Genomic DNA, 53,496 nt, shown 5'->3' with positions numbered 1-53,496 from the left:
TCAGGCGACGGCAAAACGCTGCCCGCCACGACAAGCGCACAGTGGTTCGGGTATTTGTCCCGCGACTGTATCTGCCCCTCGCCAGCGGGGTGGTGCAGGATCTGGCTGCAACCCTGGAGGAGCGAAGCGATGCAGACCATCGGCCTGATCGGCGGCATGAGCTGGGAGTCCACCCTGCCCTATTACCGGCAGATCAACGAAGCCATACGCGAGCGCCTGGGCGGTCTGCACTCGGCCCGCCTGGTGCTGTACAGCGTCGACTTCCATGAGATCGAGCGCCTGCAGCACCACGGCGACTGGGCCGCCGCCGGCGCCCGCCTGGCCGAGGCGGCGCAGGCGCTGGAGCGGGCCGGGGCGGCGTTTCTGGTGCTGGCCACCAACACCATGCACAAGGTGGCGGACGCCATCGAGGCCGCCGTGGACATTCCCTTGTTGCATATTGCCGACCCGACCGCCGCGGCCATTCGCGCCGCTGGCCTGCAACGGGTCGGCCTGCTCGGCACACGCTTCACCATGGAGCAGGACTTCTACCGCGAGCGCCTGCAGCAGCTTCATGGCATCGAGGTGCTGATACCGGAGGCCAAGCAGCGCGAGCAGGTACATCGGGTGATCTACGAGGAGCTGTGTCTGGGGCAGATACGCCAGGAGTCACGCCTGGCCTATCGTCAGGTCATCGCGGACCTGGTCGAACGCGGCGCACAGGCGGTCATTCTCGGCTGTACCGAAATCGGCCTGCTGGTCGATGCAGCGGATGCCAGCGTGCACCTGTTCGATACCACGCACCTGCATGCGCTAGCGGCGGCCGAAAAGGCGCTCGGTAGCGATCAGCCAGGCGTTTGCTCGTAGGCCTCGGCGAACAGCCGCACGCGATCCCGTCCAGCGGCCTTGGCCGCATACAGCGCCTGGTCTGCCCCATGAATCAGGGCCGCAGAGGTATGGTCGTCCACCACCCCCGGTTGCGGCAGGCAGACATTGACCCCGGCACTCAGGCTCAGGCGCAACCAGGGCGCGCCAGCGTGCGGCAGCGCACGGGCCTGCAGTGCGCTGCGAATCTGCTCCGCCACCTGCACGGCACCGGCCGCATCGGTTTCCGGCAGCAACAAACAGAACTCTTCACCGCCGTAACGAGCAGCCAGATCGGCCGGGCGCTGCTGCCCGGAACGAATCACCTCGGCCACCTGGCGCAGGCACTCGTCGCCCGCCGAGTGGCCATAGATATCGTTGTACTGTTTGAAGAAATCCACATCGAACAGAATCAGCGCCAGCGGCAGCTGGTCACGAACGGCACGGGCAAGCTCATCGTCCAGGGCTCGCATGAGACGCCGGCGATTGGCCAGGCCGGTCAGTTCGTCCTCCAGCGCCTGGGTTTCCAGGCGCTGGTTGAGGGCATGCAGGGCATCGCGGGTCGCCAGCAGCTCGGCCTGGGTTTGCTGCCCCTGTTTGATGAGGTGCAACAGGTAGAAACCAAATAATCCCAGCATGGTGGCCATCAGCCCCACCACTGTGATCTGGCGCAGGGAGTCGGCGCGCCATCCTGCGAGGATGTCGTCCTTGGCCGATCCGGTAATCACCACCAGCGGATGACCGTTGACCGTGCGATAGCTGAACAAACGCGGCACACCATCACCGATCGACTCCAGCATGGCGGTACCCACAGGCTGTTGCTCCAAGAGGCGGCTGAAAATCCCGCCCTTGGACACATTGCTGCCCAGTGCATCCTCGCTGTAGGGCGAGCGCAGCAGGACGGTGCCGTCGTTATGTACCAGGTCGATCAGGCCATTGGTGCCGACATCGAACGTGGCATAGAAGCCGCTCAGAAAATCCACCGACAAGGTTGCCAGCGCCACGCCGAGAAAACGCCCCTGGGCATCCGCCACACGCCGGGACAGGGGAATAATCCAATCACCCGTGGTGCGACTGCGGATCGGCGCGCCGATGAACAAGTCATTGCCATAGGGCTGCTCGACATGGTGGCTGAAATACGCGCGGTCAGCGCTGCTGATGTCACGCGGTGGCTGGCCGAACGAACTGACCAACCAGCGGCCATCGGTGCCATAGACAAACAGACCATGCAACTCGGGCTGTTCCAGCACCTGGCGCTGCATCAACCGCTGCAGCCGCTGCATCTGCTCAGGGCCGGTGCCATCCACCTGCAAGCGCTCGATCAGGTCGCCCAGCACGATATCGGCTTTCTTCATCATGTCGGCGGTCTGCCGGGCCAGCGCCTGGGCCAGGTTGGAAGTATCCGCCGCGGCGGAACGCAGCTGTACCTGGCGTGCCTGCCAGATCAGCCAGCCATCGGTCAGCACCAGTGACAGGCAGACCAGCACCACGAAGGTACGCGCCAACGGCAACACCCGCGGCCGCTGCCACCAGCGCCACTGCTTCACGCCCGTGTCTGCACTACTGCCCATCCATTTGTGCCCGCGTCTCGTACCCGGATGACTCAACTATAGAAAAAACCACTGCCGCGCCAGATGGAACGCCAAGCCAAGCAACGCGCAGACCAGCAGCACCTCGATAACCCCACGCTTGAACTTCAGCAGGGCCAGAGCCGCACCGATCGACAGCAGCGCCGAGAACCCGTCGAAAGCGCCGGCAAAACCTTGTGGCCAGAGCACATGGTAGGCAAAGAACAGTGCCAGGTTGAGGATCACCCCTACCACTGCCGCCGTGATGGCAGTGAGCGGCGCGGTGAACTTCAGCTCACCGTGGGTCGACTCAACCAGCGGCCCGCCGATGAGGATAAACAGGAAGGACGGCAAAAAGGTAAACCAGGTAACCAGGCAGGCCGCCAGGGCTCCGCTGACAAAAGCCGAGTCGCCACCAAACAGCGGCTGTGCATAGGCGCCGACGAAAGCCACGAAGGCCACCACCATAATCAGCGGCCCTGGTGTGGTTTCGCCCAGGGCCAGGCCATCGATCATCTGGCCCGGCGTCAGCCAGCCGTAATGCACCACCGCACCTTGGTACACATACGGCAGCACCGCATAGGCACCCCCAAAGGTCAGCAGCGCGGCCTTGGTGAAGAACCAGCCCATCTGCGTTAGCGTTCCATGCCAGCCGAACAACAGCGTCAGCAGCCCCATCGGCAACAGCCAGAGCAGAGCCCCCAGCACCAGCAGCAGCGCCAGGCGTCCCCAGCGAAAGCGGGTATGGGGTGGCGGTGGGGTATGGTCGTCGATCAATGCCGCACCGTAGGACGGGCTGCCGGCAGCATGGCCGCCCCCCAGGGCGAAGCGTTGCGGCGCCAGCTTGCCACCGAGATAACCCAGCATTGCCGCGCCCAGCACGATCAACGGGAAAGGCAGCTGCATGGCAAAAATAGCCACGAAGGATGCCCCCGCGATGCCCCACAGCCAGCTATTGCGCAGTGCACGGGAACCGATGCGCAATGCGGCCTGCACCACAATGGCCGTCACCGCCGGCTTGATGCCGTAGAAGATGCCCGCCACCAGCGGCAAGTCGCCAAAGGCGATATAGACCCAGGACAGCACGATCAGAATCAGCAGCGACGGCAACACGAACAGCGCGCCGGCAATCACTCCCCCCCAGCTGCGGTGCATCAGCCAACCTATGTAGGTGGCCAGTTGCTGCGCCTCCGGCCCCGGCAGCAACATGCAGTAGTTCAGTGCATGCAGGAAGCGCCGCTCGGACAGCCAGCGCCGCCGCTCCACCAGTTCCTGATGCATGATGGCGATCTGTCCTGCAGGGCCGCCAAAACTGATAAAACCCAGCTTGAGCCAGAACAGCACCGCCGCGCCCCAGCTCAGCGGCAGCGGCTTCGTCGCCTCATCCATTGCTTGCATGATCGCCCCCCGTAAATTTCGCGCATGCTGCCATATCCGGGTGAACCGGGCATGACGAATGGCATCTTCGGCCGGGACTTGGCCTGCACACCTGCATACACTAACGGCCTGTTTTCCCGACCGAGGCTCGACATGACTGAAGCATCCTCCACCGCCATCATCATCGGTGCCGGCCACGCCGGCGGCGAACTGGCCATCGCCTTGCGCAACGAAGGCTGGGCCGGGCGCATTCTGCTGCTCGGCGAGGAAGCCCACCTGCCCTATCACCGTCCGCCGCTGTCCAAGGCCTACCTGGCTGGCAGCGTGGAAAAGAGCAGCCTGTCGATTCGCCCGCAGGCCGCCTATGACAGGGCCTCTGTCGAGTTTCTCGGTGGCGTGCGCGTCACCCGCATCGACCGCGCCAACCAGCGCCTGGAGCTGGCCGATGGCCAACAGCTGAGCTATGACAGACTGGCCATCGCCACCGGCGGCCGACCGCGCCCGCTAAGCGTGCCGAACGCCGCAGCCGCCGAACGCTGCAGCAACTTCCACTACCTGCGCACCCTCGACGATGTCGAGCGCATCCGCGAGCAGATGAGCGCCGGCAAGCGCCTGACCATCGTCGGCGGCGGTTATATCGGCCTGGAAGTAGCCGCCTCGGCCATCGCCCTGGGCCTGCAGGTAACCGTGCTGGAGGCCCTGCCGCGCGTCCTGCAGCGCGTCACCGCCGCCGAGTTGTCGGCCTACTACGAGCGCAAGCATCGTGAAGCCGGCGTCGACATCCGCACCAACGTGCAGGTGGCTGACCTGGACGTCGCCGATGATGCGGTGACGGCCGTGATCTGCGCCGACGGCAGCCGCCTGGACACCGACCTGGTGGTAGTCGGTATCGGCCTGCTGGCCAATACCGAACTGGCCGCCGAAGCCGGGCTGGAAGTCGATAACGGCATCCTGGTCGACGAGCACGCCTGCACCAGCGACCCGCTGATCTTCGCCGCCGGCGACTGCACCAACCATCCCAACCCCCTGCTCGGCCGCCGCCTGCGCCTGGAGTCGGTGCCCAATGCCCTGGAGCAGTCACGCGTCGCCGCCGCCAACATGGCCGGCAAGGACAAGCGCTACGCCTCGGTGCCGTGGTTCTGGTCCGATCAGTACGAGCTGAAACTGAAAATGGTCGGCCTGGCTGAAGGCTTCGAGCGCCTGGTGCTGCGCGGCGACCCGCAGACCGACAGTTTCAGCGCGTTCTACCTCAAGGGCGATACGCTGTTGGCCGCCGACACGGTCAATCGCCCGCAGGACTTCATCGCCGCCAAGCGCCTGGTGGCCGAAGGCATCCGCGTGAGTGCCGAGCAGCTGGCCGATGACAGCCAACCACTCAAGGAGCTGCTACCGCCAGCCCAGGCCTGAGCCGGCCGCGGGGCCGGCATCTGCCGCGCCCCGTTACAGCTCGATCATCTCGAAATCGGCCTTGGATGCCCCGCAATCGGGGCACAACCAGTCGGCCGGCACATCCTCCCAACGCGTTCCCGGCGCGATACCTTCATCCGGCCATCCCAAGGCCTCGTCGTAGATGAAGCCGCAAATCACGCATTGCCACTTCTTCATATGCACTCTCCAGCCCCCGCACATAGCATAGAAAGTTGTCGGAAGTGCGTGGCGATAAAGGGCGATAGATAAACTTGTCAGCTATGCCAGCTTTCTCACAAAGCCCACGGCGGCTGGCCCGCCGAGCTGGAAATGATAAAGCCAATGGCTATAATCAGGTCCGTTATTAGCTATCTAAGTTTGATAGCCAAATAACCAACCTCAATATTTCTACCCATATCTGGTGAACATGTGACGAAAGACGAACTGCGCGCCGAACTGGAGCGTCAGGCGCAACGTTACAAGGATGTTTATGGTGGTGAAGTCATCACCTACGCGGCTCAGCCCGACCCTGACCGCAAACCCTGGCGCAAAAAGCCTACGGTGCAGGATCAAGCCTTCCAGCAGGAAATCAAAAAGATCGAAGAGGCCCGCAACGCGGAGTGAGGCGCCGCGTCAGCGGCGCTTGCTACTGCCCAGCAACGAGCCCATCAAACCACGCACCAGTTGCCGGCCGATCTGGTTGGCAGCCTGACGCACCGCTGTTTTTACAGCCTGGCCGAACAACTCGCTGGCCATATCACCCAGCCCCTCGCTTTCGGCCTTCTTCGCCCTGGTCGGTTTCTCTTCCGGCACCTCGGCGGGTGTTTGCGCCTTGCGCACCATGAGCATCTCGTAGGCCGACTCGCGATCCACGGCCTTGTCGTAACGCCCCGCATGAGGCGAACCGCGCAGCAGCGCCGCACGCTCGGCCTCGTTCAGCGGGCCGATTCGCGATTGCGGTGGCGCAATGGCGACTCGCTGCACCATGGCCGGCGTGCCCTTCTCTTCCAGGGTGCCGACCAGCGCCTCGCCGATACCCAGCTCGGTCAGCACACTGAGCGTGTCGAGTTCGGGGTTGGGGCGAAAGCCATCGGCCACGGCGCGCAGCGATTTCTGCTCCTTGGCGGTAAAGGCGCGCAGGCCATGCTGGATACGCAGACCAAGCTGGGCCAGTACATCGTCCGGCAGGTCGCTCGGCGACTGGGTGACGAAATACACGCCGACGCCCTTGGAGCGGATCAGCCGCACCACCTGCTCAAGCCGCTCCTGCAGCGCCTTGGGCGTATCGGTGAACAGCAAGTGAGCCTCGTCGAAGAACAGCGCCAGCACCGGTTTTTCGGCATCGCCGCGCTCGGGCAGCTGCTCGAACAGCTCGGCCAACAGCCAAAGCAGGAAAGTGGCGTAGACCTTGGGCGCCTCGTGCACCAGACGACTGGCGTCGAGCAGGTGAATGCGGCCACGTCCGTCACGATCCGGATGAAGAATGTCCTCCAGTTGCAGAGCCGGCTCACCGAACAGCGCGTCAGCGCCCTGCTGTTCCAGACTCGACAAGCGCCGCAATAGCGCCTGGGCTGAGGCCCCGGCAAAGAGTGCGCGATCTTCGCCGAGCAGTTCGGGGTGATCCTTGAGATGGTTGAGCAGCGCTTTGAGATCCTTCAGATCGAGCAGGAGCAAACCCTCTCGGTCGGCAACCTGGAAGGCGGCGTAAAGCGCAGCCTGCTGGCTATCGCTCAGCTCCAGCAGGTTGCTCAGCAGCAACGGCCCCATCTCGGTCAGCGTGGTGCGCAGGGGGTGGCCGCTCTTGCCGGCCACGTCCCACAAAGTCACCGGGTAGGCCTGCGGACTGTGCTGTAGCCAGGGCATGCTGGCGATGCGCTCGGCCACTTTGCCCTGGGGGTTGCCGGCGGCACCCAGCCCACAGAGATCACCCTTGATATCGGCGGCAAACACCGCCACACCGGCATCGCTGAACAGTTCGGCGAGACGCTGCAACGTCACCGTCTTGCCCGTGCCGGTAGCACCCGCCACCAGTCCATGACGGTTGGTCAGGCGCAGTGCCTGGGCAACGGGCTGTCCTTGCGGGTCGGCCCCCAGAACAAAACTATTGGTTAGCGGCATCTTGCCATCCCTCGGGCTAAAGCTTTACTGCAGTTATGTCGTTATAGATGTTGTTAGCACGCAGTCCATCGCTAAAACATCAAACGGCGAATGCCAAGAAGACTGCTGCCAGAACTTACCGGACGCAAGCGAACATGACCCAGAATCTGAAGTTCAGCCACAAGATCCTGCTAGCAGCCTCCCTGGTTGTCATAGCTGCCTTCTCGCTGTTCACCCTGTACAACGACTATTTGCAACGCAACGCCATCCGCGACGATTTGGAAAGCGAACTGGCCAGTCTCGGCCAGGTCACGGCCAGCAACATCCAGAACTGGCTGTCCGGACGAATCCTGCTGATTGAAAACATCGCACAGTCAATCGATGCCGACACAACTCCGGAGATGCTGGTCAAGATCCTGGATAACAAGGCTCTGACAAGCTCGTTCATATCCACATACCTGGGTGCGGCAGATGGCGCAATGACCATGCGCCCTGACCTGGGGCTACCTGAAGGCTATGATCCGCGTATCCGCCCCTGGTACAAGGTCGCAATGGCAGCCGGTGGATCAACGCTTACCGAACCTTATATCGATGCCTCTTCAGGCAATCTGATCATCACCATTGCCACCCCGTCCGGCAGTGCTGGTGTGGTGGGCGGTGACCTGAGCCTGGACACCCTGGTACAGATCATCAATTCACTGGACTTCGACGGCATGGGCTATGCCTTCCTGACCAGTGCCGACGGCAAGATCCTGGTTCACCCGAACAAGGATCTGGTGATGAAAACCTTCAAAGAGATCTATCCCGAAAACACACCGCAAGTCACCAGCGGCCTTACCGAAGCCGAACTGGATGGCACGACTCGCATCCTGACCTTCACGCCAGTTCAGGGACTGCCTTCGGTCAAGTGGTACATCGGCCTGTCCATCGACAAGGACAAGGCCTACGCCACCCTGCATGAGTTCCGCGCGTCGGCCATCGTCGCCACCATCATCGCCGTGGTCATCATCATGTTCCTGCTCGGCATGCTGATCCGCGTGCTAATGCAGCCCCTGCTGGCCATGGGCAAGGCCATGAGCGATATCGCCCAGGGTGAAGGTGATCTGACCAAGCGGCTGAACGTGCAGAGCCGCGACGAGTTCGGCCAGATGGCCGGATCTTTCAACCAATTCGTCGAGCGTATCCACGGTTCCATCCGCGAGGTGTCATCGGCCACCCAGCAACTCAATGAAGTGGCCAAGCTGGTGGTCAGCGCCTCCAACTCCTCGATGGCCAATTCCGACGAACAGGCCAGCCGCACCAATAGCGTGGCTGCGGCGATCAACGAACTGGGCGCAGCCGCTCAGGAAATTGCCCGTAATGCCGCCGATGCCTCGCATCAGGCCTCCGACGCCCGTCATCTGGCCGAAGAAGGTAGCCAGGTGTTGCAGAAGACCATTGCGGCGATGAACGAGCTGTCCGAGAAAATCAGCGCCTCCAGCACCAATATCGAAGCCTTGAACAGCAAGACGGTGAACATCGGCCAGATCCTCGAAGTGATCAAGAGCATCTCCGAGCAGACCAACCTACTCGCGCTCAACGCCGCCATTGAAGCGGCCCGTGCCGGCGAGGCGGGGCGCGGTTTCGCCGTGGTCGCCGACGAAGTTCGCAACCTGGCCCACCGCACCCAGGAGTCGGCCCAGGAAATCCAGAAGATGATCGAGGAACTGCAGGTGGATGCGCGTGAATCGGTCGGCACCATGACCGAGAGCCAGCGTTACAGCCAGCAGAGCGTGGAAATCGCCAACCAGGCGGGCGAACGTCTAGGCAGCGTGACCCAGCGCATCGGCGAGATCGACGGCATGAACCAGTCGGTAGCCACCGCGACCGAGGAGCAGACCGCCGTGGTCGACTCGCTGAACATGGACATTACCGAGATCAATACCCTCAACCAGGAAGGCGTAGAAAACCTGCAGGCCACCCTACGCGCCTGCGGCGATCTGGAACAGCAAGCCACCCGCCTCAAGCAACTGGTGGACAGCTTCCGTATCTGACGCCATCACTCGGACGCAGGCTGATCCTGCGTCCGCTTCAGCTCTTCTTCCTGCAACTTACGCCACAGCTCGGCCGCCTCGGGGAACTCAGTGCCGTCGTTCTCGCTCAAGGCATCCGGGTCGTAACGGCGCACACATCCCTCGCCAAGCGTCGGCGGCGGCGTGGCGGTACCAGGCTGTTTCATGGCTACTCGCCCTGAGCGTGACGACGCTCATGCTGGGCAAACTCCTTGACCGCCAACAACACGTCGTGACAGCTGATCTGTCCCAGCAGGCGCCCTTCCTCGACCACCGGCAAACGGCGGTGCCCACCACGCAACAGGCGCTCCGCCACCTCGATCACGCTGGTTTCCGGAGAGACGCTCTCCACCCTGCTGTTCATGCAGGAACCAACCAGACCACCGGTTTCTTCAAAGTAGGCGCCGGAGAGGATACCCCGCAGGCAGTCGGTTTCAGCCAACAAACCAATCAGATTGCCTTGCTCGTCCACCACAGGCGCGCCGGAAATACGGTGCTCAAGCAGCAGATTGATAGCACTGTAAAGATCGGTATCGGCTTTGAAGGTCACCAGGTGCGTGGTCATATAGTCACGCACCTTGATCGATTTGAGCATATCGTCCTCCTGCCGCGTGGCGACGGTCAGTCGAACACTACCGTCTTGTTGTCGTGTACCAGCACGCGGTCTTCCAAGTGATAGCGTAGCCCACGGGCCAGGGCCATTTTTTCGACATCACGCCCCAAGCGCACCATGTCTTCAATGCTGTCTCGATGGGTGACCCGCACCACGTCCTGCTCGATGATGGGGCCGGCATCCAGTTCTTCGGTCACGTAATGGCAGGTGGCGCCAATCAGCTTGACGCCCCGCATGGAGGCCTGGTGATAAGGCTTGGCCCCCACGAAGGACGGCAGGAAGCTGTGGTGGATGTTGATCACCCTCCCGGCAAACTCCTGGCACAGCTGCGGCGGCAGAATCTGCATGTAGCGCGCCAGTACCACGGCATCGGCCTGGCACTCGCCCACTAGACGAGCCACTTCGGCGAAAGCCGGTGCCTTGTCCTGCGGGTCGACCGGCACATGGTGGAAAGGAATGCCATGCCATTCGACCATGCTGCGCAGGTCATTGTGATTGGAGATCACACAAGGAATTTCGCAGTCGAGTTCATCGCTGTGCCAGCGGTGCAGCAGGTCCGCCAGGCAATGCGACTCGCGACTGGCCATCAGCACCACGCGTTTCTGCTGGGAAGAATCGGTGACACGCCACTCCATGGAGAACTCACGGGCAATAGGTCCGAAGGCTTGACGGAAACCCTCCAGATCGAACGGCAGGGAATCCGCCCGAATCTCGTGACGCATAAAAAACCAACCAGTCTGGGTATCGGAATGATGACTGGCCTCGGTAATCCAACCGTTATAGGTAGCCAGGAAATTACTGACCTTGGCGACAATGCCAACGCGGTCCGGGCAGGCGATAACCAGCCGAAAAGTGCGCATGAGAAAGAGACTCCAGAAACTTCGCGGGGCGCCATTCTAGGTTCTACGGGTAGAGGCGTCGAGCGCAGACACTTCTTACACAGAATCAGGTCAGGCGCTGGACAAGCATCGAATTAAAGATGACTGGTCGCACTAGAAACTTCAACGCTCGCCCAAGAGTTACCCACCACGACAAGCTGCGTGCAACTGCGCAACATTTGGAAAGTCCTGCCCCCTATATTCAAGGCGTCGCGACCGATAATAATCCCGACAAAAGTTATCTGCGTTATTTACTTGATCAATACGCCTGTCTATTATCAGGGCACTTTACATCTGCAGCTGACCATTCAAGGTAGAACAACATGTCCCTGATCAATGAATATCGCGCCACAGAAGAAGCCATCAAGGAACTTCAGGAGCGCCTGAAGAACCTCTCCCAAGATGACAAACTGAAGAAAGAGCTGGAATTCGAAGGCAAACTGCGCACCCTGATGGGCGAATATCAGAAATCCCTGCGCGACATCATCGCCCTGCTCGACCCCGAAGCGGCCAAGTCTGGTAAAGCAACCCGCGCTGCCAAGCCGGCAAGCGGCAAGCGTGCGCGCAAGGTCAAGCAATACAAAAATCCGAACACTGGCGAAGTGATCGAAACCAAGGGCGGCAACCACAAAACGCTGAAAGAGTGGAAAGCCAAGTGGGGTGCCGACACCGTGGAAAGCTGGGTCACACTGCTGGGCTAAGCGTCATACCCAGAAAAAAGCCGGCAGATGCCGGCTTTTTTGTTTTCCATCAACCGCCATAACGCTGCTTAACAGACTCCAGATGAGCCTGCCACGCCAACAATACGGCCTGCTGCTCCTGCGAAGCCTGCGGCCACTGCTCGGCAAATGCAGCGGCAAAGTTATCCAGAGTATTCGGCGCCCCCAGGGCGACATCATTCAGGCGCGCCCAGCAAAAAGACTTCCATGCCTGTTTTTCCTCTGCACTCAGAGAGTGCGGAAAGTTACGCGCCCGATAGCGGAATAACAGTTCCGGCAAACGCTCATCCGCGAACATCCACTGCTGGGAGGCCAACTCCTGCGGCGAAGCCTGGCGCACCTGCTCACACAACCTGCGATCACGATCGCCAATAAAGCCCGAATACAGTTGCTGTTCGGGATCAGTCAGCGGTTCGAAATCTTCACTGCCGTATATATCCGTCAGCTTTCCCTGCCACAACGGCAGCTGCCCACGGAGCAACTCGGCGCGCCGCTCATACTCGCCCATATCCAACTGCAGGCGTTCCACATCTTCCGCGCGCAATACCTTGAGCGGGGCAATTACCGGGCAGCGGTTGATATGCAGGAGCTTGAGCGGCACCGGCAACTCACCCTCGGCCAATTCATCGCGACGTGTGTAGAGGCGCTTACGCAGCGTCTCAGCATCCAGCTCCAGCAGTGGTTGCAGGTCACTCTGCAGGTCACACACGATCAATGCATTGCGATTGCGTGGATGCCAGGCCAGCGGCTGGACCACGGCCAAATAGTGACGACTGCCGGCGAAACGCCCGGACACATGCACCAGTGGCTGCAGCAAGCGAACCTGTTCAGCCACCTTGGCTTTACTGCGCAATTGGTACAGGTAGTCATAGAGACGGGGCTGGCAGTGCTTGAGCAAGCGAGCCAAGCCAATGGTCGCTCGCACATCCGACAGCGCATCGTGCGCCTGACCATGATCGATGCCATTGGCCACCGTAAGCCGTTCGAGCTTGAGCGAAACCCGCCCCTCCTCGTCCTGCGGCCATTCAATACCTTCCGGACGCAGGGCATAAGCGGCCCGCACAAGATCGATCAGATCCCAGCGACTGTTGCCACCCTGCCATTCGCGGGCATAGGGGTCGTAGAAGTTGCGGTAGAGACTGTAACGCGTCACCTCGTCATCGAAACGCAGGCTGTTGTAACCGGCCGTGCAGGTGCCGGGCATGGCCAGCTCGGCATGCACCCTGGCCATGAACTCAGCCTCTGCCAGCCCTTTTTCCTCCAGCACCTGCGGGGTGATGCCGGTAATTCGACAGGCCGCCGGATGGGGCAGGATATCGTCACCCGGACGGCAGTAGAGATTGATCGGCTCACCGATCTCGTTGAGCTGCTCATCGGTACGAATGCCGGCCACCTGCAGCGGACGATCACAGCGCGGGTTGATGCCGGTGGTTTCGTAGTCGTACCAGAAGATGCTGGAGCTCATGGGCAATCCTCGAACAGTCGGGTCGGCAGTCTAACAAAGCATGATATGGCTCACGCGCCCTGCTGACCGCACTTGCTGGCGCGTGGCCACTGTCGCTAGGATGCCGCCTCGGAACCACTCCACGACCAGGGAATGTCGCTCATGACTGAAGTAGCAATTCAAAACCCCTATTCCGTACCCGGCAGCGAACTGATGGAAAAGGCCGCCCCCGGCCAGGCACTGTCCATCGAAGAAGCCCTGACCCGCGGCTACAACTTCGCCATCTTCGACCTGCTCGGTGAGGCTTGGCGCAAAACCAAGGGCACCAAGGGGCTGATCTGGGGCGGCTTCTTCGCCTACCTCGGCGTGATGATAGGCGCGCAGATGGCGCTCTACCTGGTCACCCTGATATTAGGTGTCGGCGCCTTTGGCCTGGCCGCCCTCGGTGGCGGTGAGAGCGCGGCGGTAGCCGGTGTCGCCGGACTGCTGCTTATCACCATCATCAGTTCGCTGGTCATGCTGGCACTCACCTACCCCTTTATGGCCGGTTTCAACATGATCGGCATTCGCCAGGCCGCCGGCCAGCCACTGCGCTTCGCCGAAATTTTTAGCCACTTCAACCGCACGCTACCGCTGCTCGGCGCAGGCCTGCTGACCACCCTCGCCATCGTCATCGGCTTCATGCTGTTCGTGCTGCCCGGCATCTACCTGTCGATCGCCACATTGCTGACCATCCCGCTGGTGGTCGAGCGCAAACTGTCTCCCTGGCAGGCCATGCTGGTGTCCTGTAAAGCCATCACTCAGCACTGGTTCAAGGTGTTCTTCCTGTTCGTGGTGATGAACATCATCCTGTGGATCAGCATGTTGCCGCTGGGTCTCGGCCTGATCTGGACCCTACCGATGGTGATCGTGATGATCGGTGTGCTGTACAACCGCATCTTCGGCGTACTGCCGCCACCCGCCAACTGACGTCATTATTCGGGCCGTATTGGTCGGCCCGTTTGCTTTGCCCCCTGCTGCTGGCTAGCATCAGGCTTTCTTCGATGCAGTAGACCGATGTCCGCCACCCTGCCACCCGTCACAGCAACCTTGCTGGATACACGCCACCAGGTGGAAACGCCGGAAGGTATCGACCTGATTCTGCGCCCGGCAGGCCTGCTGCCGCGCAGCCTGGCCTTCGCCATCGACCTGCTGATCCGCGGCGCCATTCTGCTGCTCACCTTCGTCCTGCTGGCCTTGCTCGGCCAATTTGGCGCTGGCCTCGGTACCCTTATCTATTTTCTGGTCAACTGGTGGTATCCGGTGCTGTTCGAGGTGCTCTACCAGGGCCGTACCCCCGGCAAGAAGGTCATGGGCCTGCGCGTGGTACACGACGACGGCACGCCGGTGGGCTGGGCATCCTCGCTGACCCGCAACCTGCTGCGCTTCGTCGACATGCTGCCGTTCGCCTACTGCCTGGGTGCCATCAGCAGCCTGAGCCATCCGACCTTCAAGCGCCTCGGTGATCTGGCTGCCGGCACCCTGGTGGTGTATCGCGATGAACCCACCAAGCGTCCGCAACTGCCGGAAGCCGACGCCGAACGCGCGCCCTTCCCGCTCAGCCTGGCCGAGCAGCGCGCCGTACTCGACTTCGCCGAGCGCGGTGAAAACCTCTCCGGTGCACGTCGTGCCGAACTGGCCAGCATCCTTGCCGAGCCGTTGCAAAGCCTGCCGGAACATGCCGAGGCGCGCCTGCATGGTATCGCCCGCGGGCTATTGGGGTCGGCATGAAACAGCATCTGTTCGAACAGCGCCACGCCGCCGACTGGCAAGACTTCGCCAAGCGTCTGGACCAGTTGGAACAAGGCAAGGTCGAGCGCTCCGACAGCGAGCGCTTCGCCAGCGATTACCGGCGCATCTGCCAGCATCTGGCGCTGGCCGGCGAGCGCGGTTACAGCAGCCACCTGATCGACCAACTGCAACAGTTGGCCATGCGCGGTCACCAGCAGTTCTACCGTCACCGCAGCCACCTGGGTGCACAGATCATCCGTTTCGTGATTGCCGGCTTTCCCCAACTGGTACGCCAGGAATGGCGAGCCGTACTGGCCGGCGCCCTGCTGTTCTTCGGCAGCCTGCTGCTGATGGGGCTGCTTACCTGGCAGTTTCCCGAGCTGATTTACTCGCTGATGGCAGCGGATCAGGTGCGCGACATGGAAGAAATGTACGACCCGGCAGCGCGGCGGATTGGCCGCTTCGCCGAGCGCGATTCCGGCGACGACTGGATGATGTTCGGCTTCTATGTGATGAACAACATCGGCATCGCCTTCCAGACCTTCGCCAGTGGCCTGCTGTTCGGCCTCGGCAGCCTGTTCTTCCTGCTCTACAACGGCCTGGTGATCGGCGCAGTCGCCGGCCACCTGACCCGTATCGGCTACAGCGAAACCTTCTGGTCCTTCGTCATCGGCCACGGCGCCTTCGAGCTCACCGCCATCGCTTTCGCCGGGGCGGCCGGGCTCAAGCTGGGCTGGGCACTGCTCGCCCCCGGCCGCCTGCGCCGCGGCGAGGCTCTGCGCCAGGCCGCCGGCAAGAGCATTCAGCTGGTGGCCGGGGTCATCCTGTTCCTGCTCATCGCTGCCTTCATCGAGGCCTACTGGTCATCGATGACCTACGCCGATGCCAGCATCAAGTACTGGGTGGGCGGCGGCCTGTGGCTAATGGTGCTCGCCTACTTCCTGCTTGCCGGACGCAGCCGCTATGCGCCTGACTGACGCCAGCGTCGCCATTCGCCCACGTACGGCCTGGGAAGCCATCGACCTGGGCGTGCTGTTGGCGCGCCGTCACCTCGGTCTGCTGATGGCCAGCTGGGCGTTGCTGACCCTGCCGATCTTCGCCCTGCTGAGCGCCCTGCTCTGGCAGTACCCGAGTATCGCCGTACTGCTGTTCTGGTGGCTCAAACCGGCCTGGGAAAGATTGCCACTGCATATCCTCTCCCAGGCCCTGTTCGGTGATGCGCCGACGCTCAGGGAGTCACTCAAAGCCCTGCCGCGCCTGCTCAAGCCCCAGCTGTTTGCCAGCCTCACCTGGCGTCGCCTCAGCCCCACCCGCAGCTTCGACCTGCCGGTTCTGCAACTCGAAGGCCTGAGCGGCCAGACGCGCAGCAAGCGCCTGGTGGTACTGGGCCAGCGACATGCCGGCGCTTCTGCCTGGCTCACCGTGTTTGGCGTCCATCTGGAAATGCTGCTCTGGGCGGGCCTGATTGCCCTCGGCTACCTGCTGGTGCCGCAACAGCTACAAGTCGAATGGAGCTGGCAGGCCCTGATCAACGCAGAAAGCGACCAACAACTGTGGCTGGAACACCTGTCCAACCTGGTCTACGCCCTGATCCTGGTGTTCTGGGAGCCTATCTACGTCGCCTGCGGTTTTACCCTCTACCTCAACCGGCGCACCGAACTTGAGGCCTGGGATGTCGAGCTGACCTTCCGCCGCCTGCGCCAGCGCCTGCTGGGCAGCGCCTATGCACTGTTCCTGGCCATCGCCAGCCTGACCCTGCTGCTGCCAGGCCAGGACGCCATGGCCGACGAGCTGCCCAGCAGCAGCTGCCCACTGCCCTCCGATGATCCCATGGGGCCGGAGTCAGCGCGCCTGCTCAACCAGCCCCTGACCAGCCAGCAGGCCCAGGACGCAATCGGCCAGTTGCTGGATGCCCCGCCGTTCGCCAACCGCGAGACCGTTACAAGCTGGCGCTTCGGTGAAGATCAGAAAGCGGAAGAGCCCAGCGAGGAAGAGATCAAGGGCTTCTTCGACATACTGGAGAGTGTCGCCAAACTGTTCGGCCTGTGGAGCAAGCTGGACATCCTCGCCGTGATGCTGGAAGTGCTGCTGTGGGCAGCTGCGGCCTTGCTGATAGCTCTGCTGATCTGGCGTTACCGCGATTGGTTGAGCACCTTCGCCGGCCGCCTTGACCTACCGCAACGCAAGGTACGCGAGATGCCGAACCAACTGTTCGGCCTGGAGATCGCCCCGGAGAGCCTGCCCGACGATATCGCCGGCGAGGCCGAGCGTCTGTGGGATAGCAGCCCGCGCGAGGCCCTCGGCCTGCTCTACCGCGGCCTTTTAAGCAACCTCCTGCACGACTGCCGCCTGCCGCTGAAAAGTTCGCACACTGAAGGCGAGGTCCTGCGCCTGGTGGAACAGCTGCAGCGTGATGAACTGAGTCGCTTCAGCCGCGCCCTGACCTTGCATTGGCAGAACCTCGCCTATGGCCACCGTCTGCCGCCGGAACGCCTCAAGCGCGGCCTCTGCGATGCCTGGCGCCAGCTGTTCGCCCAGAGGGCAACTGCATGACCCGGCCGTTGAAGATCGCCCTGTTCGGCCTGTTGCTGATCCTGCTGGTGGGGGTTGGTCTGTACGCGCTGCAGCATCTGCAGCCTTACGAGGAAGAGGTCAACCACGGCCCCTCCCCTGAGGCCCGCAGTAACGACTATCTGGCCGCCGAGCTGTTCCTGCGCCAGCAGAAGTTGCAGGTTACCCGCGCCAGCGGCCTGGAAGCGCTACAGACCCTGCCGACTGCTGGCCAGACCTTGCTGCTGCTCGCCCCCCGACACAACATGACGCCACGGCAAAGCCAACAGGTACTGGACTGGGCAGCCAGGGGCGGACATCTGATATTCGTCGCCGAAGAAGTCTGGGACGAAGAAGAAGGCCGCAGTGGTGATCTGTTGCTCGACAGCCTGGGCATCCAGCAGTACACCACCGAGGCCGAAGAAAAGGCAGAGGACACGAAGCATGCCGAGGCGCAGAGCGAATCCGACAGCGAAGCGGCTCCAAGCGATCAGGCCGCCGACGACGACGAAGATCGCTACCCCGAACTGACCAAGATCTACCTGGAAAACGAAGAGGCTCCGGCCTACGCCGAGTTCGACACCAGCTACCACCTGTTCGACTCCAAGGACCGTGCCTATGCCTGGGCCAACAGCGGCGAGTCGACCCACATGCTGCAGCTGGAGCATGGTGACGGGTTGATTACCGTGCTGACCGATGCCTGGCTGTGGCAGAACCACAGCATCGCCGACTACGACAATGCCTGGCTGCTCTGGTACCTGGTGCAGGACAGCGCCGTCACGCTGATCTACGACTCCCAGCGCGACGATCTGTTCAGCCAACTGTTCAAGCACTATCCGGCAGCCCTGGCAGCACTGGCCCTGCTCATCGCGTTGCTGTTATGGCACGTAGGCATGCGCCACGGTCCGCTGCAGGAGCCGACCACTGCAGCTCGGCGGCAACTGGAGGAACATTTGCGCGCCGGTGCCGACTTTTTGCTGCGCCGCTCAGGCCAGCAACACCTGCTGGTCAACCTGCAACGCGATATCCAGCGGCGCGCCCGTCACCGCCACCCCGGTTTCGAGCGCCTGTCGGTGGCCGAGCAGTGGCAGGTACTGGGCCGCCTCACCCGCCTACCGAGCAGTGCCATCAGTCAGGCCATGCGCCCGACACCGGCACAGAAACTGTCAGCCGCCGACTTCACCCGCCAGGTCGCCAACCTGCAAACCCTCAGGAATGCCCTATGACGAGCGAACACACCCCGGAACAGCCTGGCACCAGCCCAGCCGCCCCTACCTCTGCGGCACCGGCCGCCAACCCGGCAGCTCAGCAGCGCCAACGCGCAAGCCAGATGCTCCAGGCTCTGCGCCTGGAGTTGCAGAAAGCCGTGGTCGGCCAGCGCGAGGTGATCGACGATGTGCTCACCGCCCTGGTTGCCGGCGGCCACGTCCTGGTCGAAGGCGTACCAGGTCTGGGCAAGACCCTGCTGGTGCGCGCCCTGGCCAAGTGCTTCGGCGGCGAGTTCGCGCGCATCCAGTTCACCCCGGACCTGATGCCCAGCGATGTCACCGGCCACGCCGTGTATGACCTGGCCAGCGAACAGTTCAAGCTGCGCAAAGGCCCGGCCTTCACCAATCTGCTACTGGCCGACGAGATCAACCGCGCCCCGGCCAAGACCCAGGCTGCCCTGCTGGAAGTCATGCAGGAACGCCAGATCACCCTGGAAGGGCGCGCCCTGCCGGTGCCTCAGCCGTTCCTGGTGCTGGCCACGCAAAACCCCATTGAGCAGGAAGGCACCTATCCGCTGCCGGAGGCCGAGCTGGATCGTTTCATGCTCAAGCTACGCATGGATTACCCGCAGGCCGATGAAGAGTTGAACCTGGTACGCCAGGTGACCCGCTCGGCCAAGGCCGACATGCTGGAGGTGGCGCCGCTGCGTACCCTACTGCTGGCCAAGGACGTGCTGGCCCTGCAGAAGATCGCCAGCGAACTGGTCATCGATGAGCAGGTACTCGACTATGCCGTACGCCTGGCGCGCGCGACCCGCAGCTGGCCAGGCCTGGCCATCGGTGCCGGGCCGCGCGCCTCGATCGCCCTGGTACGCGGCGGTCGTGCTCGCGCACTGCTGCGTGGTGGTGATTTCGTGTTGCCAGATGACATCAAGGCCTGCGCATTGGCCGTGCTGCGCCACCGCGTACGCCTGGCGCCAGAGCTGGATATCGAAGGCCTGTCCGTAGACCAGGTGCTACAGCAGCTGCTCGACCAGGTTCCGGCACCGCGTCTGTGATAGCCCACGCATGAAGCCTTCCAGACTGCTACTCGGCTTGCTCGGCGGCCTGCTGGCCTTGGCCATCATCCTTGGCAGCCTACCCCTGCTCGGCATCAAGCTGGCAGCGACTCTGCAGCCACTGTGGTGGGGGCTACTCCTGGCCCTGCTCGTACTCGCCAGCCTCGATAGCCTGTGGCTGCGCCGCCTGCCGACGCCTCGGGTACAGCGCCAGTTGCCTGGCAATCTGCCGCTCGGCCGCTGGAGCGAAGTACGCCTCAGTCTGCACCATGAGCTCCGCCAACCGCTGAGCGTGCAGGTATTCGATCATCTGCCTGCACAGATGGATTTCGAGTTCCTGCCGCAAGCCGTGGCGCTGCGTCCGGGCGAACAGACGGAGTTCGGCTACCGCGTGCGCCCGCTCAAGCGCGGGCACTTCCGCTTCCCCCGCTGCGAACTGCTACTGCCCAGCCCGCTGCGCTTGTGGCAAGCCCGACGCTTCATTGATCAGGCCAGCGAGACCCGCGTCTACCCCGACTTCGCCCGCCTCTACGGCGCTCAGCTGATGGCCGTGGATGACTGGCTCAGCCAGCTCGGCGTACGCCAGCGCCCGCGCCGCGGACTGGGCTTGGAGTTCCACCAGCTGCGCGAATTCCGCGATGGCGACACCCTGCGCCAGATCGACTGGAAGGCCACGGCACGCAAACGCACGCCGATAGCCCGCGAGTACCAGGACGAACGCGACCAGCAGATCGTTTTCCTGGTCGACTGCGGCCGGAGCATGCGCAGCCAGGATGATGACCTCAGCCACTTCGACCACGCCCTCAACGCCTGCCTGCTGCTCAGTTACGTGGCCCTGCGCCAGGGTGACGCAGTGGGCATGGCGACCTTCGCCAGCGATCAGGACCAGTACCTGGCCCCGCTCAAGGGCCCTGCCCATATCAACAGCCTGCTCAACGCCGTGTACGCGCTGGACAGCACCCGTCGCCCGGCCGACTACGCCGCCGCCATCAACCAGTTGCTAGCCCGACAGCGCCGCCGCGCCCTGGTGGTGCTGGTCACCAACCTGCGCGACGAAGACGATGAAGAGTTGCTGGGTGCGATCAAGCGCCTGGGGCGCCAGCACCGCGTGTTGATCGCCAGTCTGCGCGAAGACGTGCTTGATCGTCTGCGCCACACCCCGGTACAGGACTTTGAGCAGGCCCTGGCCTACTGCGGCACCGTGGATTACCTGAATGATCGCGCCAGCCTGCACGAGCGCTTACAGGCCCATGGAGTACCCGTACTGGACGCCCGCCCGGCAGAACTCGGCCCCGAACTGGTCAGCCGCTACCTGGCCTGGAAAAAGGCCGGCGTGCTGTAAACAAACTAATCGCTGGGTCAGCTGGGGAGAGGCGGCACGCGCCGAAACCCAGCTCAGCACTATCAGCCGATCAGAATGATCGACCAAACCAGCGTAATCACCGCCAGCGAAGTCAGCTGAGCCGCACTGCCCATGTCCTTGGCATTCTTCGACAGCGGGTGGCGCTCCAGGGAAATCCGGTCGATGGCGGCCTCCACCGCCGAATTGAGCAGTTCGACGATCAGCGACAGTAAGCTGACTGCCACCATCAGCGCCCGCTCCACGGGGCTGACATCAAGCCAGAAAGCCAACGGCAGCAGAATCGCATTGAGCAGCACCAGCTGACGAAAAGCGGCCTCCCCGGTGAAGGCGGCGCGCAGGCCGTCGAACGAGTAGCCGGCGGCATTGAGGATACGCTGCAGGCCGGTCTGGCCCTTGAATGGCGACATGGAAAATCACTGTCCTGTAATAGAAACGGCGCGACTCTAGCGAGCGCGCCGTCAAAAATGCGTGAAGCGCGGTTACTGTCCCGGCACCGACTCCATCTGCTGCAGCAGCAAGGCCGCCTGGGTACGTGTCCGGACCCCTAGCTTGCGGAAAATGGCGGTGACATGGGCCTTGATGGTGGCCTCGGAAACGTTCAGCTCGAAGGCAATCTGCTTGTTCAGCAGGCCATCGCAGACCATGGTCAGCACGCGAAACTGCTGCGGTGTCAGACTGGCAAGGCCTGCGCTGGCGGCCTTAGCCTCATCGGAAACACTGATCGCCTCGAAGGCCTGTGGCGGCCACCAGACCTCACCATCGAGCACCTGGCGCACGGCCTGCTGGATGGTTTCCAGAGGGCTGGACTTGGGAATGAAACCACTGGCGCCGAACTCACGGGCTCGCGCTACAACAGCAGCTTCTTCTTGCGCAGAGATCATGACGACCGGCACTTGCGGGTATTGCCCGCGCAGCAACACCAGGCCGGAAAAACCGTAGGCACCGGGCATATTCAAGTCGAGCAGCACTAAATCCCAATCGGCCTTCTCTGCCAGGCAGGCTTCCAATTCGGCAATGCTGGAGGCTTCGACCAGACGCACATCCGATCCCAAACCCAGCGTCAGTGCTTGCTGCAAAGCACTGCGAAACAGGGGGTGATCGTCGGCGATGAGTATTTCGTATGCGGCCATGGGCGTTCCCTGTTGTTGTTGTGGGCCGGTCTACAGGCGGCGCCAAGCATGCCCAGCCGTGACGGGGTGGTCAAGTTCCTCGCTTTACGGCAAAGTCGCGGGCTTTTGCCTGCCGAGAAATACCATGCGAAGCCAAGCCCTGCGTGCCGACCTGTTAATGCTGCTGACCGCCATGATCTGGGGTTCGGCCTTTGTCGCCCAGCGTCTGGGCATGGATGCCATTGGCCCCTTCCTCTATACCGGCCTGCGTTTCAGCCTGGCCTGCCTGGTTCTACTGCCACTGGTGTACTGGCTGGGCCGCCGCGAAGGTGAACACAAACCCGCGCCCATAAGCCGCGGCCTGCTACTGGGCGGCCTGGCCATGGGCCTGGCACTGTCCCTGGGCATCAACCTGCAACAGGTCGGCCTGCTGTTCACCAGCGTGACGAACTCCGGTTTCATTACCGGCCTGTATGTCATCGTAGTACCGTTACTCGGCCTGGTCATTGGCCAGCGTACCGGCATGGGCACCTGGCTTGGCGCGCTGCTGGCGGTGGTCGGCATGTTCCTGCTTAGCGTCGGCGAAGGCTTCCAGGTTGCCTCCGGGGACTGGCTGCAACTGGCCGGCGCTTTCGTCTGGGGTATTCACGTGCTGCTGGTGAGTTTCTTCGCCAGCCGCCATGACCCGCTGCGCCTGGCGTTGCTGCAGTTCATAACCTGCGCCGTGTTGAGCCTGGTGCTGGCGGTGATTTTCGAAGAAATCCAACTGGACGCCATCCTGGCTGCAGGCCCGGCCATTCTTTATGGCGGTCTGTTCGGCGTAGCAGTCGGCTTTACTCTGCAAGTGGTGGCACAGAAGCACGCCATCGCCTCCCACGCCGCCATCATCCTCTCTCTGGAAGCGGTATTCGCCGCCATTGCCGGTGCTCTGCTACTGGGCGAAACACTGGCACTGAAAGGTTACTTCGGTTGCGCGCTGATGTTCGCCGGCATGCTGCTCGCACAACTGTGGCCGAAGAAGGCCTGATCAGAGGAAAGGCTTGAGCGCCTGGTGTGCCGGACTCTGTTCGTTCAGCACACGCCGGTGCTTGGCATCCAGGTAATGCTCGGTGAACAGATCCAGCCAGGCGTCCAAGGCATTGGCCGCCTGATTCTCCCCAGCCAGCTCCAGGCACAGCGCCGCTACCTCGGCCGTACACAGGTGCTCATCATGCTTGGAGCGGCGCAGACGATAGCGTGAGAGCTGTTCGGGCCGCAGGCTGAGCACCGGGAAACGGTTCAAATACGGACTTTTGCGAAACATCTTGCGCGCCTCGGTCCAGGTGGCATCCAGCAGGACGAACAGTGGCTTTTTGCCCGCATCGAGCGGCGGCAATGTTTCGATCACCCGCTGCGGCTCGACATACTCCCCCGGAAACACCACACAGGGTGCGTACTGCGGATCATCCAGCAGGGCCAGCAGGCGTGGATCGACCTCGGTACGTAGCCAACCAAAAGCGTGGGTGTCTGGCACCAGATCGGCAATCAACCAGCCGGTATTGCTTGGTTTCAATGCCTCCACGTCATACATCAACAGGCACATGCCGGCCTGCACCTCGACCTTGGGGCGCCACGCACACAGGCAGTAACTGGGGATAACCCTGCAGTCCGGACAGCGCTCGGCACGCGAGCCGCGGGCAACGAAAGGCTTGCGGCTACGGGCCAGACGCTCGGCGCGCAAACGGGCGACGGCATGACTCATGGAAAACTCCGACGAGAGGGGGCGCGCAGTCTACTCCCAGCCCGGCCTGGGGTTAAGATGGCGACAATCGAACCTGACCAATGATTGCAGGTCGAAGGCCGCACAGTCGCCACCGGAGAGTTCCATGCTACGTCTTGCCTCACTCATTGCCCTGCTGTCTTTGCTACCCGGCGCTCACGCAGCCTCACTCAAGGAGCAGGAGCTGCGCCAACTACTGGGGCAAGTCGCCCAGCAAAGCAGCATCGGTACGCCACGTGCGATCAATGCCGATATTCTCGATCAGGGTTACACGGTGGAGGGTACAGAGTTGATCAACCATCTCAGCGTTCGCCCAGCCCATGCTGAGCAGATGCGTGCCAACCCGGATACCGTCCGCGCCCAGTTGGCCAACAGCGTGTGCAGCAACCCCGGCTATCAACAATTGCTGCTCAAAGGCGCGGCACTTCGCTATGAGTTCAGTGAATTCAAGAGCAACCTGCCCGTCGCAACCGAGCGCTTCAGCGCAGCCGATTGCCCAGCTCCTTGATCCCCGGCTGACAGCCCTAGCCTTTCGCCGCTTTGTCCTGCTCATCGTCAGCCCTGATTTCGGCCAGCAAGGCCTCCATGTAGCGCGAGCGCCGCACACCGCCCTCCAGTCGGCGCAAGCACTCTTCTTCCAGGCTCAAACCATTGCTGCGGGCGGCATGCACCAACAAACGGTACAGATCCAGATTCAGCTCCAGTGTCAACTTGGGCATACCTGCCCCTCCCATCCTGTTAAGCGCCTGCTCTGCTACCGATAAAGCCCCATTCGAGCAGCTTCACCTGACAAGTAAATCAGAGGAATTGCCACTCTCTAGCGTAGGGGACGAGCGGTGAAGCCTAAATGTTCGGATGCTCACAAGGCTCTAGCACGCGGATCCGGCCATACTCTCAGGAAGAGCCCAGCACCATAGAAGTGGTTGCAGCGGGCCACCCCAGAAGGAAACGAACATGCCTTATGAACCGGACGACTACCTGTCCCGCCACTTCCAGACCAGCGGCATCGACTTGAACAGCAAGGTCGATGAACTCATTTCCCTCATCGTTCCACCGGGCAGCGTCAACCTGCCGCTCTACCGGGAAATGCTCACGACGGTGATTCGCATGGCCCAGGCGGACCGGAATCGATGGGACGCCAAGATCATGTTGCAGACCCTGCGAGAAATGGAGACTGCATTCAGCAGGCTCGAAGACTTCAAGCGCCGCCGTAAGGTAACGGTGTTCGGCTCGGCTCGCACACCCGTCGGCCATCCCGTCTATCAGTTGGCCCGCGAACTTGGCCAGACCTTGGCTCGTCTCGACCTGATGGTCATCACTGGCGCCGGCGGCGGTGTAATGGCCGCCGCCCATGAAGGCGCCGGGTTGGAAAACAGCCTGGGATTCAATATCACTCTCCCCTTTGAGCAGAGCGCCAACCCCACCATCAGCGGCAGCCCGCACCTGCTGTCATTCCACTTCTTCTTTCTGCGCAAACTGTTCTTCGTCAAGGAAGCCGACGCACTGGTGCTCTGTCCAGGAGGCTTCGGCACCCTGGACGAGGCCCTTGAAGTCATGACTCTGGTACAAACCGGGAAGAGCCCTCTGGTTCCTATCGTTCTGCTCGACGAGCCTGGCAGCAACTATTGGGAGTCGGCACTGCAATTTCTGCGCGAGCAATTGCAGGATCGCCACTACATCCTACCCAGCGACCTGCAACTGGTCCGTCTAGTCCACAGTGCCGAAGAAGCAGGTCAGGAGATTGCGCGTTTCTACCAAAACTTCCATTCATCCCGCTGGCTCAATAGCCACTTCGTGATTCGTATGAACCAACCGCTCAATGCTCCTGCACTGGAAACACTGAACAAGGAATTCAGCGACCTTTGTTTGAGCGGCAGCTACCTGCAGCAATCATTCTGCGAAGCAGAAAGCGACGAACCGGAACTCTGTGCCCTACCGCGCCTGGCCTTTCACTTCAACGCCCGCAACCACGGGCGATTGCGCGAGCTGGTGGACTTCATCAACCTGCCACAGAACTGGCAGTAGAAAGACGGGCACACCCTTACCCAGAAAACAAAAGACCCGCGATGAGCGGGTCCAAACAGAATCCGAAGAGGGGAGGCTTCGGACTCAAAGGGAAATCAGTCCAGGCTGGCGCCACGTAACAGTCGACCTATCTGCTCCTGGGCATAACCACGATAGGCAAGGAAGCGCATCTGCTTGGCCTTCTCGCGCACGTCCTTGGGCAGATCACCACCGAACTTACGCTGCCACAGGTCACGTAGTTGCTCTGCCCAATCAATAGCAGACTCACTCAGCGCCTGCTCAATGGCATCCCGTGGGAGCCCACGCTGGGCCAGTTCCTCGCGAATTCGCAGCGGTCCATATCCACCCCGCGCACGACTGGCCACGAAACTCTCCAGATAGCGAGCTTCCGACAGCAAGCCCTCTTGCGCCAAGCGCTCAAGGGCAGTGTCGATCAACTCGTCCGGAGCGCCGCGCTGGCGGAGCTTGCGGGTCAGCTCGACCCGACCATGCTCGCGCCGCGCCAGCAAATCCATCGCGGCACGGCGCACTGCAACCGGCGTATCCAAGATGACGCTCATAGCGGCGTTCAGGGTGCTCAGGCGTCCAGATCTGCCGTTTCATCGGCATCGACTTCCGCCGCGCCACGGTTGTTGCTGGCAACCAGCAGCTTCTCACGAATGATCTTTTCAATGGCGCTGCCGGTTTCCGGGTTGTCTTCCAGGAACTTGGCAGCGTTGGCCTTGCCCTGGCCTATCTTGCTGCCCTGATAGCTGTACCAGGCGCCGGACTTCTCCACCAGACCGAGCTGCACACCCAGGTCGATGATCTCGCCTGTACGGTAGATGCCCTTGCCATACATGATCTGAAACTCGGCCTGACGGAACGGCGGGGCCACCTTGTTCTTCACTACTTTGACGCGGGTCTCGCTGCCGACCACCTCATCGCCTTCCTTCACCGCGCCAGTACGGCGGATGTCCAGCCGTACGGAGGCATAGAACTTCAGAGCGTTACCGCCGGTAGTGGTTTCCGGGTTGCCAAACATCACGCCGATCTTCATACGGATCTGGTTGATGAAGATGACCAGACAGTTGGCGTTCTTGATGTTACCGGTGATTTTGCGCAGCGCCTGGCTCATCAGGCGTGCCTGCAAGCCAACGTGGGCATCGCCCATTTCACCTTCGATCTCGGCCTTGGGCACCAGAGCAGCCACGGAGTCCACGATGATCACGTCCACGGCGTTGGAGCGCACCAGCATGTCGGTGATCTCCAGGGCCTGCTCACCGGTATCCGGCTGCGAGACCAGCAGGTCATCAACATTGACGCCCAGCTTGCCGGCGTAGTCCGGATCCAGCGCGTGCTCAGCGTCGACGAAGGCACAGGTGGCCCCCATCTTCTGGGCTTCGGCAATGACCGACAGGGTCAGCGTGGTCTTACCGGAAGATTCCGGACCGTAGATTTCGACGATACGACCTTTCGGCAGACCGCCGATGCCAAGGGCAATATCGAGGCCGAGGGATCCGGTGGAAATGGCCGGAATGGCCTGGCGGTCGTGGTCGCCCATACGCATCACGGCACCCTTGCCGAACTGCTTCTCGATCTGGCCCAGGGCTGCCGCCAACGCGCGCTTCTTGTTCTCGTCCATTTCCATCCTCACGTGATCAAAGGGAGCCGGTCGCTCACCAACAACTGTATAAGTAGACAGTAGTATTCCATAAGGCAAGTCGCCCGCCTACCCCTGCTGGGGATTTTCTCCTGCCGCCAGTCGGAGCACGCCCCGCAATGCCCGCTCGACCGTTTGCCGGCGCACTTCGCCACGATTTCCTGCGAACAGGCAACACTCACTGTACAACTGCTCGCCCGAGGCCCAGGCCAGCCAGACAGTACCGACCGGCTTTTCCACCGAGCCGCCATCAGGGCCCGCAATACCGCTGACCGCCACGGCAAAGCGTGCGCCGCTGGCTTTCTGCGCACCTGTCACCATGGCTTCGACCACCTCGCGACTGACCGCCCCAACCTGCGAGAACAGCTCTGCCGGCACACCAAGCTGAGCCGTCTTCTGTGCATTGGAATAGGTGATGTAACCGGCCTCGAACCAGGCCGAACTACCGGCAATACGGGTGATGGCCTCGGCGATACCGCCACCGGTGCAAGACTCGGCAGTACTGACCTGAGCACCTGCCTTCTTGAGTTGCGAACCCAGTTGCTCTGCCAACAGCGTAATCGAATCCATATGCTCTCCGGGGTGAAACGGGACAGGGGGATACCCTACACTACGCGCTTTTGCGATTTCAGCCGGACCGTAGAACATGAGCGATTTGTCAGCCCACACTCCGATGATGCAGCAGTACTGGAAGCTGAAAAATCAGCATCCGGACCTGATGATGTTCTACCGCATGGGTGACTTCTACGAGCTGTTCTACGAGGACGCCAAGAAGGCCGCAGCCCTGCTGGAAATCACCCTCACCGCGCGCGGTCAGTCCGCCGGCCAGGCCATCCCCATGGCAGGTATCCCCTTCCACTCTGCCGAGGGCTATCTGGCGCGACTGGTGAAGTTCGGCGAGTCAGTGGCGATCTGCGAGCAGATCGGCGATCCGGCCACCAGCAAGGGGCCGGTGGAGCGCCAAGTCGTCCGCATCATCACGCCAGGCACCATCAGTGACGAGGCACTGCTCGACGAGCGCCGCGACAACCTGGTTGGCGCCGTACTGGGCGACGAGAAACTGTTCGGCCTGGCCACGCTCGACATCACCAGTGGCCGTTTCAGCGTGCAAGAGATCAAGGGCTGGGAAAACCTGCTGGCCGAGCTTGAGCGCCTGAACCCTGCCGAACTGCTGATCCCCGATGACTGGCCCCAGGGCCTCCCGGCCGAAAAGCGTCGCGGCTCGCGGCGCCGAGCGCCCTGGGACTTCGAGCTGGACAGCGCGCGCAAGAGCCTGTGTCAGCAGTTCTCCGTACAGGATCTCAAAGGCTTCGGCTGCGAAGGCCTTACCCTGGCCATCGGCGCCGCCGGCTGCCTGCTGGCCTATGCCAAGGAAACCCAACGTACCGCCCTGCCGCACCTACGCAGCCTGCGCCACGAGCGTCTGGACGATACGGTCATCCTCGACGGCGCCAGCCGCCGCAACCTGGAACTGGACACCAATCTGTCCGGTGGCCGCGACAATACCCTGCAATCGGTGGTCGACCGTTGCCAGACCGCCATGGGCTCGCGCCTGCTCACCCGCTGGCTGAATCGCCCGCTACGCGACCGCTCCGTACTGGAGGCACGCCAGGAGTCCATCGCCTGCCTGCTCGATCGTTACCGCTTCGAACTCCTGCAACCGCAGCTCAAGGATATCGGCGACGTCGAGCGCATCCTGGCCCGTATCGGTCTGCGCAATGCCCGCCCGCGCGATCTGGCACGCCTGCGCGACGCACTCGCCGCCCTGCCGCAACTGCAGAGTGCGATGACCGAGCTGGATGCCCCCCATCTGACCGAACTGGCAGTCAACATCCGTACCTACCCGGAGCTGGCCGACCTGCTGGCTCGCGCCATCATCGACAATCCGCCGGCGGTGATTCGCGACGGCGGCGTGCTGAAGACCGGCTACGACGCCGAGCTGGACGAGCTGCAGTCGATCAGCGAGAACGCCGGCCAGTACCTGATGGATCTGGAGGTGCGCGAGAAAGAGCGCACCGGGCTGGCCAACCTCAAGGTCGGTTACAACCGGGTACATGGCTACTTTATCGAACTGCCCAGCAAGCAGGCCGAGTCAGCGCCAGCCGACTACATCCGTCGCCAGACACTGAAAGGCGCCGAGCGCTTCATCACCCCGGAACTGAAGTCCTTCGAGGACAAGGCGCTGTCGGCCAAGAGCCGAGCTCTGGCCCGGGAAAAGCAGCTCTACGAGGAACTGCTGGAACTGCTTATCGCCCAGCTTGCCCCGCTGCAGGATACCGCCGCCGCCCTTGCAGAGCTGGATGTACTGGCCAACCTGGCCGAGCGTGCGCTGAATCTCGATCTCAATCGCCCATGCTTCGTCGAGGAACCCTGCCTGCGCATTGATCAGGGTCGCCATCCGGTCGTCGAGCAGGTACTCGACACCCCATTTGTCGCCAACGATCTAGGACTGGACGACGACACCCGCATGCTGATCATCACCGGCCCGAACATGGGTGGTAAGTCGACCTACATGCGTCAGACCGCGCTGATCGTACTGCTGGCCCATATCGGCAGCTTCGTGCCGGCAGCGGCCTGCGAGCTGTCATTGGTCGACCGCATCTTCACCCGTATCGGCTCCAGCGACGACCTGGCAGGCGGTCGCTCCACCTTCATGGTGGAAATGAGTGAAACCGCCAACATTCTGCACAACGCCACCGATCGCAGCCTGGTTCTGATGGACGAGGTGGGGCGTGGCACCAGTACGTTCGACGGCCTCTCGCTGGCCTGGTCGGCCGCTGAGCATCTGGCCAAACTGCGCGCCTGGACCCTGTTCGCCACCCACTACTTCGAGCTGACCGTGCTGCCGGAGAGTGAACCGGTGGTCGCCAACGTGCACCTCAACGCCACCGAACATAACGAGCGCATTGTCTTCCTCCACCATGTACTGCCTGGTCCGGCCAGCCAGAGCTATGGCCTGGCCGTTGCTCAACTCGCAGGCGTCCCCAGCCCGGTCATCAAGCGCGCCCGCGAGCACTTGGCACGGCTGGAGACCACCAGCCTTCCTCATGAAGCAACACGCAGCGAGTCAGGACAGGTAGGCGCACCGTTGCAGAGCGACATGTTTGCCGCTCTGCCGCACCCGCTGCTGGAGGCATTGGGCAAGATCAATCCGGATGATCTGACACCACGCCAAGCTCTTGAGCTGTTATATACATGGAAGACGCAGGTCTAACGCCAAGCGGCCCAAGCTGATAGAATCGCGCGCAATTTTACGACTGCCCGGTTTACAGCCTGAGCCGCGGCCAATACTGAGCGCCTGCAAACCCGCATAGACGGGTTCAGGCCGCCGCCCGAGGAGAGAATCTGAGATGACCTTCGTCGTTACCGACAACTGCATCAAGTGCAAATACACCGACTGCGTGGAAGTCTGCCCGGTAGACTGCTTCTATGAAGGTCCTAACTTCCTGGTCATCCATCCGGACGAGTGTATCGACTGTGCACTGTGCGAGCCCGAGTGCCCCGCCCAAGCCATCTTCTCTGAAGATGAGGTACCCGAAGATATGCAAGAGTTCATCGAACTGAACGCCGACCTGGCCGAAGTCTGGCCAAACATCACCGAGAAGAAAGATGCCCTTGCTGACGCCGAGGAATGGGACGGCGTGAAAGACAAGCTGCAGCATCTGGAGCGCTGATAGCGCATGCAAAAAGGCCCGCTTATGCGGGCCTTTTACTTTTCTGCAGGCAAAAAAAGGGGCGGTGTTACCCGCCCGCTCTTTCTTCCCTGCTCCCTGAGAATCCTTTCATCATCCTGATGAACCGCATCCAGCGGCTGATCCTGAGTCGCCATCCTGACAACCGTGCCGTTTCCCTTGGCACGGCTTCATATTAGCGCCCCACTTGAGCAGAACAAGCCCGCCAGAAACCCCAGCCAACGCCATACACCCTCCACATAGAACTATAAAAACCATATATATCAGATACTTACAAAAAATAAGCAAACGAAAATAGTTACCAGCCAACACCTATAAACCGAGATCGCTTACAACCTGCGTAAGCAATCACTTACAAGCAGCGCATAAAAAACCCGGCTTAAGCCGGGTTTTGAGCAGCTAAGCAGCCTTACTGGAACAAGGCGTCGCTCGACAGACCATTCTTCTCAAGGATCTCCCGCAGACGCTTGAGTGCTTCGACCTGAATTTGCCGCACTCGCTCACGGGTCAGACCGATCTCCTGGCCGACCTCCTCGAGCGTGCAGCTCTCATGACCACGCAAGCCAAAGCGACGTACCACCACTTCGCGCTGCTTGTCGGTCAGTTCCGACAGCCACTGATCGATGCTCTCTGACAGATCATCATCCTGCAGCAACTCGCAAGGATCGGTAGGACGATCATCGGTAAGGGTGTCGAGCAACGTTTTATCCGAGTCCGGCCCGAGGGATACATCCACAGATGTGACCCGCTCATTGAGACCGAGCATGCGCTTGACCTCGCCAACCGGCTTCTCCAACAGATTGGCGATCTCCTCGGCAGACGGCTCATGGTCGAGCTTCTGGGTCAGCTCACGGGCTGCTCGCAGATAGACATTGAGTTCCTTTACCACATGGATCGGCAGTCGAATCGTACGGGTCTGGTTCATGATGGCCCGTTCGATGGTCTGGCGAATCCACCAGGTCGCGTAAGTAGAGAAACGGAAGCCACGTTCCGGGTCGAACTTCTCCACCGCCCGGATCAACCCCAGGTTGCCCTCTTCAATTAGATCCAATAGCGACAGTCCACGATTGACGTAGCGTCGTGCAATTTTCACCACCAGACGCAAGTTACTTTCGATCATGCGCTTGCGCCCAGCAGGGTCGCCCTTCTGCGCCAGACGCGCAAAATGCACTTCTTCCTGCGGAGTCAGTAGTGGAGAAAAGCCGATTTCGTTGAGGTACAGCTGAGTGGCGTCTAGCGCCCGGGTGTAATCGATGTATTTGTGTTGCTTGAGGGTGCTGGTCGAGTTTTTGGATTTGGCGCTGGAAGCCGGCAGCTCGTTTTCTTCTGCCCGCTCTTCCAGAACGATGTCCGGCTCCATCAAGAGCACTTCATCGTCGACGTCAAACTCCGGCGCTTCTTTGCTGAGTGCCATTGTTGTTGTCCCTTGCTGAGTTCGACAACAAGCCCTAGCGACGCCCACTCCAGTTACCCATCAGGAGAACCGGCCCCCCAAGATAGTCCAGGACTATCCTGCTGCCGACAGATTGCACGCCTGATGAATTGCTGGAGACTCCTTGGCAACACTAAAGCCCGCTCGTCCTACGCGTGGAACAAGTTGGCGGCAAGATCAACGACGGGGCAGATACTGCAAAGGATCGACAGGTTTACCCTGACGGCGAATCTCGAAATGGAGCTTCACCCGGTCGGTTCCTGTGGAACCCATCTCGGCAATATGCTGTCCGACTTTGACCTGCTGTCCCTCCCGAACCAGCAACCTGCGGTTATGACCGTAGGCGCTTACGTAGGTATCGCTATGCTTGATGATGACCAGTTCGCCGTAGCCCCGTAATCCACTTCCGGCGTACACAACGGTCCCATCAGACGCAGCTAAAACAGGCTGACCCAAATTCCCGGCGATATCAATTCCTTTATTCAAACTTCCGTTTGACGAGAATTTGCCGATCAGTACTCCAGAAGAAGGCCAGGCCCAGCCCTTTGACGAACGAGTAACGCTTTCTACCTTGCCTGGGGCAGGCGGAGTACTGCTCACAACAGGGGCTTTACTGACCGTTGCGGGCTTGGTTGCAGGCACGCTCTGGACGGGCGGACGACTGCTGACCACTGGCGCGGTGACTGGCGTGGCCGGTCTAGTCGGCTGCACCGCTGCAGATGCAGAAGATGGCGGCATACCAAAATGGATAGCCTGGCCAGGGCGAATCACATAGGGCGCCGAGATGTTGTTTCGCGCAGCCAGGGCTTTCCAGTCCCAGCCAAAACGAAAGGCAATCGAATAGAGCGTATCGCCACGCTGAACCCGATACTGACCACTGGTGACTTGTTGTTGGTACTGACGCTGAGCCTGGGTACCGCTCTGCGTGCGGTCAACCACCTGGACCGGTCCCGACGGCTTGCTTGCGCAGCCTGCCAGCAAGGCTGCGAAAAACACTGCACCCAAGGCGTGGTGCTTTCGCTGCTGTGTGAGGCTCAATCCGTGCTCCCTTGGCGCTCTGCTTATAAGTGCGCGTATTGTGCCGGAATTATTCGGCAGAACCAGCGCTTTGCTGTTGCCGCCCAGCCAGCCACTCGAGTCCGAGCACAAGCACTACGCCGGCCACCGCCAGCATAATAGCCAGCATCCACTGCGAATCCTGCCCGACCAGGCTGGTGAACTGCGTCGGCCAGAGGTTTTCCTGCTGCAACGGAACTTGCTGACCATGGCTGTCGGCACGCCAGGTCAGCGTCTGCTTCCAGGGCCAGACCTTGTTTAGCGAACCGAGCATCAGACCGGTGAGGAAGGCCAGGGTCAGATCACGATAGCGCGACAGTAGCCAACTGAGCAGGCGTGAAAAACTGAGAATACCGACCAAGCAGCCCGCCGCGAATACGGCCAGCACAGTCAGATCCAGACTCTTGACCGCCCCCAACACCACGGCATAAAGCCCCATCAACAGCAGCAGGAAACTGCCCGAAATACCCGGCAGGATCATGGCGCAGATGGCGATGGCGCCCGCCAGGAACAGGCTTAGCGGATCACTGCCCCACTGCATGGGCGAAGCTACGGTAATCCACCAGGCGAAGGCGATACCCACCACAAAACTGAACACGCGCGTCCAGTTCCAGCGCCCAATCTCCCGAGCCACCAGATGACTGGAAACCAGAATCAGGCCGAAGAAGAACGACCACAGTGGAATCGGATGCGTGTCCAGCAGCCAGGTGATCAAACGCGCCAGGCTGAACACACTGGTGAGAATCCCGGCGAACAGCACCAGCAGGAAATTGACATTGGCGATCTGCCAGGCCTTGGCCACCCGACCACGCAGTAACTGCACCAGCGCTTCGGGCACGCTAGCGATGGAACGCAGCAATTCATCGTAGATGCCCGTGATGAAGGCAACTGTGCCACCAGAAACGCCTGGCACCACGTCAGCTGCCCCCATCGCCATGCCTTTGGCGAACAACAGGAAATAATTTTTCATCGCGCTTTCCGTAGCAGGAGCGGATCAGGCCAAAGGCCCATTGAGCAAGGGAACGAAACGCACCAGATCAAGCACATGCCGGCTATAGCCGTCCTCTTCACGCACGATCAGCAACAATTCCTGGGTTTCTCCGGAGCCCACCGGAATCACCAGGCGTCCGCCGATGGCGAGCTGGTCCAGCAGCGACTGCGGCACCTCCGCCGCAGCGGCCGTAACGATGATGCCGTTGTACGGGCCCAGCGCATTCCAGCCTTCCCAGCCATCGCCCCAGCGAAACACCACGTTGCGGATATTCAGCGAGGCCAGGCGTTCTTTGGCGCGCTCCTGCAGGGACTGGATACGCTCCACCGAAAATACCCGTTCGACCAATTGGGTCAGCACGGCGGTCTGGTAGCCGGAGCCAGTACCGATCTCCAACACTTTGTCCAGCGGGCCGCCGGCCAACAACAGCTCGGTCATGCGTCCGACGATATAGGGCTGGGAAATGGTCTGGTTATGACCGATAGGCAGCGCGGTGTCCTCATAGGCACGATGAGCCAAGGCCTCGTCCACGAACAGATGGCGCGGCGTGCGACGGATGACTTCCAGCACATGCGGATTGGAAAGGCCCTCTTCATACAGGCGCTCGATCAGACGCTCGCGGGTACGCTGCGAGGTCATGCCAATACCATGGCGCTGTTGCATGTCTGGCATCACAGCAGCCCCTCCAACCAACCTTCAATGCTGCCGAAGGCCTCGTTGAAGGTGCGATCGAGCTGCAGCGGGGTGATCGACACATAGCCCTGCATCACCGCATGGAAGTCGGTGCCCGGCCCCCCGTCCTCGGCATCACCGGAGACGGATATCCAGTAGCCTTCCTTGCCGCGTGGATTGAGCTGTTTGACCGGCGCTGCCGCGCGTGCACGGTGCCCCAGACGAGTCAGCTGCACACCGCGGATATGCTCCAGCGGCAGGTTGGGCACGTTGACGTTGAGCACGGTACGCGGCGGCAGGTCGAGCCGATCATGGGCTTCGACCAGCTTGCGCGCGAAATAGGCCGCCGTCGGCAGGTTATCGGGCTGGCGTGACAACAGCGAGAAGGCGAAGGCGGGACGCCCCAGAAAGCGCCCCTCAAGAGCGGCCGCCACGGTGCCGGAATAGAGCACGTCGTCACCCAGGTTGGCCCCCAGGTTGATACCCGACACCACCATATCCGGCACCGGGTCGAGCAATGCATTCAGGCCAAGGTGGACACAGTCGGTCGGCGTACCATTAAGGCTGATATAGCCATTGGGCAGCGTCGACGGATGCAGCGGCCGGTCGAGCGTCAGCGCACTGCTGGCGCCGCTCTTGTCCTCGCTCGGGGCGATAATCACGCACTCGGCGTAGTCCTGCAGCGCGCCGTGCAGCGCGGCGATACCGGGCGCCAGCACCCCGTCGTCGTTGGAGATCAGAATTCGCATGGAGTTTCCGTCTGCCCTGCCGGCAGTAGATCAACCAGTTCACGCACCACCGCGGTGGCGAAGCATCCGGCCGGCAGGACGAATTGCAGTTGCAGTATCTCGGGTTCCGGATAATGCCACGTCAAACCGGTGATGGGGAGGCGCAGGATACGCCGTTCGTGCGCCATGCCCGCTGAGACCAGCCAGTCAGCCAGGGCAGGCTCCTCCTCCGCCACCGCCTGTTCCTGCTCATGCGGGGCAGAAGCCGCCGGCGAGGGGCCTTCTCCCCACAGCGGCCCGGTGGGGTGCAGGTCGAGGATCGCCAGGCGCGGGTCGCTGGTTTCCGCCTCACCGGCCATGAAGAAGCTGCGGCTGGTGGTGAAGGCCAGCAGATCGCCGACCAGAGCGGCATTCCACGTGCTGGCCGCCACCCGACGGGCCAACAGGCGATTGAACAGATAGCTGCGCGCCGCCGACAACAGACGCGAACGGGTGTTGCGCTGCTCTGGCAGCTCCTTGCGCTCGGCGAAGGCACGCGCATCGACCACATTGCCGCCCTGCCAACCAAAGCGCTGCAACCCGTAGTAGTTGGGCACGCCCTGCTCACGAATGCTCTGCAGGCGCTGCTCCAGCGCTTCGCGGTCGCCATGCAGATTGGTCAGGCGCAGGGTGAAGCCATTGGCCGAGTGGGCGCCGCGCTGCAGTTTGCGCGAATGACGCACGGTTTTGAGGATACTCAGGCTGTCGCTTGCGGCCGCGCTCAGATCAGGATCGCTCTTGCCTGGCAGGTGCAGGCTGAACCACTGCCGGGTCAGCGCCTGGCGATCCTTGAGCCCGGCGTAGCTGATATTGCGCTGTGACACACCCGCGGCACGGGCCAGGCGACGAGCAGCCTCCTCGGTGTTCAAACCGCGCTTTTCCACCCACAGCCAGAGGTGCTCACCCTGCCCTGACAGCGGAATCTCCAGCACTTCATCGACCTGGAAGTCTTCGGCCACCGCCTTGAGCACCGCCGTGCCACAGGGCTCACCATGGGCGCGCGGGCCCAGTAGTTGCAGCTCGGTCATACCTTGAACAGCAGCGCCACGGCGTGAACCGCGATGCCCTCCTCACGCCCGGTAAAACCGAGCTTCTCGGTCGTAGTGGCCTTGACGTTGACCGCCTCCAGCTCGACCTGCAGATCTTCGGCGATTCGCTCACGCATGGTCTGGATATGCGGCGCCATCTTCGGCGCCTGAGCGATGATGGTGGCGTCGATATTGCCGACCACATACCCCTTGGCCTGGATCAGCCCCAGCACATGACGCAGCAGGGCACGGCTGTCGGCCCCCTTGAAGGTGGGGTCGGTGTCGGGAAAGTGCTTACCGATATCCCCCAACGCACAGGCGCCGAGCAACGCATCACTCAGCGCATGCAACAGCACGTCGCCGTCGGAATGGGCAATCAGACCGAACTTGTGGGGAATACGCACGCCGCCGAGGGTAATGAAGTCACCCTCGCCGAACCGGTGCACGTCATAGCCATGGCCAATACGCATGATCGTTACCCTTTTGAACAGGGCCGGGATTCTACCCGAAAGGACAGGTGGTGCGACCGATTCGCAAATGGCGAAGACGAAATGCGCTGCAGGCCGCCGGCACCGAGCCGCTCAGCGCCTTGCCTCGAGGCCAACATGGTAGCCACGAACAGCAGCGGCAGGCGCTTGCTCACCGGAGCCTGTTTAAAAAAGTTGAATGTTTCAGCCCGGTGGCGAGTCGATAGAACCGTCTTTCTAGCAAAGAGTGGAGACCATCATGGCCCTAGCCAAAAAACCGGTAGTCGCAAAAACCAAGGCCAAGACCGTTGCCAAGAAACCCAAGGGTGATGGCCTGGCGATCAACACCAGTGTCGATAGCAGCGCCCGCGAACAGGTCGCCGAAGCGCTGAGCAAAGCCGTGGCCGACAGTTACACCCTCTATGTGAAGACGCTGGGCGTGCACTGGAACGTGCAAGGCCAGAACTTCTATGGCCTGCACAAACTGACTGACGAGCAGTACAACGAACTGCATCAGGCGGCCGATGCAATTGCCGAGCGCATTCGTGCCCTGGGCAAGTTCGTCCCCACCGGGGCCGAGACCTTTCGCGCGCTGACGGTGATCGACAACGAGGCGCCGCACAAAGCCACAGCGCAGATGATCCAGCAACTGGTCAAGGACAACGAGGCGGTGGCCCGGCGCATGAGCGAGTTCGCCGAACTGGCGGAAGAAGCCGGCGACCTGTTCACCCACGACATGCTGGTCGCACGCATCGGCGTGCATGAGGAAAATGCCTGGATGCTGCGCTCCAGCCTGGGCGAATAAGCCGAGAAAAGAAAAGGGCACCCGGCGGTGCCCTTTTCTGCCTCAGCGACTCAAAGCCTGCGCGTGATGCCGCAGGTGGTCATCGATAAAGCTGGCGATGAAGTAGTAGCTATGGTCATAGCCTGGCTGCAAACGCAGCGTCAACGGGTGACCGGCCGCATCGGCGGCCGCCTGCAGAGCCTGGGGCTTTAACTGGTTCTCCAGAAAATCGTCACGATCGCCCTGGTCGACCAGGATCGGCAGCTTCTCCTTCGCCTCGGCCAATAGCGCACAGGCATCCCACTCTCGCCACTGGGCACGATCGCTCCCCAGGTAATGGGAGAACGCCTTCTCGCCCCAAGGGCAATCCAGAGGGTTGCTGATCGGCGCAAAGGCCGACAGCGACTGATAACGCCCCGGATTCTTCAACGCGCAAATCAACGCGCCGTGACCGCCCATGGAGTGACCGGCAATGCCGCGCTTGTCGCTGGCCGGGAAGTTGGCCTCGATCAGCGCCGGCAACTCCTGCACCACGTAGTCGTACATACGGTAGTGCCGTGCCCAGGGCTCCTGAGTGGCATTGATATAGAAGCCCGCGCCGAGACCGAAGTCCCAGGCCTTGTTGGCATCATCCGGCACGCCTTCGCCACGCGGGCTGGTGTCCGGCGCAACGATGATCAGGCCCAGCTCGGCGGCGAGTTTCTGCGCACCGGCCTTCTGCATGAAGTTTTCGTCGGTGCAGGTCAGCCCGCTCAGCCAGTACAGCACTGGGAACTTGCCGCCCTGCTCGGCCTGCGGCGGCAGGTACACGGCGAACACCATGTCGCAGTTGAGCGCGGTGGAGCGATGTCGATAGCGCTTGTGCCAGCCGCCAAAGCTCTTGTTGCTGGAAACGATTTCAAGGGTCATGACAAACCTCGACGAGGCCGGGAGCCATACTCCCGGCCTGCAACTCAGAAATGGATGACGGTACGGATGCTCTTGCCTTCGTGCATCAGGTCGAAGGCATCGTTGATCTGCTCCAGGCCCATGGTGTGGGTGATGAAGGTGTCCAGCGGGATCTCGCCGCTCTGCGCCTTCTCGACATAGTTGGGCAGCTCGGTACGGCCTTTCACGCCGCCGAAGGCGCTACCGCGCCAGACGCGACCGGTGACCAGCTGGAACGGACGGGTGCTGATCTCGGTGCCGGCCGGCGCCACGCCGATAATGGTCGACTCGCCCCAGCCCTTGTGACAGCACTCCAGCGCCGCGCGCATCAGCTGCACGTTGCCGACACACTCGAAGCTGTAGTCAACGCCGCCGTCGGTCATCTCGACGATCACGTCCTGGATCGGCTTGGCGTGATCCTTCGGATTGACGAAATCGGTCGCGCCCAGCTCTCGGGCCACGTCGAACTTGGCCGGATTGATGTCGATGGCAATGATGCGACTGGCCTTGGCCATCTTGGCGCCGATGATCGCCGCCAGGCCGATGCCGCCGAGGCCGAAGATGGCCACGGTGGAGCCTTCGGTCACCTTCGCGGTATTCAGCACGGCACCAATGCCGGTGGTCACGCCACAGCCGAGCAGGCAGACCTTCTCCAGCGGCGCTTCCTTGGGGATCACTGCCACCGAGACTTCCGGCAGCACGGTGTACTCGGAGAAGGTCGAGCAGCCCATGTAGTGGTACACCGGCTCACCGTTGTAGCTGAAACGGCTGGTACCGTCCGGCATCAGGCCCTTGCCCTGGGTGGCACGTACCGAGCTGCACAGGTTGGTCTTGCCCGAGGTGCAGAACTTGCACTGGCGGCACTCGGCCGTATACAGCGGGATCACGTGGTCACCGACCTTGACCGAGGTGACACCCTCGCCCACCGCCTCGACGATGCCACCGCCTTCGTGGCCAAGGATGCAGGGGAACACGCCTTCGCTGTCCTGACCGGACAGGGTGTAAGCGTCGGTGTGGCACACGCCGGTGGCGACGATGCGCACCAGCACCTCGCCGGCCTTGGGCGGCGCCACATCCACTTCGACGATTTTCAGAGGTTCGTTCGGGCCGAAGGCCACGGCGGCGCGGGACTTGATCATGAGTTCTCTCTCCAGCGGTTTGGCAAAGTGGCGAGAGTGTAGAACAGCGCCTTTCCAGGGATAATCGGCATACTTGCAAAACATTATTGCCAAACAGGGATAATCCATGAGCCGTTGGGAAGGCCTTGATGAATTCGTCGCCGTGGCCGAACTGGGCCAGTTTGCCGCTGCTGCCAAACGGCTGGGCCTGTCTACCTCGCAGGTCAGCCGCCAGGTGGCACGCCTGGAAGAGCGCCTGCAGACGCGCCTGTTCTACCGCAGCACGCGCAAGGTCACGCTGACCGAGGCCGGGCAGACCTTTCTGCAGCACTGCCAGCGTCTGCAGGACGCCCGCGAGGAAGCCCTGCGCGCCGTCGGCGACCTCAACGACGAACCCAAGGGCCTGCTGCGCATGACCTGCGCGGTGGCCTACGGCGAGCGTTTCATCGTGCCGCTGGTCAACGCGTTCATGGCCCGCCACCCCCAGCTGCGGGTGGAGATCGAACTGAGCAACCAGACGCTCGACCTGTTGCACAGCGGCATGGACCTGGCCATCCGCCTCGGTCGCCTGCAGGACTCGCGCCTGATCGCCACCCGCCTGGCACCGCGGGCCATGCACCTGTGTGCAGCGCCCGAGTATCTAGAGCGCTACGGTCGCCCGCACTCCTTGTCCGAACTGAACCGGCACAACTGCCTGATCGGCAGCAGCGATCACTGGACCTTTCAGCAGGAGGGACGCGAACTGAGCCAGCGGGTACAGGGCAACTGGCGCTGCAACAGCGGCGAAGCGGTGCTCGATGCCGCGCTGCGCGGCTTCGGCCTGTGCCAGCTGCCGGATTACTACGTGCAACCACACCTGCGCAGTGGCGCGCTGGTCGACCTACTGCCCCAGCAGCGCCCGCCACACACGGCGGTGTGGGCGCTTTACCCGCAGCAACGCCACCTGTCACCCAAGGTGCGCCTGCTGGTCGATCTACTGAAAGAAGGCCTGGCCCAGCGCCCGGAATACCAACACCTCAGCGACTGAGCCTTGGCGGCTACCGCATCGCTGCTCGGGTTGAACGTAGCGAAGCCCGACGCAGACCGCCCACCACCTACGCCGGCGTCAGACAATCCGGCCCTTCGAAAGCCGGATCGTTGACCAGGTTGGCCAACGCCCGCTCACGCAGCGGCGGCTGCGCGCCCTGCATCACCACCTGCAACTGTTCCGGCGTGGCCTGCGGATCGAGCCAGATACGGGTCGCAGCCTGATCGAGCAGTAAAGGGCGACGCAGGTAACTGGCCTCGCGCGTCACCATCGCCACGCTGAGGTAGGTCTGTCCGGCGGTCGGATACAGCTCCCAGACCCCCGCGCAATACAGCAGGCCCTCGCTACTCATCCAGTACGGGCGCTTGCGGTTGGCCTGGCCGCGCCACTCGTAAAAACCGTTGGCCGGCAGCACGCAGCGACGCAGGCGAAAGGCCTCACGAAACATCGGTTGTTCGGCCAGGGTTTCGGCGCGGGCATGAGCCGGCGCCTTGGCGAAATCGTCCAGCCAGGCCGGGGTCAGCCCCCAGCGACCAGCGGCCGCCTGCAACTCACCATCAGCCTGATGCAGGAACAGCACCTGGGCGCCGGGCGACAGATTCCAGCGCTGCGCCAGATTGGCGGGAAAACCCGGCAAGCCGGAAATGGCCTGCGGCCAGCGAAACAGGGCGTAGCGTCCACTCATGCGGCAAAGGGGTTCCAGTGAAGTAAATCAACAGAGCAGCACGCCCGGGCAGCTCTCAGGCTCCTCGCCGGGCAGCGGCGCGGCGGCATTGTACGCGGCGATAAGCACCCGCGCCCGTTCGGCTTGCTGATCCTCCACGCACAGGCCGAGCAAGCCCAGCGCCGGCAACTCCCCCACGGCGCCCAGCAGATGCCGCCCGGTGAGGTGCGCATCCACCCCCTCGCTGGCCAGCATGCCCAGCAGCAGCTCGGCTTCCAGCAGATCCTGCGGCTCATATATTCGCTGCATTCAATCGTCCTCCCGCCGCACATCCAGGGACCAGTCAACACCATCGGTATGCAGATCGAACACAATCGGCCGGCAACACACCGCACAGTCCTCGACATAGCATTGATCACCGCCAGACAGATCGAGCACAGCCTCCACCGCTTCCCCACAATAAGGACACTGATACATCTGTGTTTCCAGCATCACGGCCTCCGTGTGACTTGCCGGTATAATCGCCGGTCTATTGCAAGCCCCGCTTTATGCAACCGGGCATTCCGAGCAGCCGACCGACGAGAACATGATGGGCGAATTCGATTCCATCCGACCCTATGCCGACCACGAAGTCCCCGCCGTACTGGCGCGCCTGTTGAGCGATGACACCTTTCTCGGCACCCTCACCCACTTCCGTTTTCCGCGCCTGGCCGGCCCTTTTGGCTGGCTGCTCAAACCTCTTATAGCCCATCGCCTGCGTTCGCAGCTGGCCGATATCGCTTCAGTGGATGCCCTGCAGGCGCGCATCGAGCCCTATGTCGACCACAGCATCGAGCAGGCCACCGACGGCGTGACCTATTCCGGACTGGAGCAACTCAAGGCCGGCACGCCCTATCTGTTCCTGGCCAATCACCGCGATATCGTGATGGACCCGGCCTTCGTCAACTATGCGGTGTTCCACGCCGGCCTGCCGACGCCACGCATCGCCATTGGTGACAACCTGCTGCAGCGCCCCTTCGTCAGCGACCTGATGCGGCTGAACAAGAGCTTCATCGTGCACCGCAACATCAGCGGACGCCGTGAAAAGCTGGCGGCCTTCCAGTTGCTGTCCGGCTACATCAACCACTCGATCCGCGAAGAAGGCCAGTCGATCTGGATCGCCCAGGCCGAAGGCCGGGCCAAGGACGGTGACGACCGCACCGACTCGGCGATCCTCAAGATGTTCCACATGAGTCGCAAGGACGAGCCGTTCGCCGAAGCCCTGGCCGCGCTCAACCTGGTACCGGTATCGATCAGCTACGAATACGACCCCTGTGACCAGGCCAAGGCCCGTGAACTGCAGATCCGCGCCACCAGTGGCAGCTACGAGAAGGCACAGGGCGAGGACGATACCAGCATCGCCCTCGGTATCACCGGCTACAAAGGCCGTGTGCATGTGCACTTCGGCACGCCGGTACGCGAAGGCTTCGAGGATGCCAAGCAACTGGCCACGCTGATGGACCAGCATATTCTCAGCGGCTACCGCCTGTTCCCCGTGCATTACCTGGCCTACGCCCAGTGGGATAGCCGCGATGCCGAACTCGACGTGCCCACGGCCGAGCAGCTGTTTCCTGCCGCCGAACTGGAAAAGGCACGCACCGAGTGGCAGCGCCGCCTGGCGGCCTGCCCTGCCGAACAGCGCCCCTGGCTGATCGGCCAGTACGCCATGCCGGTGCGCAACCAGTACCGGGTCAAGACCGGCCGCCCCCTGTAGCCGGCTGCAGCGGAGACGAAAACGGCAGCCCATGGGCTGCCGTTTTTCTTTTCCGCTTCCGTCAGAGGCCGGTGCTGTACCAGGACAGCAGCAGCGCTGCCCCTAGCGCTGCAGCCGAGAAACGGTAGAAGAAACGATTGATACGCAGGGCTGGCTCGTCCAGCAGCGAAGCCTGTTCGTCAAGTTCATCCATCTCAGCAGTCAGACGCGCCATCGCGCGCTGCTCACGCAGGCGAGTGGCCATCAGCAGCCAGCTGCCAGCCACCGCGAAGAACAGGGCCAGGGCATTGATGGTTTGTGCGGGATAGGTCGAGAACAGGGTCCAGAGGTACTGCAGGGACACGAAAATCACCTCAAGTGCACCATAAACAGGAAAAACCGGCACCAGAAGCAGGCAAGAGCGGCGCAAACAGCCTGCTAGCCGGGTCAAAGCGCCGATATTGCGCACCAGGAGAAGGCGCGGGACTCACAGTCCGAGGGGGCTCGGCGGGCGGCAGTCTACTGGAAAGTGACTGTTTAGAAGCTTCGTTTCCGACGAGCGTTAGCCTTCATCACCAAATCGTCTGAAAACCGTCATAACACTGGCCTAGTGTTTGGTACCTCTATGGTGACCCATCAGTCGTTTTATATGACCGATGGCAACTTTAATAGCGGAGGAACCGCCATGCTCAACCCACAACCTGTTGATACCGACTACCTGATCGACTCGCTGGACGACGTGGAAGCCGTGGTAGAAGAGCTTTCCTTCAATGTGCACGATCATCATTGGCTGGTGTACTGCGCCCTTGGCGGGCATGAACACTACGACCTGCCCGACATCGACGAACACACCGGCCTGAGCCTGCCCGAGCTGTACGCCGAAGCAGCCTGACCCCAGACAGCAAAAAGCCCGGCCAACTGGCCGGGCTTTTTCATGAGCGCCCCATCACTGCTGGCTGAGCAGCTGGCCGATGGTCGGATCCTTGAAGGTGCGGGTCAGCGCATCGCTGAGCACATCGCTGACCAGCTTGGTGTTGGTTTCCTGATTCGGCGCCATGCCGAAACGCTGGTTCAGCGAAGCACCGTAACGGCCACTGTAGCGACGGCTGCTGTTCTGCACGTCGGCACGGAAAGTAGCGCTGATGTCAGCCTCGGTCACGTACATACCCTCTTTCGGCGACTGATACTTCAGCTCGGCCAGCGTCAGGGTCAGCTGCGGGGCATTGTAGGCATTCGGGCTGGGGGTGAAGCCCAGCAGGCGCACGGCAGCTTCGGCTTCGGCCTGCAGACGCGGCAGGATGTCCTTGCCCTGTACGCTGATGGCGCTGGTTTCCGGATACAGGCCGCCACGGGTACCCAGTACCGGCGACTGGCGCCCATCGACCACGCGGACTACCACCGGCTGCCCCTGGCCAACTGCCTGTAGCGGTGCCATCAGCTTGGGCTGCGGCTGCAGGTTCTGCGGGCTGTGGGCACAGCCAACGAGGGTAAGGCCGAAAGCGGCAAGCAGACCGAACAACAGGTGCTTCTTCATGGGCGATCTCCGAGAAGGTGATGGCGAAAAATGGCCGGCAGTATAACCAGCGGCCAGGGGCGCCGACAGCTGAGATTCTGACCCGGCATGGCTGCGGCGGTTCCTGTCACGGCCTTGTCACCGAGGCATGAGATAAAAGCCAGGCCCATCCGAGGAGTGCAAAGCATGATGAGTCTCTGGTCCCTGTTCAGCCCGCGCGCACGGATGCGCTGCTATGCCCTGCTGGATGCCAAGGGCACCTGTCGCGCCCTGCGTGAATCGCACCAGCCGCCTGCCGAACCAGGCTGGATCGAAGTACGCGAACTGAGTAACCAGTGGCTCGGCCAGCCGCTGCCCCATTCGGCCCGCGTGAGGGTCGCCGTTCGCCCTGCTCATGCACTGGCCGCCTGAATCACAGACATGAAAAAGCCGCCCGCGGGCGGCTTTTTTGTTGCGGTCTGACTCAGACCAGCTGCAGGGCCTTGGTGCTCTGCGTCACCACCTCGCGATAGAGCGCGGCATCTTCTTCCAGAGCCTTCTCGCGGGCCGGGAAGATTTCCTTCAGCTTGCGGGTCCAGGCTTCGCTGCCAGCCTGCTCGGCGAAGCAGCGCTCGATCAGGTTGAGCATGATCGATACCGTCACCGAAGCACCGGGTGACGCGCCCAGCAACGCGGCAATGGAGCCATCCTCGGCCGCCACCAGCTCGGTGCCGAACTGCAGGATGCCGCCCTTCTTGGCGTCCTTCTTGATGATCTGCACGCGCTGACCGGCCACTTCCAGGCGCCAGTCGGCCGGGTTCAGGGTCGGGTAGAACTTGCGCAGAGCCTCCAGGCGCTGGTCCTGCGACTGCATCACTTCCTTGATCAGGTAACGGGTCAGGTCGAAGTTGTCGCGCGCCACCGCGAGCATCGGACCGATATTGCCCGGACGCACCGACAGCGGCAGGTCGAGGAACGAGCCGTACTTGAGGAACTTGGTGGTGAAGCCGGCGTAGGGGCCGAACAGCAGCGAAGTCTTGCCGTCCACCACGCGGGTGTCCAGGTGCGGCACGGACATGGGCGGTGCGCCCACTTCGGCCTGGCTGTATACCTTGGCCTGGTGCTGCTTGACCACGTCCGGGTTGTCGCAACGCAGCCACTGGCCACTGACCGGGAAGCCGCCAAAACCCTTGCCTTCCGGAATGCCGGACATCTGCAGCAGCGGCAGCGCGCCGCCACCGGCACCGAGGAACACGAACTTGGCCTGCACGTCGCGGCGCTCGCCGGTTTCGGTGTTCTTGATCTCGGCGGCCCAGCCCTGGGCATTGCGGCTCAGGCCGACCACCTTCTGGTGGTAGCTCATGGTGACGCCGCCCTGGCTCTGCAGGTACTGCAGCAGCTGGTGGGTCAGGGCGCCGAAGTTAACGTCGGTGCCGTTGGCGGAACGGGTCGCGGCAATGCGCTCATCGGCCTGGCGACCCTGCATCATCAGCGGCATCCACTCGGCCATCTGCGCCTTGTCTTCGCTGTACTGCATGTCCTCGAAGGCATGGTGCTGGCTGATCAGCTCGTGGCGTTTCTTCAGAAACGCGATGTCCTTGTCGCCACGCACGAAGCTCAGGTGCGGAACCGGGTTGATGAAATCCTTGGGCGAACCGAAAGCGCTCTTGCCACACAGGTAAGCCCAGAACTGTTTGGAGACTTCGAACTGGGTATTGATGTGAACGGCTTTCTTGATGTCGATCGAGCCGTCCGCCGCCTGGGGCGTGTAGTTCAGCTCACACAGGCCGGCGTGCCCCGTACCCGCGTTGTTCCACGGGTTGGAGCTTTCGATGGCGCCAGAAGAACGGAGCTCGGCGATCTCCAGCTTGAGACTCGGGTCCAGCTCCTTGAGCAGCACCGCCAGGGTGGCGCTCATGATGCCGGCACCCACCAGCAGCACATCAACAGCTTCGTGATTGACTTGCGTCATTAACGCTTCTCCAAGATCTGCAGTACCAAGTCGTTGAAATCAGCCTTTTGAGCCGCACACCGACGTCTAATCACTGACAGCCAGACGAGTGTCTGGAGCTTCGGAGGCACCGGTATCGACAGCCGATGACTTGGCCTGGTTCGATCCCGAGCAACCTCGTCAGGCACGCACTGCCTGTGGGCAGACGTGCGTTCAATTCTTTAACCTTCCACCGGCGCATGCAGGCTCTGTGCCTGAGCGTACGGGGGATGCAGTACAGGCATAGCCCCGAACAACCCTCTGCGGGCCGGTATTTTCCGGCGCGCAAGATACCACTTTGCCGCTAGCGCAGGCGCAAAAAATGCACAAACTCCGGCAAATGGTCATTTTGCATACGAATGATCAGGCTTTGGCCGCTTTCATCGCTTCGACATAGGGCTCGGCCTGGCGCTGATCCTGGATCAGGGCAATAAAGTCATTGCCCTGGGCGTCCTTGGCATCCAGGTCATAGCCGGCTTCCTTGAAGAAACCGAGAAAACGTTCGAAGTCATCAATGCGCAGGCCGCGATAGGCCTTGACCAGTTTGTGCAGGGAGGGCGGTGTGGCATCCGCCGGCTCGACGGCGAGGAACAGCTTGATGGCGTCGTCGCCGATTTCTTCGCCAATCACCTGTTTCTTGTCTTTACGCATCACGCACTCCAGCTAGCGGGTATCACGGGGCCGGCAGTTTACCCTTGCCCCGAGCGCCACTCAACGCGACTAAAGCACTGTTGGCGCGGCACAGCGACTCAGTTGCACTGCCTGCCAGTGGTAAGACGGGAAGAAATCGGCCAGTACCGTTAAAACTGTGCCTTCATCCAGGCCAGGTAGGCCGCCGCCTCGGGTTCCCCCTCGCGCGGTGCCCAGCTTGCCTGCTCGGCCTCGACCAGCGGCCGGTAGGGGCCGGCCTTGCATTCGAACAGGATGCTGTCGGCCGCCAGCACGACCAGGGCGTGGAACTGGCCCGGTGCGAGGTCGACGCCAACGCAATCACCACCTGCTTCGAGCAGGCGGGTCGATCGGAGGCTGCCGTCTTCGCCGAACAGCAGCAGGCCGATGCGCCCCTGCAGCACCAGCAGGGTCTCGGCCTTGTCGGCGGACAGATGGCGGTGCGGTGGAATGTAGGTCTCTGGCTGCAGCCCCACCGCCAGGCGGTGGCAGGGCTCGCTCATCTCGTGCAGGTTGTGGTGGGCGCGCTGGCGCGGACTCTCCCCGGCTTTGGCCGCCAGTTCGGCGAACAGGCGGCGATCAAGAAAAGCAGGTGCCCGCACTTACAGGCCTTTGACGGCGTAGATACCCGCGGCGTTGCGCCAGTAGCCCTTGTAGTCCATGCCGTAGCCGAAGATGAAGCGGTCTTCGCAAGACAGGCCGACGTAATCGGCCTTCAGATCCGGACGTGCCTTGCGGTCGTGATCCTTGTCGATCAGCACCGCGGTGTGCACGGCACGGGCGCCAGCGTGCTTGCAGAACTCGATGATGGCAGACAGGGTGTGCCCTTCATCGAGGATGTCGTCGATGATCAGCACTTCGCGGTCGATGAAGGAGATTTCCGGCTTGGCCTTCCAGAACAGCTCGCCGCCGGTGGTCTCGCTGCGGTAGCGGGTGGCGTGCAGGTAGGACAGCTCCAGCGGGAAGTTGAGCTTGGTCAGCAGCTTGCCGGCAAAGATCAGACCGCCGTTCATCACGCAGAACACCACCGGGTTGCGCTCGGCCAGCTCGGCGCTGATGGCGGCACCAACCTGGTCAATGGCCGCCTCGACCTGAGCCTCGGTGAACAGGCAATCGGCTTCGGCCATGACTTGACGGATTTGGGCGAGATCGGCGGACATGGCGGGCTCCGGTTAGCAATGAGTGCTGCTGGCTAAAAAATGGGCGGCGAATGTACTCAGTGATGCGTTTCGGAGCAAGTCCGATGGCGCTTTTTCTGACCATTTGCTCAAGCCAGGCAGTAAACTGCGCGCCTTCAATCTGGCATGAGCAGTGCTTTACTCTAGCCAGAATTTGCCGCCAGGAGACTTTGCATGCCCATCCGCGAGATCCGCCACCCGCTGATCCGTCACAAAATCGGCTTGATGCGCCGCGCCGACATCAGCACCAAGAACTTCCGTGAACTGGCTCAGGAAGTCGGCGCCCTGCTGACCTACGAGGCCACCAACGACCTGCCTCTGGAACACTACGAGATCGAAGGCTGGGCTGGCCCGGTACAGGTAGAGAAGATCGCGGGCAAGAAGATCACCGTGGTGCCCATCCTGCGCGCCGGCATCGGCATGCTCGACGGCGTACTCAGCCTGATTCCGGGCGCCAAGGTCAGCGCCGTGGGCGTGGCGCGCAACGAAGAAACGCTGCAGGCGCACACTTATCTGGAGAAGCTGGCACCCGAGATCGACGAGCGCCTGGCACTGATCATCGACCCGATGCTGGCCACCGGCGGCTCCCTCGTCGCCACCATCGACCTGCTGAAGAAAGCCGGCTGCAAGGAAATTCGCGCCATGGTGCTGGTCGCCGCACCAGAGGGCATCAAGGTCGTGGAAGACGCTCACCCCGATGTGATGATCTACACGGCCTCGATCGATCAGAAACTCAACGAGCACGGCTACATCATTCCCGGCCTCGGTGATGCCGGCGACAAGATCTTCGGCACCAAGCAGAAGGACGCCTGAGCATGAGCCAGCAGTTCAATGATCCACTCTGGCGCCAGGTGATCTCCGGCGCGCAGATGCTCTTCGTGGCCTTCGGCGCCCTGGTGCTGATGCCACTGATTACCGGCATGGACCCCAACGTCGCCCTGTTCACCGCCGGCATCGGCACGCTGCTGTTCCAACTGGTCACCGGCCGCCAGGTACCGGTGTTCCTGGCCTCTTCCTTTGCCTTTATTGCGCCGATCCTGGCTGCCAAGGGCCAGTTCGGCCTGCCGGCCGTGCTCGGCGGCATCGTTGCCGCCGGCCTGGTCTATGTGCTGCTCAGCGCCCTGGTGCGGGTTCGCGGCGCCGGCTTCATCGACCGCCTGCTGCCGCCGGTGGTGATCGCTCCGGTGATCATCTCCATCGGCCTGGCACTGTCGCCGGTGGCCGTGCACATGGCCATGGGCAAGACCGGTGATGGCGCCATGGAACTGGTGCCCTACCACACCGCGCTGATCATCTCGATGGCGGCGCTGGTCACTACCGTGGTGGTCGCCGTGCTCGGCAAGGGGCTGCTGCGCCTGGTGCCGATCCTCGCCGGCATTGCCGTGGGCTGCGTGCTGTCGGCCTTCTTCGGCGTGATCAATACTGACGCCGTGGTTGCCGCGCCCTGGCTGGCCGTACCGGCCTTCGTCACTCCCGAACTGCACTGGGGCGCCATCCTGTTCATCGTGCCGGTCGCCCTGGCACCGGCCATCGAGCATATCGGCGGCGTGGTGGCGATCGGCAGCGTCACCGGCAACAACTTCATCAAGAAACCCGGCCTGCACCGCACCCTGCTTGGCGACGGCCTGGCCACCTCGGCCGCCGGCCTGTTCGGTGGCCCACCCAACACCACCTACGCCGAAGTGACCGGCGCGGTGATGCTGACCAAGAACTACAACCCGAAGATCATGACCTGGGCCGCCGTGTTCGCCATCGGCCTGGCCTTCATCGGCAAGTTCGGTGCCGCGCTGCAGGCCATTCCAGTGCCGGTGATGGGCGGCATTCTCTGCCTGCTGTTCGGCTCCATCGCCGTGGTCGGCCTGAATACGCTGATCCGCCATCAGGTCGATCTGTCCGAGGCGCGCAACCTGATCATCGTCTCCGTGCCGCTGGTGTTCGGCATCGGCGGCATGGCCATCGGTGGCAACGAATTCAGCCTCTCCGGCATCTCGCTGGCGGCGCTGGTGGCGTTGGGCCTGAACCTGCTGCTGCCGGGCGGCAGCGCCTGGCACAAGCACCCGCCGCTCGATCCTGACCTCTGAGGACTCCACCACATCCCTCTCCCATCACGGGAGAGGGATGACATGCCCTCTCAGAACGGCTCGGCAATGTACTTGAACGGATAGTTGGCCGCCTTGTACTTGCCGACCTTGCGCTTGGGCAGCTTGACCTTGGGCTGCTCCACCCTCTCGTAGGGAATCTGCTGCAGCAGATGGCTGATCACGTTCAGCCGCACCCGCTTCTTGTCTTCCGAACGCGCCACATACCAGGGCGCCCAGGGCGTATCGGTGGCGGCGAACATTTCATCGCGGGCCCGGGTGTAGTCGTCCCAGCGGGTGAACGACTTGATGTCCATCGGGGACAGCTTCCAGGTCTTGCGCCCATCGTCGATGCGCGCGTGCAACCGGCGCGCCTGTTCCTCGGGGCTGACTTCCAGCCAGTACTTGATCAGGATGATCCCGGACTCGACCATGTTGCGTTCGAAGGCCGGCGCCTGGCTGAGGAATTTATCCACCTGATCGTCCGTGCAAAAGCCCATCACCCGCTCGACGCCGGCGCGGTTGTACCAGCTGCGATCGAAGATCACGACCTCCCCGGCCCCTGGCATGTGGGTCAGGTAGCGCTGCACGTACATCTGGCTCTTCTCCCGTTCGGTGGGAGCCGCCAACGCCACCACACGGAAGATGCGTGGACTGACCCGCTCGGTAATGGCCTTGATGGTGCCGCCCTTGCCGGCCCCATCGCGCCCTTCGAACACGATCACCACCTTGGCCCCGCTGGCCACCACCCACTGCTGCAAGTGAACCAGCTGCACATGCAGCTTCTTCAACTGCTCTTCATAGTCCTTGCGCTTCAACTTTGCTGCAGACTCCTGCTTGGCCATCCTGCCACCTCCGTACTCTTTCCCTGCAAGCGTAGGCTGGGAATCAACACATCGCACAAAACGCTGTAACAACCGGGCAAGCTCGTGGTCTGGCCTATAACCAAGGGATAAACCCATCGACCGCTCGTGAGGAACCCGCCATGCCCAGCCGCCGCCGTTTTCTTCAGCACAGCGCCAGCCTCGCCGCCCTGGCGACGCTGGCGCCCTGGCTGCCTTTCCAGCCAGCCATGGCCCTCAGCAACCTGATGCAACGCCCTATTCCCAGCAGCGGAGAGCGACTGCCGGTGATCGGGCTGGGCACCTCACGGACTCATGATGTGGCGCTCAACGAAGAGCAGTTGGCGCCGCTACGCGAGGTGCTGCGCACACTGGTCAACGGCGGCGCCAGCCTGATCGACACCGCACCCAGCTATGGCCGTGCCGAAGCCGTGTGCGGGGCACTGGCCGCCAAGGACGACATGCGCAAGCGTCTGTTCCTGGCCAGCAAGGTCTCGTCCAGTGGACGCGAGGCCGGGCAACGGCAGATCGCAGCGAGCTTCGCCGCTCTGCGCACAGAGCGCATCGACCTGCTGCAGGTGCACAACCTGCAGGACACCGAGACCCAGCTGGGTCTGCTGCGTGAATTGAAGGAACAGGGCAAGGTGCGCTACATCGGCGTTACCCATTACCTGGACAGCGCCCACGAGCGTCTGCTGCAGGTACTGCGCCGAGAGCCGGTGGACTTCGTACAGTTCAACTACTCGGTGGGCGAGCGCAATGCCGAGCGCGAGCTGCTGCCCTTCTGTGCCGACAAAGGCATTGCCGTGCTGATCAACCGCCCCTTCCAGCGCGCCGCACTGTTCGACAAGGTGCGCGGCAAGGACCTGCCCGATTGGGCGATGATTGAGCTCGGCGCCAGCTCCTGGGCCCAGCTGATGCTCAAATTCATCCTCGCCAACCAGGCCGTCACGGCGGTGATCCCCGCCACGTCCAACCCGCGCTACATGGCCGACAACCTCAAGGCCGGCCAGGGCCAGCTGCCCAACGCGACCCAACGCCAGCGCATCATCGAGCTGTTCGCCTGAGCATGCGTCAACGTCTGGCCAGGGCAATCAACGCTGCGGACGATGAGCTGAACGCCGCACTGGCGGGCTTCGCCCTGTTCTTCTGCCTGTTCTGCGGCTACTTCATGCTGCGGCCCATTCGCGAGGCAATGGGCATTCAGGCCGGCGTGGAACACTTGCAATGGCTGTTCAGCGCGACCTTCATTGCCATGCTGCTGGCCGTGCCGCTGTTCGCCTGGCTCAACTCGCGGGTGCCGCGCCGGCAGTTCGTCGACTGGGTGTTCGGCTTCTTCGGTCTCAACCTGCTGGTGTTCGCCGTACTGTTCACCGTGGCCGGCGAAGGCCTGTGGCTGGCACGCGGCT

At 62.2% G+C, this 53,496-nt stretch carries 59 protein-coding genes and 1 pseudogene; 26 read left to right on the top strand and 34 right to left on the bottom strand.

The genetic code is table 11. The features are described 5' to 3' along the window. Positions 1-129: 129 nt before the first annotated feature. Complete coding sequence (locus tag P7A97_RS18685) at positions 130-846, top strand: aspartate/glutamate racemase family protein (protein WP_277691869.1); 717 nt, start codon at positions 130-132, stop codon at positions 844-846. Here P7A97_RS18685 and P7A97_RS18680 read toward each other — a convergent pair. Both P7A97_RS18680 and chrA read right to left on the bottom strand, forming a co-directional pair. Further along, positions 825-2,414: a sensor domain-containing diguanylate cyclase gene (locus P7A97_RS18680; protein ID WP_277691867.1), complete on the bottom strand. Its 1,590-nt coding sequence runs from the start codon at positions 2,412-2,414 to the stop codon at positions 825-827. The genes P7A97_RS18685 and P7A97_RS18680 overlap by 22 nt on opposite strands. Positions 2,415-2,450: 36 nt before the next feature. After that, positions 2,451-3,800 (bottom strand): chromate efflux transporter, encoded by a 1,350-nt coding sequence (chrA, locus tag P7A97_RS18675; protein WP_277691893.1) that lies wholly within the window; start codon positions 3,798-3,800, stop codon positions 2,451-2,453. Between the two features lie 141 nt (positions 3,801-3,941). On the opposite strand from chrA, the gene P7A97_RS18670 reads away from it, so the two are divergent. Next, positions 3,942-5,195, top strand: coding sequence for an FAD-dependent oxidoreductase (locus P7A97_RS18670; protein WP_277691866.1), 1,254 nt, complete (start codon positions 3,942-3,944; stop codon positions 5,193-5,195). 33 nt (positions 5,196-5,228) lie between these two features. Here P7A97_RS18670 and P7A97_RS18665 read toward each other — a convergent pair whose 3' ends face one another. Next, the gene (locus tag P7A97_RS18665) at positions 5,229-5,393 is read right to left on the bottom strand and encodes a rubredoxin (RefSeq protein WP_277691865.1); all 165 of its coding nucleotides are present in this window, start codon (positions 5,391-5,393) and stop codon (positions 5,229-5,231) included. Positions 5,394-5,624: 231 nt separating this feature from the next. Here P7A97_RS18665 and P7A97_RS18660 point away from each other — a divergent pair, with 231 nt between their 5' ends. After that, positions 5,625-5,819, top strand: a complete 195-nt coding sequence (locus P7A97_RS18660) for a hypothetical protein (protein ID WP_277691863.1) — start codon at positions 5,625-5,627, stop codon at positions 5,817-5,819. Positions 5,820-5,828: 9 nt separating this feature from the next. Here P7A97_RS18660 and P7A97_RS18655 read toward each other — a convergent pair whose 3' ends face one another. Beyond that, positions 5,829-7,313, bottom strand: coding sequence for a helicase HerA-like domain-containing protein (locus P7A97_RS18655; RefSeq protein WP_277691861.1), 1,485 nt, complete (start codon positions 7,311-7,313; stop codon positions 5,829-5,831). Between the two features lie 134 nt (positions 7,314-7,447). Here P7A97_RS18655 and P7A97_RS18650 point away from each other — a divergent pair, with 134 nt between their 5' ends. After that, positions 7,448-9,325 carry a methyl-accepting chemotaxis protein gene (locus P7A97_RS18650; protein ID WP_277691860.1) on the top strand — a complete coding sequence of 626 codons (1,878 nt, stop codon included), beginning with the start codon at positions 7,448-7,450 and terminating at the stop codon, positions 9,323-9,325. Positions 9,326-9,330: 5 nt separating this feature from the next. Here the strand turns inward: P7A97_RS18650 and P7A97_RS18645 are convergent, their stop codons facing one another. The 3 genes from P7A97_RS18645 to purU are packed head-to-tail and all read right to left on the bottom strand — an operon-like array spanning position 9,331 to position 10,816. Next, a complete protein-coding gene (locus P7A97_RS18645; RefSeq protein ID WP_277691859.1) occupies positions 9,331-9,510 on the bottom strand; it encodes a hypothetical protein in 180 nt (59 codons plus the stop codon). A gap of 2 nt (positions 9,511-9,512) precedes the next feature. Further along, positions 9,513-9,938 (bottom strand): CBS domain-containing protein, encoded by a 426-nt coding sequence (locus tag P7A97_RS18640; protein ID WP_277691858.1) that lies wholly within the window; start codon positions 9,936-9,938, stop codon positions 9,513-9,515. A gap of 26 nt (positions 9,939-9,964) precedes the next feature. Further along, on the bottom strand, positions 9,965-10,816 hold the full coding sequence (gene purU / locus P7A97_RS18635) for a formyltetrahydrofolate deformylase (protein ID WP_277691857.1): 852 nt from the start codon (positions 10,814-10,816) through the stop codon (positions 9,965-9,967). Positions 10,817-11,157: 341 nt separating this feature from the next. Here purU and mvaT point away from each other — a divergent pair, with 341 nt between their 5' ends. Next, complete coding sequence (mvaT, locus tag P7A97_RS18630; protein WP_277691856.1) at positions 11,158-11,535, top strand: histone-like nucleoid-structuring protein MvaT; 378 nt, start codon at positions 11,158-11,160, stop codon at positions 11,533-11,535. A 49-nt stretch (positions 11,536-11,584) separates the two neighbouring features. Here the strand turns inward: mvaT and sbcB are convergent, their stop codons facing one another. Continuing rightward, positions 11,585-13,018, bottom strand: a complete 1,434-nt coding sequence (gene sbcB, locus P7A97_RS18625; RefSeq protein ID WP_277691854.1) for an exodeoxyribonuclease I — start codon at positions 13,016-13,018, stop codon at positions 11,585-11,587. 141 nt (positions 13,019-13,159) lie between these two features. Between sbcB and P7A97_RS18620 the strand changes: the two genes are divergently transcribed. The 7 genes from P7A97_RS18620 to P7A97_RS18590 all read left to right on the top strand — a co-directional run bounded on the left by P7A97_RS18620 (position 13,160) and on the right by P7A97_RS18590 (position 20,925). Then, positions 13,160-13,966, top strand: coding sequence for a hypothetical protein (locus P7A97_RS18620; protein ID WP_277691853.1), 807 nt, complete (start codon positions 13,160-13,162; stop codon positions 13,964-13,966). Between the two features lie 87 nt (positions 13,967-14,053). Further along, positions 14,054-14,767, top strand: coding sequence for an RDD family protein (locus P7A97_RS18615; protein ID WP_277691852.1), 714 nt, complete (start codon positions 14,054-14,056; stop codon positions 14,765-14,767). Then, positions 14,764-15,744 (top strand): stage II sporulation protein M, encoded by a 981-nt coding sequence (locus tag P7A97_RS18610; protein ID WP_277691851.1) that lies wholly within the window; start codon positions 14,764-14,766, stop codon positions 15,742-15,744. The genes P7A97_RS18615 and P7A97_RS18610 overlap by 4 nt, the downstream gene beginning before the upstream one ends. Beyond that, positions 15,731-17,320: a DUF4129 domain-containing protein gene (locus P7A97_RS18605; RefSeq protein WP_277691849.1), complete on the top strand. Its 1,590-nt coding sequence runs from the start codon at positions 15,731-15,733 to the stop codon at positions 17,318-17,320. The genes P7A97_RS18610 and P7A97_RS18605 overlap by 14 nt, the downstream gene beginning before the upstream one ends. Then, a complete protein-coding gene (locus P7A97_RS18600) occupies positions 17,317-18,543 on the top strand; it encodes a DUF4350 domain-containing protein (protein ID WP_277691848.1) in 1,227 nt (408 codons plus the stop codon). Before P7A97_RS18605 ends, P7A97_RS18600 begins: the two co-directional genes overlap by 4 nt. Then, the gene (locus tag P7A97_RS18595) at positions 18,540-19,583 is read left to right on the top strand and encodes a MoxR family ATPase (RefSeq protein WP_277691847.1); all 1,044 of its coding nucleotides are present in this window, start codon (positions 18,540-18,542) and stop codon (positions 19,581-19,583) included. The genes P7A97_RS18600 and P7A97_RS18595 overlap by 4 nt, the downstream gene beginning before the upstream one ends. 10 nt (positions 19,584-19,593) lie before the next feature. Continuing rightward, a complete protein-coding gene (locus P7A97_RS18590) occupies positions 19,594-20,925 on the top strand; it encodes a DUF58 domain-containing protein (RefSeq protein WP_277691846.1) in 1,332 nt (443 codons plus the stop codon). A 62-nt stretch (positions 20,926-20,987) separates the two neighbouring features. Here P7A97_RS18590 and P7A97_RS18585 read toward each other — a convergent pair whose 3' ends face one another. Further along, positions 20,988-21,353 carry a diacylglycerol kinase gene (locus P7A97_RS18585; protein ID WP_277691845.1) on the bottom strand — a complete coding sequence of 122 codons (366 nt, stop codon included), beginning with the start codon at positions 21,351-21,353 and terminating at the stop codon, positions 20,988-20,990. A gap of 72 nt (positions 21,354-21,425) precedes the next feature. Then, complete coding sequence (gene erdR, locus P7A97_RS18580) at positions 21,426-22,076, bottom strand: response regulator transcription factor ErdR (protein ID WP_277691844.1); 651 nt, start codon at positions 22,074-22,076, stop codon at positions 21,426-21,428. Between the two features lie 124 nt (positions 22,077-22,200). Here erdR and P7A97_RS18575 point away from each other — a divergent pair, with 124 nt between their 5' ends. Continuing rightward, the gene (locus P7A97_RS18575; protein ID WP_277691843.1) at positions 22,201-23,082 is read left to right on the top strand and encodes a DMT family transporter; all 882 of its coding nucleotides are present in this window, start codon (positions 22,201-22,203) and stop codon (positions 23,080-23,082) included. On the opposite strand, the gene P7A97_RS18570 is transcribed toward P7A97_RS18575, so the two are convergent. Next, the gene (locus tag P7A97_RS18570; protein ID WP_277691841.1) at positions 23,083-23,796 is read right to left on the bottom strand and encodes a tRNA-uridine aminocarboxypropyltransferase; all 714 of its coding nucleotides are present in this window, start codon (positions 23,794-23,796) and stop codon (positions 23,083-23,085) included. Positions 23,797-23,920: 124 nt separating this feature from the next. Here P7A97_RS18570 and P7A97_RS18565 point away from each other — a divergent pair, with 124 nt between their 5' ends. Then, positions 23,921-24,322: a quorum-sensing-regulated virulence factor family protein gene (locus P7A97_RS18565; protein WP_277691840.1), complete on the top strand. Its 402-nt coding sequence runs from the start codon at positions 23,921-23,923 to the stop codon at positions 24,320-24,322. 16 nt (positions 24,323-24,338) lie between these two features. Here the strand turns inward: P7A97_RS18565 and P7A97_RS18560 are convergent, their stop codons facing one another. Continuing rightward, positions 24,339-24,533 (bottom strand): hypothetical protein, encoded by a 195-nt coding sequence (locus tag P7A97_RS18560; RefSeq protein WP_277691839.1) that lies wholly within the window; start codon positions 24,531-24,533, stop codon positions 24,339-24,341. Between the two features lie 235 nt (positions 24,534-24,768). Here P7A97_RS18560 and P7A97_RS18555 point away from each other — a divergent pair, with 235 nt between their 5' ends. Further along, positions 24,769-25,839, top strand: a complete 1,071-nt coding sequence (locus tag P7A97_RS18555) for an LOG family protein (RefSeq protein WP_277691838.1) — start codon at positions 24,769-24,771, stop codon at positions 25,837-25,839. Between the two features lie 95 nt (positions 25,840-25,934). Here P7A97_RS18555 and recX read toward each other — a convergent pair whose 3' ends face one another. From recX to P7A97_RS18540, 3 genes are all read right to left on the bottom strand, one after another. Continuing rightward, on the bottom strand, positions 25,935-26,399 hold the full coding sequence (recX, locus tag P7A97_RS18550; RefSeq protein ID WP_277691837.1) for a recombination regulator RecX: 465 nt from the start codon (positions 26,397-26,399) through the stop codon (positions 25,935-25,937). A 17-nt stretch (positions 26,400-26,416) separates the two neighbouring features. Then, on the bottom strand, positions 26,417-27,463 hold the full coding sequence (recA, locus tag P7A97_RS18545) for a recombinase RecA (RefSeq protein WP_277691836.1): 1,047 nt from the start codon (positions 27,461-27,463) through the stop codon (positions 26,417-26,419). Positions 27,464-27,550: 87 nt separating this feature from the next. After that, complete coding sequence (locus P7A97_RS18540; protein ID WP_277691835.1) at positions 27,551-28,051, bottom strand: CinA family protein; 501 nt, start codon at positions 28,049-28,051, stop codon at positions 27,551-27,553. Positions 28,052-28,127: 76 nt separating this feature from the next. Here P7A97_RS18540 and mutS point away from each other — a divergent pair, with 76 nt between their 5' ends. Together mutS and fdxA are read left to right on the top strand one after the other, a co-directional pair. Beyond that, positions 28,128-30,695 (top strand): DNA mismatch repair protein MutS, encoded by a 2,568-nt coding sequence (gene mutS / locus P7A97_RS18535; RefSeq protein WP_277691833.1) that lies wholly within the window; start codon positions 28,128-28,130, stop codon positions 30,693-30,695. Positions 30,696-30,831: 136 nt separating this feature from the next. Next, on the top strand, positions 30,832-31,155 hold the full coding sequence (fdxA, locus tag P7A97_RS18530; RefSeq protein WP_021441853.1) for a ferredoxin FdxA: 324 nt from the start codon (positions 30,832-30,834) through the stop codon (positions 31,153-31,155). A gap of 427 nt (positions 31,156-31,582) precedes the next feature. On the opposite strand, the gene rpoS is transcribed toward fdxA, so the two are convergent. The 7 genes from rpoS to ispF form a co-directional block, all read right to left on the bottom strand. After that, on the bottom strand, positions 31,583-32,587 hold the full coding sequence (gene rpoS / locus P7A97_RS18525) for an RNA polymerase sigma factor RpoS (protein ID WP_277691832.1): 1,005 nt from the start codon (positions 32,585-32,587) through the stop codon (positions 31,583-31,585). 195 nt (positions 32,588-32,782) lie between these two features. Then, a complete protein-coding gene (locus tag P7A97_RS18520; RefSeq protein WP_277691831.1) occupies positions 32,783-33,643 on the bottom strand; it encodes a peptidoglycan DD-metalloendopeptidase family protein in 861 nt (286 codons plus the stop codon). Positions 33,644-33,692: 49 nt separating this feature from the next. Continuing rightward, positions 33,693-34,631 (bottom strand): DUF368 domain-containing protein, encoded by a 939-nt coding sequence (locus tag P7A97_RS18515; RefSeq protein WP_277691830.1) that lies wholly within the window; start codon positions 34,629-34,631, stop codon positions 33,693-33,695. A 24-nt stretch (positions 34,632-34,655) separates the two neighbouring features. Then, positions 34,656-35,291, bottom strand: a complete 636-nt coding sequence (locus tag P7A97_RS18510) for a protein-L-isoaspartate(D-aspartate) O-methyltransferase (protein WP_277691892.1) — start codon at positions 35,289-35,291, stop codon at positions 34,656-34,658. A gap of 32 nt (positions 35,292-35,323) precedes the next feature. Then, positions 35,324-36,073, bottom strand: a complete 750-nt coding sequence (gene surE / locus P7A97_RS18505) for a 5'/3'-nucleotidase SurE (RefSeq protein WP_277691829.1) — start codon at positions 36,071-36,073, stop codon at positions 35,324-35,326. Then, positions 36,061-37,119 carry a tRNA pseudouridine(13) synthase TruD gene (gene truD / locus P7A97_RS18500; RefSeq protein WP_277691828.1) on the bottom strand — a complete coding sequence of 353 codons (1,059 nt, stop codon included), beginning with the start codon at positions 37,117-37,119 and terminating at the stop codon, positions 36,061-36,063. Before truD ends, surE begins: the two co-directional genes overlap by 13 nt. After that, the gene (gene ispF / locus P7A97_RS18495; protein WP_277691826.1) at positions 37,116-37,589 is read right to left on the bottom strand and encodes a 2-C-methyl-D-erythritol 2,4-cyclodiphosphate synthase; all 474 of its coding nucleotides are present in this window, start codon (positions 37,587-37,589) and stop codon (positions 37,116-37,118) included. Before ispF ends, truD begins: the two co-directional genes overlap by 4 nt. 256 nt (positions 37,590-37,845) lie before the next feature. Here ispF and P7A97_RS18490 point away from each other — a divergent pair, with 256 nt between their 5' ends. Next, entirely contained in the window at positions 37,846-38,391 is a 546-nt protein-coding gene (locus P7A97_RS18490; RefSeq protein ID WP_277691825.1) for a Dps family protein, read from the top strand. 42 nt (positions 38,392-38,433) lie between these two features. Here the strand turns inward: P7A97_RS18490 and fghA are convergent, their stop codons facing one another. Beyond that, entirely contained in the window at positions 38,434-39,279 is an 846-nt protein-coding gene (fghA, locus tag P7A97_RS18485; protein ID WP_277691823.1) for an S-formylglutathione hydrolase, read from the bottom strand. 44 nt (positions 39,280-39,323) lie between these two features. Then, the gene (locus P7A97_RS18480; protein WP_277691821.1) at positions 39,324-40,436 is read right to left on the bottom strand and encodes an S-(hydroxymethyl)glutathione dehydrogenase/class III alcohol dehydrogenase; all 1,113 of its coding nucleotides are present in this window, start codon (positions 40,434-40,436) and stop codon (positions 39,324-39,326) included. Between the two features lie 106 nt (positions 40,437-40,542). On the opposite strand from P7A97_RS18480, the gene P7A97_RS18475 reads away from it, so the two are divergent. Continuing rightward, on the top strand, positions 40,543-41,442 hold the full coding sequence (locus tag P7A97_RS18475; RefSeq protein WP_277691820.1) for a LysR substrate-binding domain-containing protein: 900 nt from the start codon (positions 40,543-40,545) through the stop codon (positions 41,440-41,442). Between the two features lie 67 nt (positions 41,443-41,509). Here the strand turns inward: P7A97_RS18475 and P7A97_RS18470 are convergent, their stop codons facing one another. Genes P7A97_RS18470 through P7A97_RS18460 form a run of 3 tightly spaced genes read right to left on the bottom strand, consistent with a single transcriptional unit; the run spans position 41,510 to position 42,598 of the window. After that, the gene (locus P7A97_RS18470) at positions 41,510-42,127 is read right to left on the bottom strand and encodes an SOS response-associated peptidase (protein ID WP_277691819.1); all 618 of its coding nucleotides are present in this window, start codon (positions 42,125-42,127) and stop codon (positions 41,510-41,512) included. 27 nt (positions 42,128-42,154) lie between these two features. Next, entirely contained in the window at positions 42,155-42,415 is a 261-nt protein-coding gene (locus P7A97_RS18465; RefSeq protein ID WP_277691817.1) for a DUF2007 domain-containing protein, read from the bottom strand. Continuing rightward, the gene (locus P7A97_RS18460; protein WP_277691816.1) at positions 42,416-42,598 is read right to left on the bottom strand and encodes a CPXCG motif-containing cysteine-rich protein; all 183 of its coding nucleotides are present in this window, start codon (positions 42,596-42,598) and stop codon (positions 42,416-42,418) included. It lies immediately after the preceding gene. Positions 42,599-42,695: 97 nt separating this feature from the next. Between P7A97_RS18460 and P7A97_RS18455 the strand changes: the two genes are divergently transcribed. Then, positions 42,696-43,859, top strand: coding sequence for a 1-acyl-sn-glycerol-3-phosphate acyltransferase (locus P7A97_RS18455; RefSeq protein WP_277691815.1), 1,164 nt, complete (start codon positions 42,696-42,698; stop codon positions 43,857-43,859). A 61-nt stretch (positions 43,860-43,920) separates the two neighbouring features. On the opposite strand, the gene P7A97_RS18450 is transcribed toward P7A97_RS18455, so the two are convergent. Then, positions 43,921-44,202, bottom strand: a complete 282-nt coding sequence (locus P7A97_RS18450) for a hypothetical protein (protein WP_277691814.1) — start codon at positions 44,200-44,202, stop codon at positions 43,921-43,923. A 321-nt stretch (positions 44,203-44,523) separates the two neighbouring features. On the opposite strand from P7A97_RS18450, the gene P7A97_RS18445 reads away from it, so the two are divergent. Next, positions 44,524-44,730, top strand: coding sequence for a hypothetical protein (locus P7A97_RS18445; RefSeq protein WP_277691813.1), 207 nt, complete (start codon positions 44,524-44,526; stop codon positions 44,728-44,730). 54 nt (positions 44,731-44,784) lie between these two features. Here P7A97_RS18445 and P7A97_RS18440 read toward each other — a convergent pair whose 3' ends face one another. Beyond that, positions 44,785-45,372 carry a YajG family lipoprotein gene (locus P7A97_RS18440; RefSeq protein WP_277691812.1) on the bottom strand — a complete coding sequence of 196 codons (588 nt, stop codon included), beginning with the start codon at positions 45,370-45,372 and terminating at the stop codon, positions 44,785-44,787. Positions 45,373-45,537: 165 nt separating this feature from the next. Here P7A97_RS18440 and P7A97_RS18435 point away from each other — a divergent pair, with 165 nt between their 5' ends. Then, positions 45,538-45,762, top strand: a complete 225-nt coding sequence (locus tag P7A97_RS18435; protein WP_277691811.1) for a hypothetical protein — start codon at positions 45,538-45,540, stop codon at positions 45,760-45,762. Between the two features lie 52 nt (positions 45,763-45,814). Here the strand turns inward: P7A97_RS18435 and mqo are convergent, their stop codons facing one another. From mqo to P7A97_RS18415, 4 genes are all read right to left on the bottom strand, one after another. Beyond that, positions 45,815-47,302 (bottom strand): malate dehydrogenase (quinone), encoded by a 1,488-nt coding sequence (gene mqo, locus P7A97_RS18430; protein WP_277691810.1) that lies wholly within the window; start codon positions 47,300-47,302, stop codon positions 45,815-45,817. A gap of 381 nt (positions 47,303-47,683) precedes the next feature. Then, positions 47,684-47,971, bottom strand: coding sequence for a PA4642 family protein (locus P7A97_RS18425; RefSeq protein WP_277691809.1), 288 nt, complete (start codon positions 47,969-47,971; stop codon positions 47,684-47,686). Positions 47,972-48,120: 149 nt separating this feature from the next. Further along, complete coding sequence (locus tag P7A97_RS18420; protein WP_277691808.1) at positions 48,121-48,591, bottom strand: WbuC family cupin fold metalloprotein; 471 nt, start codon at positions 48,589-48,591, stop codon at positions 48,121-48,123. Continuing rightward, a complete protein-coding gene (locus P7A97_RS18415; RefSeq protein ID WP_277691807.1) occupies positions 48,592-49,149 on the bottom strand; it encodes a hypoxanthine-guanine phosphoribosyltransferase in 558 nt (185 codons plus the stop codon). It abuts the gene before it with no gap. A 192-nt stretch (positions 49,150-49,341) separates the two neighbouring features. Between P7A97_RS18415 and upp the strand changes: the two genes are divergently transcribed. Together upp and P7A97_RS18405 are read left to right on the top strand one after the other, a co-directional pair. Continuing rightward, positions 49,342-49,980 (top strand): uracil phosphoribosyltransferase, encoded by a 639-nt coding sequence (gene upp, locus P7A97_RS18410; RefSeq protein ID WP_277691806.1) that lies wholly within the window; start codon positions 49,342-49,344, stop codon positions 49,978-49,980. Between the two features lie 2 nt (positions 49,981-49,982). After that, positions 49,983-51,248: a uracil-xanthine permease family protein gene (locus P7A97_RS18405; RefSeq protein ID WP_277691805.1), complete on the top strand. Its 1,266-nt coding sequence runs from the start codon at positions 49,983-49,985 to the stop codon at positions 51,246-51,248. Between the two features lie 50 nt (positions 51,249-51,298). On the opposite strand, the gene ppk2 is transcribed toward P7A97_RS18405, so the two are convergent. Then, entirely contained in the window at positions 51,299-52,090 is a 792-nt protein-coding gene (gene ppk2, locus P7A97_RS18400; RefSeq protein ID WP_277691804.1) for a polyphosphate kinase 2, read from the bottom strand. A gap of 140 nt (positions 52,091-52,230) precedes the next feature. On the opposite strand from ppk2, the gene P7A97_RS18395 reads away from it, so the two are divergent. Both P7A97_RS18395 and P7A97_RS18390 read left to right on the top strand, forming a co-directional pair. After that, positions 52,231-53,154, top strand: coding sequence for an aldo/keto reductase (locus P7A97_RS18395; protein WP_277691802.1), 924 nt, complete (start codon positions 52,231-52,233; stop codon positions 53,152-53,154). Positions 53,155-53,156: 2 nt separating this feature from the next. Further along, positions 53,157-53,496: pseudogene (locus P7A97_RS18390) on the top strand (MFS transporter); the annotation flags it as partial.

The sequence above is a fragment of the Pseudomonas sp. GOM6 genome (assembly GCF_029537485.1).
Taxonomy (GTDB): Bacteria; Pseudomonadota; Gammaproteobacteria; order Pseudomonadales; family Pseudomonadaceae; genus Aquipseudomonas.
The sequence above is the reverse complement of the archived record's forward strand: the minus strand, read 5'-3'. Positions and strand labels throughout refer to the sequence as shown.

What these genes read in the sequence shown, in the direction of transcription:
- P7A97_RS18440 (WP_277691812.1), bottom strand. Translation starts at nt 45,372, where the DNA reads ATGAAGAAGCACCTGTTGTTCGGTCTGCTTGCCGCTTTCGGCCTTACC.
- P7A97_RS18665 (WP_277691865.1), bottom strand. Translation starts at nt 5,393, where the DNA reads ATGAAGAAGTGGCAATGCGTGATTTGCGGCTTCATCTACGACGAGGCC.
- P7A97_RS18640 (WP_277691858.1), bottom strand. Translation starts at nt 9,938, where the DNA reads ATGCTCAAATCGATCAAGGTGCGTGACTATATGACCACGCACCTGGTG.
- P7A97_RS18585 (WP_277691845.1), bottom strand. Translation starts at nt 21,353, where the DNA reads ATGTCGCCATTCAAGGGCCAGACCGGCCTGCAGCGTATCCTCAATGCC.
- P7A97_RS18490 (WP_277691825.1), top strand. Translation starts at nt 37,846, where the DNA reads ATGGCCCTAGCCAAAAAACCGGTAGTCGCAAAAACCAAGGCCAAGACC.
- P7A97_RS18645 (WP_277691859.1), bottom strand. Translation starts at nt 9,510, where the DNA reads ATGAAACAGCCTGGTACCGCCACGCCGCCGCCGACGCTTGGCGAGGGA.
- P7A97_RS18425 (WP_277691809.1), bottom strand. Translation starts at nt 47,971, where the DNA reads ATGCGTAAAGACAAGAAACAGGTGATTGGCGAAGAAATCGGCGACGAC.
- P7A97_RS18465 (WP_277691817.1), bottom strand. Translation starts at nt 42,415, where the DNA reads ATGCAGCGAATATATGAGCCGCAGGATCTGCTGGAAGCCGAGCTGCTG.
- P7A97_RS18415 (WP_277691807.1), bottom strand. Translation starts at nt 49,149, where the DNA reads ATGTCCGCCGATCTCGCCCAAATCCGTCAAGTCATGGCCGAAGCCGAT.
- P7A97_RS18510 (WP_277691892.1), bottom strand. Translation starts at nt 35,291, where the DNA reads ATGACCTCGCAGCGTACCCGCGAGCGTCTGATCGAGCGCCTGTATGAA.
- chrA (WP_277691893.1), bottom strand. Translation starts at nt 3,800, where the DNA reads ATGGATGAGGCGACGAAGCCGCTGCCGCTGAGCTGGGGCGCGGCGGTG.
- ppk2 (WP_277691804.1), bottom strand. Translation starts at nt 52,090, where the DNA reads ATGGCCAAGCAGGAGTCTGCAGCAAAGTTGAAGCGCAAGGACTATGAA.
- P7A97_RS18570 (WP_277691841.1), bottom strand. Translation starts at nt 23,796, where the DNA reads ATGAGTCATGCCGTCGCCCGTTTGCGCGCCGAGCGTCTGGCCCGTAGC.
- P7A97_RS18600 (WP_277691848.1), top strand. Translation starts at nt 17,317, where the DNA reads ATGACCCGGCCGTTGAAGATCGCCCTGTTCGGCCTGTTGCTGATCCTG.
- mvaT (WP_277691856.1), top strand. Translation starts at nt 11,158, where the DNA reads ATGTCCCTGATCAATGAATATCGCGCCACAGAAGAAGCCATCAAGGAA.
- P7A97_RS18685 (WP_277691869.1), top strand. Translation starts at nt 130, where the DNA reads ATGCAGACCATCGGCCTGATCGGCGGCATGAGCTGGGAGTCCACCCTG.
- P7A97_RS18480 (WP_277691821.1), bottom strand. Translation starts at nt 40,436, where the DNA reads ATGATCAAGTCCCGCGCCGCCGTGGCCTTCGGCCCGAACGAACCTCTG.
- mutS (WP_277691833.1), top strand. Translation starts at nt 28,128, where the DNA reads ATGAGCGATTTGTCAGCCCACACTCCGATGATGCAGCAGTACTGGAAG.
- P7A97_RS18680 (WP_277691867.1), bottom strand. Translation starts at nt 2,414, where the DNA reads ATGGGCAGTAGTGCAGACACGGGCGTGAAGCAGTGGCGCTGGTGGCAG.
- rpoS (WP_277691832.1), bottom strand. Translation starts at nt 32,587, where the DNA reads ATGGCACTCAGCAAAGAAGCGCCGGAGTTTGACGTCGACGATGAAGTG.
- P7A97_RS18655 (WP_277691861.1), bottom strand. Translation starts at nt 7,313, where the DNA reads ATGCCGCTAACCAATAGTTTTGTTCTGGGGGCCGACCCGCAAGGACAG.
- mqo (WP_277691810.1), bottom strand. Translation starts at nt 47,302, where the DNA reads ATGACGCAAGTCAATCACGAAGCTGTTGATGTGCTGCTGGTGGGTGCC.
- P7A97_RS18540 (WP_277691835.1), bottom strand. Translation starts at nt 28,051, where the DNA reads ATGGATTCGATTACGCTGTTGGCAGAGCAACTGGGTTCGCAACTCAAG.
- surE (WP_277691829.1), bottom strand. Translation starts at nt 36,073, where the DNA reads ATGCGAATTCTGATCTCCAACGACGACGGGGTGCTGGCGCCCGGTATC.
- purU (WP_277691857.1), bottom strand. Translation starts at nt 10,816, where the DNA reads ATGCGCACTTTTCGGCTGGTTATCGCCTGCCCGGACCGCGTTGGCATT.
- P7A97_RS18395 (WP_277691802.1), top strand. Translation starts at nt 52,231, where the DNA reads ATGCCCAGCCGCCGCCGTTTTCTTCAGCACAGCGCCAGCCTCGCCGCC.
- P7A97_RS18435 (WP_277691811.1), top strand. Translation starts at nt 45,538, where the DNA reads ATGATGAGTCTCTGGTCCCTGTTCAGCCCGCGCGCACGGATGCGCTGC.
- P7A97_RS18470 (WP_277691819.1), bottom strand. Translation starts at nt 42,127, where the DNA reads ATGAGTGGACGCTACGCCCTGTTTCGCTGGCCGCAGGCCATTTCCGGC.
- recX (WP_277691837.1), bottom strand. Translation starts at nt 26,399, where the DNA reads ATGAGCGTCATCTTGGATACGCCGGTTGCAGTGCGCCGTGCCGCGATG.
- P7A97_RS18620 (WP_277691853.1), top strand. Translation starts at nt 13,160, where the DNA reads ATGACTGAAGTAGCAATTCAAAACCCCTATTCCGTACCCGGCAGCGAA.
- P7A97_RS18590 (WP_277691846.1), top strand. Translation starts at nt 19,594, where the DNA reads ATGAAGCCTTCCAGACTGCTACTCGGCTTGCTCGGCGGCCTGCTGGCC.
- P7A97_RS18555 (WP_277691838.1), top strand. Translation starts at nt 24,769, where the DNA reads ATGCCTTATGAACCGGACGACTACCTGTCCCGCCACTTCCAGACCAGC.
- P7A97_RS18455 (WP_277691815.1), top strand. Translation starts at nt 42,696, where the DNA reads ATGGGCGAATTCGATTCCATCCGACCCTATGCCGACCACGAAGTCCCC.
- P7A97_RS18405 (WP_277691805.1), top strand. Translation starts at nt 49,983, where the DNA reads ATGAGCCAGCAGTTCAATGATCCACTCTGGCGCCAGGTGATCTCCGGC.
- upp (WP_277691806.1), top strand. Translation starts at nt 49,342, where the DNA reads ATGCCCATCCGCGAGATCCGCCACCCGCTGATCCGTCACAAAATCGGC.
- P7A97_RS18605 (WP_277691849.1), top strand. Translation starts at nt 15,731, where the DNA reads ATGCGCCTGACTGACGCCAGCGTCGCCATTCGCCCACGTACGGCCTGG.
- P7A97_RS18565 (WP_277691840.1), top strand. Translation starts at nt 23,921, where the DNA reads ATGCTACGTCTTGCCTCACTCATTGCCCTGCTGTCTTTGCTACCCGGC.
- fdxA (WP_021441853.1), top strand. Translation starts at nt 30,832, where the DNA reads ATGACCTTCGTCGTTACCGACAACTGCATCAAGTGCAAATACACCGAC.
- P7A97_RS18445 (WP_277691813.1), top strand. Translation starts at nt 44,524, where the DNA reads ATGCTCAACCCACAACCTGTTGATACCGACTACCTGATCGACTCGCTG.
- P7A97_RS18595 (WP_277691847.1), top strand. Translation starts at nt 18,540, where the DNA reads ATGACGAGCGAACACACCCCGGAACAGCCTGGCACCAGCCCAGCCGCC.
- ispF (WP_277691826.1), bottom strand. Translation starts at nt 37,589, where the DNA reads ATGCGTATTGGCCATGGCTATGACGTGCACCGGTTCGGCGAGGGTGAC.
- P7A97_RS18610 (WP_277691851.1), top strand. Translation starts at nt 14,764, where the DNA reads ATGAAACAGCATCTGTTCGAACAGCGCCACGCCGCCGACTGGCAAGAC.
- erdR (WP_277691844.1), bottom strand. Translation starts at nt 22,076, where the DNA reads ATGGCCGCATACGAAATACTCATCGCCGACGATCACCCCCTGTTTCGC.
- P7A97_RS18670 (WP_277691866.1), top strand. Translation starts at nt 3,942, where the DNA reads ATGACTGAAGCATCCTCCACCGCCATCATCATCGGTGCCGGCCACGCC.
- P7A97_RS18575 (WP_277691843.1), top strand. Translation starts at nt 22,201, where the DNA reads ATGCGAAGCCAAGCCCTGCGTGCCGACCTGTTAATGCTGCTGACCGCC.
- sbcB (WP_277691854.1), bottom strand. Translation starts at nt 13,018, where the DNA reads ATGAGCTCCAGCATCTTCTGGTACGACTACGAAACCACCGGCATCAAC.
- P7A97_RS18615 (WP_277691852.1), top strand. Translation starts at nt 14,054, where the DNA reads ATGTCCGCCACCCTGCCACCCGTCACAGCAACCTTGCTGGATACACGC.
- P7A97_RS18650 (WP_277691860.1), top strand. Translation starts at nt 7,448, where the DNA reads ATGACCCAGAATCTGAAGTTCAGCCACAAGATCCTGCTAGCAGCCTCC.
- fghA (WP_277691823.1), bottom strand. Translation starts at nt 39,279, where the DNA reads ATGACCCTTGAAATCGTTTCCAGCAACAAGAGCTTTGGCGGCTGGCAC.
- truD (WP_277691828.1), bottom strand. Translation starts at nt 37,119, where the DNA reads ATGACCGAGCTGCAACTACTGGGCCCGCGCGCCCATGGTGAGCCCTGT.
- recA (WP_277691836.1), bottom strand. Translation starts at nt 27,463, where the DNA reads ATGGACGAGAACAAGAAGCGCGCGTTGGCGGCAGCCCTGGGCCAGATC.
- P7A97_RS18560 (WP_277691839.1), bottom strand. Translation starts at nt 24,533, where the DNA reads ATGCCCAAGTTGACACTGGAGCTGAATCTGGATCTGTACCGTTTGTTG.
- P7A97_RS18475 (WP_277691820.1), top strand. Translation starts at nt 40,543, where the DNA reads ATGAGCCGTTGGGAAGGCCTTGATGAATTCGTCGCCGTGGCCGAACTG.
- P7A97_RS18460 (WP_277691816.1), bottom strand. Translation starts at nt 42,598, where the DNA reads ATGCTGGAAACACAGATGTATCAGTGTCCTTATTGTGGGGAAGCGGTG.
- P7A97_RS18515 (WP_277691830.1), bottom strand. Translation starts at nt 34,631, where the DNA reads ATGAAAAATTATTTCCTGTTGTTCGCCAAAGGCATGGCGATGGGGGCA.